Origin of the sequence: Streptomyces sp. NPDC060049 (assembly GCF_042736715.1) — a bacterium.
Classification (GTDB): domain Bacteria; phylum Actinomycetota; class Actinomycetes; order Streptomycetales; family Streptomycetaceae; genus Streptomyces.
This window is the reverse complement of sequence record NZ_JBHWVV010000001.1, coordinates 78019-135689: the sequence shown is the minus strand read 5'-3', so window position 1 is coordinate 135689 and position 57671 is coordinate 78019. Positions and strand designations below refer to the sequence as shown.

The 57671-nt window shown below is 71.2% G+C and carries 42 protein-coding genes, 1 tRNA gene and 1 riboswitch (1 of these 44 running past the window's edge); of the genes, 28 read left to right on the top strand and 15 right to left on the bottom strand.

Going from position 1 to position 57671, the window contains the following annotated elements; genetic code table 11:
* A protein-coding gene (gene galE, locus ACFWBY_RS00540) for a UDP-glucose 4-epimerase GalE (RefSeq protein WP_385334729.1) crosses the window boundary here: on the top strand, window positions 1–444 show its end. The gene continues 540 nt to the left of window position 1, outside the view; only the last 444 of its 984 coding nucleotides appear in the window; its start codon lies off the left edge, out of view; its stop codon occupies window positions 442–444.
* A gap of 549 nt (window positions 445–993) precedes the next feature.
* On the top strand, window positions 994–1782 hold the full coding sequence (locus ACFWBY_RS00535) for a LuxR C-terminal-related transcriptional regulator (protein WP_385334727.1): 789 nt from the start codon (window positions 994–996) through the stop codon (window positions 1780–1782).
* On the opposite strand, the gene ACFWBY_RS00530 is transcribed toward ACFWBY_RS00535, so the two are convergent.
* On the bottom strand, window positions 1741–2238 hold the full coding sequence (locus tag ACFWBY_RS00530) for a MarR family winged helix-turn-helix transcriptional regulator (RefSeq protein ID WP_384659450.1): 498 nt from the start codon (window positions 2236–2238) through the stop codon (window positions 1741–1743). The two genes, ACFWBY_RS00535 and ACFWBY_RS00530, sit on opposite strands and share 42 nt — an antisense overlap.
* Window positions 2239–2399: 161 nt before the next feature.
* Here ACFWBY_RS00530 and ACFWBY_RS00525 point away from each other — a divergent pair, with 161 nt between their 5' ends.
* Window positions 2400–3278 carry a trans-aconitate 2-methyltransferase gene (locus ACFWBY_RS00525; protein ID WP_385334724.1) on the top strand — a complete coding sequence of 293 codons (879 nt, stop codon included), beginning with the start codon at window positions 2400–2402 and terminating at the stop codon, window positions 3276–3278.
* Window positions 3279–3280: 2 nt separating this feature from the next.
* A complete protein-coding gene (locus ACFWBY_RS00520) occupies window positions 3281–3658 on the top strand; it encodes a VOC family protein (RefSeq protein WP_385334722.1) in 378 nt (125 codons plus the stop codon).
* A gap of 105 nt (window positions 3659–3763) precedes the next feature.
* Here ACFWBY_RS00520 and ACFWBY_RS00515 read toward each other — a convergent pair whose 3' ends face one another.
* Entirely contained in the window at window positions 3764–4438 is a 675-nt protein-coding gene (locus ACFWBY_RS00515; RefSeq protein WP_374104435.1) for a TetR family transcriptional regulator, read from the bottom strand.
* The gene (locus tag ACFWBY_RS00510) at window positions 4435–5415 is read right to left on the bottom strand and encodes an acyl-CoA desaturase (RefSeq protein WP_385334719.1); all 981 of its coding nucleotides are present in this window, start codon (window positions 5413–5415) and stop codon (window positions 4435–4437) included. Before ACFWBY_RS00510 ends, ACFWBY_RS00515 begins: the two co-directional genes overlap by 4 nt.
* Before the next feature lie 406 nt (window positions 5416–5821).
* Here ACFWBY_RS00510 and ppc point away from each other — a divergent pair, with 406 nt between their 5' ends.
* Window positions 5822–8590: a phosphoenolpyruvate carboxylase gene (gene ppc / locus ACFWBY_RS00505; protein WP_385334717.1), complete on the top strand. Its 2769-nt coding sequence runs from the start codon at window positions 5822–5824 to the stop codon at window positions 8588–8590.
* Between the two features lie 59 nt (window positions 8591–8649).
* Here the strand turns inward: ppc and pth are convergent, their stop codons facing one another.
* From pth to ACFWBY_RS00475, 6 genes are all read right to left on the bottom strand, one after another.
* The gene (gene pth, locus ACFWBY_RS00500) at window positions 8650–9240 is read right to left on the bottom strand and encodes an aminoacyl-tRNA hydrolase (protein WP_385334715.1); all 591 of its coding nucleotides are present in this window, start codon (window positions 9238–9240) and stop codon (window positions 8650–8652) included.
* A gap of 91 nt (window positions 9241–9331) precedes the next feature.
* Window positions 9332–9913 (bottom strand): 50S ribosomal protein L25/general stress protein Ctc, encoded by a 582-nt coding sequence (locus ACFWBY_RS00495; RefSeq protein WP_385334713.1) that lies wholly within the window; start codon window positions 9911–9913, stop codon window positions 9332–9334.
* Window positions 9914–10106: 193 nt separating this feature from the next.
* Window positions 10107–11084, bottom strand: coding sequence for a ribose-phosphate diphosphokinase (locus ACFWBY_RS00490; RefSeq protein ID WP_385334711.1), 978 nt, complete (start codon window positions 11082–11084; stop codon window positions 10107–10109).
* A gap of 133 nt (window positions 11085–11217) precedes the next feature.
* The gene (glmU, locus tag ACFWBY_RS00485) at window positions 11218–12666 is read right to left on the bottom strand and encodes a bifunctional UDP-N-acetylglucosamine diphosphorylase/glucosamine-1-phosphate N-acetyltransferase GlmU (protein WP_385334709.1); all 1449 of its coding nucleotides are present in this window, start codon (window positions 12664–12666) and stop codon (window positions 11218–11220) included.
* 124 nt (window positions 12667–12790) lie between these two features.
* A tRNA-Gln gene (locus ACFWBY_RS00480) sits at window positions 12791–12861 on the bottom strand.
* An 11-nt stretch (window positions 12862–12872) separates the two neighbouring features.
* Window positions 12873–13733 carry a hypothetical protein gene (locus ACFWBY_RS00475; RefSeq protein WP_385334707.1) on the bottom strand — a complete coding sequence of 287 codons (861 nt, stop codon included), beginning with the start codon at window positions 13731–13733 and terminating at the stop codon, window positions 12873–12875.
* 131 nt (window positions 13734–13864) lie between these two features.
* Here ACFWBY_RS00475 and ACFWBY_RS00470 point away from each other — a divergent pair, with 131 nt between their 5' ends.
* Both ACFWBY_RS00470 and ACFWBY_RS00465 read left to right on the top strand, forming a co-directional pair.
* Window positions 13865–15139, top strand: a complete 1275-nt coding sequence (locus ACFWBY_RS00470) for a sensor histidine kinase (protein WP_385334705.1) — start codon at window positions 13865–13867, stop codon at window positions 15137–15139.
* 146 nt (window positions 15140–15285) lie between these two features.
* Complete coding sequence (locus tag ACFWBY_RS00465; protein ID WP_385334703.1) at window positions 15286–15849, top strand: hypothetical protein; 564 nt, start codon at window positions 15286–15288, stop codon at window positions 15847–15849.
* On the opposite strand, the gene ACFWBY_RS00460 is transcribed toward ACFWBY_RS00465, so the two are convergent.
* Window positions 15846–16355, bottom strand: a complete 510-nt coding sequence (locus ACFWBY_RS00460) for an SUKH-3 domain-containing protein (RefSeq protein ID WP_385334701.1) — start codon at window positions 16353–16355, stop codon at window positions 15846–15848. The two genes, ACFWBY_RS00465 and ACFWBY_RS00460, sit on opposite strands and share 4 nt — an antisense overlap.
* 5 nt (window positions 16356–16360) lie before the next feature.
* On the bottom strand, window positions 16361–16894 hold the full coding sequence (locus ACFWBY_RS00455; RefSeq protein WP_385334820.1) for a YwqJ-related putative deaminase: 534 nt from the start codon (window positions 16892–16894) through the stop codon (window positions 16361–16363).
* A 433-nt stretch (window positions 16895–17327) separates the two neighbouring features.
* Here ACFWBY_RS00455 and ACFWBY_RS00450 point away from each other — a divergent pair, with 433 nt between their 5' ends.
* The 3 genes from ACFWBY_RS00450 (at window position 17328) to ACFWBY_RS00440 (ending at window position 21933) form a co-directional block, all read left to right on the top strand.
* Window positions 17328–18335 (top strand): SMI1/KNR4 family protein, encoded by a 1008-nt coding sequence (locus tag ACFWBY_RS00450; RefSeq protein WP_385334699.1) that lies wholly within the window; start codon window positions 17328–17330, stop codon window positions 18333–18335.
* Between the two features lie 7 nt (window positions 18336–18342).
* The gene (locus ACFWBY_RS00445) at window positions 18343–20916 is read left to right on the top strand and encodes an SUKH-4 family immunity protein (RefSeq protein ID WP_385334697.1); all 2574 of its coding nucleotides are present in this window, start codon (window positions 18343–18345) and stop codon (window positions 20914–20916) included.
* A 144-nt stretch (window positions 20917–21060) separates the two neighbouring features.
* A complete protein-coding gene (locus ACFWBY_RS00440) occupies window positions 21061–21933 on the top strand; it encodes a DivIVA domain-containing protein (protein WP_385334695.1) in 873 nt (290 codons plus the stop codon).
* 121 nt (window positions 21934–22054) lie between these two features.
* On the opposite strand, the gene ACFWBY_RS00435 is transcribed toward ACFWBY_RS00440, so the two are convergent.
* Together ACFWBY_RS00435 and ACFWBY_RS00430 are read right to left on the bottom strand one after the other, a co-directional pair.
* A complete protein-coding gene (locus tag ACFWBY_RS00435) occupies window positions 22055–22864 on the bottom strand; it encodes a hypothetical protein (RefSeq protein ID WP_385334693.1) in 810 nt (269 codons plus the stop codon).
* Window positions 22865–22932: 68 nt separating this feature from the next.
* The gene (locus tag ACFWBY_RS00430) at window positions 22933–24501 is read right to left on the bottom strand and encodes an MFS transporter (protein WP_385334691.1); all 1569 of its coding nucleotides are present in this window, start codon (window positions 24499–24501) and stop codon (window positions 22933–22935) included.
* A gap of 332 nt (window positions 24502–24833) precedes the next feature.
* Here ACFWBY_RS00430 and ACFWBY_RS00425 point away from each other — a divergent pair, with 332 nt between their 5' ends.
* From ACFWBY_RS00425 to ACFWBY_RS00370, 12 genes are all read left to right on the top strand, one after another.
* Window positions 24834–25610: an ABC transporter ATP-binding protein gene (locus ACFWBY_RS00425; protein WP_385334689.1), complete on the top strand. Its 777-nt coding sequence runs from the start codon at window positions 24834–24836 to the stop codon at window positions 25608–25610.
* Window positions 25607–28180 carry an ABC transporter permease gene (locus tag ACFWBY_RS00420; protein ID WP_385334687.1) on the top strand — a complete coding sequence of 858 codons (2574 nt, stop codon included), beginning with the start codon at window positions 25607–25609 and terminating at the stop codon, window positions 28178–28180. The genes ACFWBY_RS00425 and ACFWBY_RS00420 overlap by 4 nt, the downstream gene beginning before the upstream one ends.
* 315 nt (window positions 28181–28495) lie before the next feature.
* The gene (gene mfd / locus ACFWBY_RS00415) at window positions 28496–32044 is read left to right on the top strand and encodes a transcription-repair coupling factor (RefSeq protein ID WP_385334685.1); all 3549 of its coding nucleotides are present in this window, start codon (window positions 28496–28498) and stop codon (window positions 32042–32044) included.
* A gap of 156 nt (window positions 32045–32200) precedes the next feature.
* Window positions 32201–32803 (top strand): hypothetical protein, encoded by a 603-nt coding sequence (locus ACFWBY_RS00410; protein WP_385334682.1) that lies wholly within the window; start codon window positions 32201–32203, stop codon window positions 32801–32803.
* Window positions 32800–34311 (top strand): protein kinase, encoded by a 1512-nt coding sequence (locus ACFWBY_RS00405; RefSeq protein WP_385334680.1) that lies wholly within the window; start codon window positions 32800–32802, stop codon window positions 34309–34311. The genes ACFWBY_RS00410 and ACFWBY_RS00405 overlap by 4 nt, the downstream gene beginning before the upstream one ends.
* Window positions 34312–34523: 212 nt before the next feature.
* Window positions 34524–34817, top strand: a complete 294-nt coding sequence (locus ACFWBY_RS00400; RefSeq protein ID WP_385334678.1) for a hypothetical protein — start codon at window positions 34524–34526, stop codon at window positions 34815–34817.
* Complete coding sequence (locus tag ACFWBY_RS00395) at window positions 34814–35419, top strand: BMP family ABC transporter substrate-binding protein (protein ID WP_385334676.1); 606 nt, start codon at window positions 34814–34816, stop codon at window positions 35417–35419. The genes ACFWBY_RS00400 and ACFWBY_RS00395 overlap by 4 nt, the downstream gene beginning before the upstream one ends.
* Window positions 35420–35653: 234 nt before the next feature.
* Window positions 35654–45604 (top strand): LamG-like jellyroll fold domain-containing protein, encoded by a 9951-nt coding sequence (locus ACFWBY_RS00390; protein WP_385334674.1) that lies wholly within the window; start codon window positions 35654–35656, stop codon window positions 45602–45604.
* A gap of 82 nt (window positions 45605–45686) precedes the next feature.
* Window positions 45687–46112 (top strand): hypothetical protein, encoded by a 426-nt coding sequence (locus ACFWBY_RS00385; protein WP_385334671.1) that lies wholly within the window; start codon window positions 45687–45689, stop codon window positions 46110–46112.
* 221 nt (window positions 46113–46333) lie between these two features.
* Entirely contained in the window at window positions 46334–46726 is a 393-nt protein-coding gene (locus ACFWBY_RS00380) for a hypothetical protein (RefSeq protein WP_385344555.1), read from the top strand.
* 300 nt (window positions 46727–47026) lie between these two features.
* Window positions 47027–47647 carry a SurA N-terminal domain-containing protein gene (locus tag ACFWBY_RS00375; RefSeq protein WP_385344558.1) on the top strand — a complete coding sequence of 207 codons (621 nt, stop codon included), beginning with the start codon at window positions 47027–47029 and terminating at the stop codon, window positions 47645–47647.
* Between the two features lie 28 nt (window positions 47648–47675).
* Window positions 47676–48665 (top strand): nucleoside triphosphate pyrophosphohydrolase, encoded by a 990-nt coding sequence (locus ACFWBY_RS00370; RefSeq protein ID WP_385344561.1) that lies wholly within the window; start codon window positions 47676–47678, stop codon window positions 48663–48665.
* Window positions 48666–48728: 63 nt separating this feature from the next.
* Here the strand turns inward: ACFWBY_RS00370 and ACFWBY_RS00365 are convergent, their stop codons facing one another.
* Both ACFWBY_RS00365 and ACFWBY_RS00360 read right to left on the bottom strand, forming a co-directional pair.
* The gene (locus ACFWBY_RS00365; RefSeq protein WP_385344564.1) at window positions 48729–49943 is read right to left on the bottom strand and encodes a globin domain-containing protein; all 1215 of its coding nucleotides are present in this window, start codon (window positions 49941–49943) and stop codon (window positions 48729–48731) included.
* A gap of 125 nt (window positions 49944–50068) precedes the next feature.
* Window positions 50069–51331 carry a cytochrome P450 gene (locus ACFWBY_RS00360; RefSeq protein ID WP_385344567.1) on the bottom strand — a complete coding sequence of 421 codons (1263 nt, stop codon included), beginning with the start codon at window positions 51329–51331 and terminating at the stop codon, window positions 50069–50071.
* Window positions 51332–51576: 245 nt separating this feature from the next.
* Here ACFWBY_RS00360 and ACFWBY_RS00355 point away from each other — a divergent pair, with 245 nt between their 5' ends.
* The 6 genes from ACFWBY_RS00355 to ACFWBY_RS00330 all read left to right on the top strand — a co-directional run bounded on the left by ACFWBY_RS00355 (window position 51577) and on the right by ACFWBY_RS00330 (window position 57564).
* Window positions 51577–52620 carry a transglycosylase family protein gene (locus tag ACFWBY_RS00355; RefSeq protein ID WP_385344570.1) on the top strand — a complete coding sequence of 348 codons (1044 nt, stop codon included), beginning with the start codon at window positions 51577–51579 and terminating at the stop codon, window positions 52618–52620.
* Between the two features lie 278 nt (window positions 52621–52898).
* A riboswitch (cyclic di-AMP (ydaO/yuaA leader) is annotated at window positions 52899–53070 on the top strand.
* 2 nt (window positions 53071–53072) lie between these two features.
* On the top strand, window positions 53073–53762 hold the full coding sequence (locus ACFWBY_RS00350) for a transglycosylase family protein (RefSeq protein ID WP_385344573.1): 690 nt from the start codon (window positions 53073–53075) through the stop codon (window positions 53760–53762).
* A 296-nt stretch (window positions 53763–54058) separates the two neighbouring features.
* On the top strand, window positions 54059–55354 hold the full coding sequence (eno, locus tag ACFWBY_RS00345) for a phosphopyruvate hydratase (protein ID WP_385344576.1): 1296 nt from the start codon (window positions 54059–54061) through the stop codon (window positions 55352–55354).
* 136 nt (window positions 55355–55490) lie between these two features.
* The gene (locus ACFWBY_RS00340; RefSeq protein ID WP_385344579.1) at window positions 55491–55979 is read left to right on the top strand and encodes a septum formation initiator family protein; all 489 of its coding nucleotides are present in this window, start codon (window positions 55491–55493) and stop codon (window positions 55977–55979) included.
* A gap of 53 nt (window positions 55980–56032) precedes the next feature.
* Window positions 56033–56590 carry a DUF501 domain-containing protein gene (locus tag ACFWBY_RS00335; protein ID WP_385344582.1) on the top strand — a complete coding sequence of 186 codons (558 nt, stop codon included), beginning with the start codon at window positions 56033–56035 and terminating at the stop codon, window positions 56588–56590.
* Window positions 56587–57564, top strand: coding sequence for an exopolyphosphatase (locus ACFWBY_RS00330; protein WP_385344585.1), 978 nt, complete (start codon window positions 56587–56589; stop codon window positions 57562–57564). The genes ACFWBY_RS00335 and ACFWBY_RS00330 overlap by 4 nt, the downstream gene beginning before the upstream one ends.
* Window positions 57565–57671 lie beyond the last annotated feature (107 nt).

The following is a 57671-nucleotide window of genomic DNA, read 5'->3' as shown; positions in this document are numbered from 1 at the left end:
GGCGAGCGACACGACCCCGAGACGCACCTGATCCCGCTCGTGCTGCAAGTGGCCCTCGGCGAACGGGAGTCGATCTCGGTCTTCGGAGAGGACTACCCGACGCCGGACGGCACCTGCGTGCGGGACTACATCCACGTCGCCGACCTGGCGCGGGCCCACCTGGCCGCCTTGGAGACCGCGGTCGAGGGGGAACACCTCGTGTGCAACCTCGGCAACGGCAACGGCTTCTCGGTCCGCGAGGTCATCGAGACCGTCCGCAAGGTCACCGGGGAGGAGATCCCCGAGGTCGTCGCCCCGCGCCGGACCGGCGACCCGGCGGTGCTCGTCGCCTCCGCCCGCAGGGCCCACGAGCGCCTCGGCTGGACCCCGGTGCGCTCCGACCTCACGGGGATCGTGACGGACGCCTGGAACTTCACCCGCGCCCTCCGCGCCCGGACCAGCTGAAGCATCTCGAGCACCCGGACCGGCCGAACCACCCGGACCGGCTGAACCACCCGGACCGGCTGAACCAGCCGGACCGGCGGATCCGCCGGACCCGTACGGGACGGCGGGCGCGCCCCAGCCCCACCCGGTGCGGGGGCGCGCACGCGTTCGGGGTGCGCCGTGGCCGGGCGCTGTGCGCGGGCGCCCGGCGTGCGCACGCCGGGTGAAATACACCCCGTGCAACTGCCCGGGGCACACGCGGGTCCCGCATATGTCCTGGGGGGTTGCGCCGGAACGATTTCAAGCCATCCAGGAGGCTCCGCAGGAGCGCCCCGCCGCAAAATCGCTCGGAAAACTTCTGCTATTCGGCCAACCGCCGGTCGCCCCCGGGCCTACGCTGAAGCGTGACACCGGTGGGGGCCGGTGTTGATTCAGGGGTCGAGACAAGTCGGGTACGACGTCCGCTCCGGGGTAGTGCAGAGATGTCACGGCGGCGGCCGGGGCGCCTGCGGATCACCCGGTCCGGGCGCCGTACCCGCCGCCGTCCGTTCCCCGACCCTTGGGGGTTTTGTGGTCCGTATCCGGGTACTCGTGGTCGACGATCACCGCATCTTCGCCGAATCTCTCGCCGCCGCGCTCGCGGCCGAACCGGACGTGGACGTGTCCGCGGCCGGCAGCGGCCCGGCCGCGCTGCGCTGTCTCGAACGCGCGGCGGCCGAGGGCCGCCGCTACGACGTGCTGCTGGTCGACGCCGACCTCGCCGCCGTCGCCGGAGCCGTCCCCGCGCAGCGGGAGCCCGCCTCCGGCCCGTCGGCCGCCGCCGACGGGATCGCACTGGTGGCGGGCGTACGGGTGTCGCACCCCGGGGTCCGCACGGTCGTCCTCGCCGAGCGCGACGATCCGCGCCGGGCCGCCCTCGCGCTCCAGGCAGGGGCCTCCGGCTGGGTGGCGAAGGACTGCTCCCTCTCGCGGCTGCTGGCCGTCGTGCGCGGAGTCCTGCGCGAGGAGACGCACCTTCCGCCCGCGCTGCTCACCGGAGTCCTCCGTGAACTGACCGCCGCGCGCAAGCACCGTACGGACAGCGAACGGCTCGTGGAGTCCCTCACGCCCCGTGAGCTGGAGGTGCTGCGCTGCATGGTGGCGGGGCTGGGCCGCAAGGACGTGGCGGCGCGGCTGTTCCTCTCCCCGCACACCGTCCGCACCCACATGCAGAACGTGCTGGGCAAGCTCGGGGTGCACTCCACGCTCGCGGCCGTCGCCCTGGCCCGGCGGGCCGGGGTGCGCCCCGCGGACCTGCCGGGACTGCCAGGGGCGGGACTATCCGGGGAGGTTGTCGAACGGAGCGGTCAACTGGCGTAGCAGCGCCGCGAGATCGCCGCGCTGGGTGCGCGAGAGCTGGGCCAGGATCGCCCGTTCCTGGGCCAGCAGCCCGGCGAGCGCCTGGTCGGCCCGGTCGCGGCCCTCGGGCGTCAGGCGGACCAGGACCCCGCGCCGGTCGTTGGGGTCGGGCAGCCGCTCGACGAGGCCCTTCTTGGCGAGCCGGTCGATGCGGTTGGTCATGGTGCCGGAGGTGACCAGAGTCTGCGTCAACAACTGTCCGGGGGAGAGCTGGTAGGGCGCGCCGGCCCGCCGGAGCGAGGTCAGCACGTCGAACTCCCACGGCTCCAGGCCGTGCTCGGAGAAGGCCAGTCTGCGGGCCCGGTCGAGGTGGCGCGCGAGCCTGCTGACGCGGCTGAGCACCTCGAGTGGTTCCACGTCGAGGTCAGGGCGTTCCCGCCGCCATGCCGCAACCAGTCGGTCGACCTCGTCCTCCATGCGGATCAGTGTAAAGGGTCTGTCGATGTGAAGTCTCTTCAAATCAAGTATCTCGATATCATGTATCTTGATATCGAGATATATTTTCGTCGTCCATGGGGCATGGAGGGGGCCGGAGCAGCTTCCGCTTCCGATCGCACCGCCCGCAAGGAGGCTCGAACATGCATTCCGATACCGCGTCGGCCAGGACACCGGCGTCGACAACGGCGAGCGCCACCCCCACCGCGCCCGCCGCCCCCCTCTGGGACCCGCAGCAATACCTCCGACACGCCGGCCACCGAGCCCGGCCCTTCCTCGACCTCCTCGGCCGCATAGCCGAACTCCCCACCACGCCCGCCCGCATCGCCGACCTCGGCTGCGGCCCCGGCAACGTCACCGCACTCCTCACGGAGCGCTGGCCCGAAGCCCGCATCACCGGATACGACCTCTCCCCGGAAATGCTGCACCGCGCGAGCGCCGAGCACGCCGGCCCCACCCCGGGCGGCGGCTTCCTCGACTTCCACCGCGCCGACCTCGCCGACTGGCTCCCCGAGGAGCCCTACGACCTGATCGTCTCCAACGCCGCCTTCCAGTGGGTCCCAGGCCACGCCGGCTCCTTCGCCGCCTGGATCAACGGACTGCGCCCCGGCGGCACCTTCGCCTTCCAGATCCCCGGCAACTTCCACGCCCCCAGCCACCGGATCCTCGCCGACCTGTGCGACACCCCGCGCTGGCGGGCCCGCCTCGCCGGACACGGGGCGCGCTACATCCACATCCTCGAACCCGACGGCTACCTCGAGCGGTTCACCGAACTCGGCTGCGTCGCCGACGTCTGGGACACCACCTACTACCAGCTCCTCCAAGGCCCCGACCCGGTCCTCGACTGGGTCAAGGGCACCGCGCTACGACCCGTCCTGACCGCGCTCGGCGACGACCACGAAGCCGAGACCGCTTTCATCACCGAATACCGAAACCTGCTGCGCGAGGTCTACCCGCCGGGCCCGCGCGGCACCGTCTTCCCGTTCCGCCGCATCTTCGCCGTCGCCCGCAAGGAGGCCTGACCATGCTCGCCGCAGTCGACCACGTCCAGCTCGCCGCGCCGCCCGGCTCGGAGGGCCGGCTCCGCGCCTATTACACCGACGTCCTCGGCATGACCGAGATCCCCAAGCCGCCCGTGCTCGCCGCGCGCGGCGGCTGCTGGTTCGCCGCAGGGCCCGTACGGCTCCACCTCGGCGTGGAGGAGGACTTCCGACCCGCCCGCAAGGCACACCCGGGACTCAGGGTCACCGCCATCGAGGACTACGCGAACAGACTCCGCGAGCGGGGCGCCGAAGTCGTCTGGGACGACAACCTGCCGGGGCACCGCCGCTTCTACTCCGAAGACCCCGTCGGCAACAGGATCGAGTTCTCGCAAGAGCGCCGCCCGGACCCCCTCGGCTGACCTCGGGCCCCGCACGACGGCGCCCCGCCACCGGACCTCCGGTGACGGGGCGCCGTCACGCCTCCCGCCCAGACGCAATCCCGTACGGAACTGCGCACGGCCGGATCAGCTCTTGCGGTGGCCCACCAGCCGCGGCTTCGCCTCGAGGTTCTCCAGCCCGTGCCAGGCCAGGTTCACCAGGTGCGCCGCCACCTCCGCCTTCTTCGGCCGGCGCGTCTCCAGCCACCACTGCCCGGTCAGCGCCACCATGCCCACCAACGCCTGCGCGTACAGCGGGGCCAGCTTCGGATCGAAACCGCGGGCCTTGAACTCCAGGCCCAAGATGTCCTCCACCTGCGTGGCGATGTCACTGATCAGCGAGGCGAACGTGCCCGTCGACTGGGCCACCGGGGAATCCCGCACCAGGATCCGGAAACCGTCCGTGTAGTTCTCGATGTAGTCCAGCAGCGCGAACGCCGCCTGTTCCAACAGCTCCCGCGGATGCCCGGCCGTCAGCGCGCCCGTCACCCCGTCCAGCAGCTGGCGCATCTCCCGGTCGACGACGACCGCGTACAAGCCCTCCTTGCCGCCGAAATGCTCGTACACCACCGGCTTGGAGACCCCGGCCTTCGCCGCGATCTCCTCCACCGAGGTGCCTTCGAAACCCTTCTCGGCGAACAGGATGCGACCGATGTCCAGCAGTTGCTGGCGCCGCTCGGCGCCCGTCATCCGGACCCGGCGGCCACGCCTGGGCTTGTCGCTGCTGGAACTGCTGCCGTCGATCGCCACGCCCCCCATCATGCCGCGTTCGACGCTTCTTCCTTGCGCCGGGCGTCGATGCGGTCCGCGGACGGCCACCGCACGTCAGACGCCCATCCCAGCTGTTCGAACCAACGGATCAGCCGGGCACTGGAGTCGACCTGGCCGCGCAGCACACCGTGCCGGGCCGAGGTCGGGTCGGCGTGGTGCAGGTTGTGCCAGGACTCACCGCACGACAGCACCGCCAGCCACCACACGTTGCCCGAACGGTCACGCGACTTGAACGGGCGCTTGCCCACCGCGTGACAGATCGAGTTGATCGACCACGTCACATGGTGCAGCAGCGCGACCCGCACCAGCGAGCCCCAGAAGAACGCCGTGAACGCACCCCACCACGACATCGTCACCAGACCGCCCACCAGCGGCGGGATCGCCAGCGAGAAGATCGTCCAGAAGATGAAGTCCCGCGAGATCCGCCGGATCGCCGGATCCTTGATCAGGTCCGGGGCGTACTTCTGCTGATCGGTCTGCTCCTCGTCGAAGAGCCACCCGATGTGCGCCCACCACAGGCCCTTCATCAGCGCCGGGAGCGTCTCGCCGAACCGCCACGGCGAATGCGGGTCGCCCTCGTGGTCGGAGAACTTGTGGTGCTTGCGGTGATCGGCCACCCAACGCACCAGCGGACCCTCCACCGCCATCGACCCCATGACCGCCAGCGCGATCCGCAGCGGCCGCTTCGCCTTGAAGGAACCGTGCGTGAAGTACCGGTGGAAGCCGATCGTGATGCCGTGGCAGGCCAAGAAGTACATGAACACCATCAGGCCCACGTCCAACCAGCTCACCCCCCAGCCCCAGGCGAGCGGAACCACGGCCAGCAACGCGAGGAAGGGGACGGTGATGAACAGCAGCAGCGCGATCTGCTCGACGGACCGCTTGCTCTCACCGCCCAAGGTCGCAGACGGAACGGACGCGTCGGAAGACGACGGGGCGTCCCCGATCACGTCGGGACTGATGGTCATGGAGGTCCCCTGAGGGTGAGGGTGTCGGCAGGCGCGCCGCCCGGCCACGCTCCCTACGGACGCGTAACCTACGGCAACGTAAGTATGGCAAAGGTCCCGCACGCGGCAAGAGGACCGCGCCCGCCACCGTGTCCCGCCCCCCGCCCGCACGGACCCACCGGCCCGGCCGCCCCCGCGACCGTCCCGCCTGGTGACACACCGGGCAGGACACGAGGACGGGCCACCTATCCTGGTCTCGTCGGACAGCGCGGTCCGCACGGGCAGCCCGAGCTGCGCACCAGTGGGAACCCCTCCCCGGACACCTCCCAGCCATCGCCGGCGAAGAGACCCGGAAGGGCCTCATTCCGCGCGCAAAACCGGAGCCCACCTCCCAGTAGCGCTCGAAACACTGCAAGGAGCCGCACCTGTGAGCAGTGCCGACCAGGCCCACTCGACCCACGCCGACGCCGCGACCACCGCCGGCGCCGCCGCCAACGCCGAGCTGCGCGCGGACATCCGCCGCCTCGGCGACCTCCTCGGCGAAACCCTCGTACGCCAAGAAGGCCAGGACCTCCTCGACCTGGTCGAACGCGTCCGAGCCCTCACCCGCACCGACGGCATCGCGGCCGCCGCGCTGCTCGGCGACACCGACCTGGAGACCGCCGCCAAGCTCGTGCGCGCCTTCTCCACCTACTTCCACCTCGCCAACGTCACCGAACAGGTGCACCGCGGCAAGGAACTGCGAGCCCACCGCGCCGCCGAGGGCAGCCTGCTCGCCCGCACCGCCGACATGCTCAAGGACGCCGACCCCGAACACCTGCGCCAGACGGTCAAGAACCTCAACGTCCGCCCCGTCTTCACCGCACACCCCACCGAGGCGGCCCGCCGCAGCGTCCTCAACAAGCTCCGCCGCATCGCCGCACTCCTCGAAGAGCCCGTCGCCGGCGCCGGCGAACGCCGCCGCCACGACCTGCGCCTCGCCGAGAACATCGACCTCGTCTGGCAGACCGACGAACTGCGCGTCGTCCGCCCCGAACCGGCCGACGAGGCCCGCAACGCCATCTACTACCTCGACGAACTCCACGCCGGCGCCGTCGGCGACGTCCTCGAAGACCTCGCCGCCGAGCTCCAGCGCGTAGGCATCGAGATCCCCGCCGGCACCCGCCCCCTCACCTTCGGCACCTGGATCGGCGGCGACCGCGACGGCAACCCCAACGTCACCCCCGACGTCACGCGCGACGTACTGATCCTCCAGCACGAACACGGCATCAGCGACGCCCTCGAACTCATCGACTACCTGCGCGGCCTCCTGTCGAACTCCATCCGCTACACCGGAGCCACCGAAGAGCTCCTCACCTCCCTCCAGGCCGACCTCGAACGCCTCCCCGAGATCAGCCCCCGCTACAAGCGGCTCAACGCCGAAGAGCCCTACCGCCTCAAGGCCACCTGCGTCCGCCAGAAGCTCGTCAACACCCGCGAACGCCTCGCCAAGGGCACCCCCCACGAGGAAGGCCGCGACTACCTCGGCACCGCCGAGCTGCTCACCGACCTCACCCTCATCCAGACCTCCCTGCGCGAACACCGCGGCGCCCTCTTCGCGGACGGCCGCATGGACCGCACCATCCGCACCCTGGCCGCCTTCGGCCTCCAGCTCGCCACCATGGACGTACGCGAACACGCCGACGCCCACCACCACGCACTCGGCCAGCTCTTCGACCGCCTCGGCGAGGAATCCTGGCGCTACGCCGACATGCCCCGCGACTACCGCGGCAAGCTGCTCGCCAAGGAGCTCCGCTCCCGCCGCCCCCTGGCGCCCACCCCGGCGCCCCTCGACGCCGCCGGACAAAAGACCCTCGGCGTCTTCGGCGCCATCAAGGACGCCTTCGAGAAGTTCGGCCCCGAGGTCATCGAGTCCTACATCATCTCGATGTGCCAGGGCGCCGACGACGTCTTCGCCGCCGCCGTCCTCGCCCGCGAAGCGGGCCTCATCGACCTCCACGGCGGCTGGGCCAAGATCGGCATCGTCCCGCTCCTGGAAACCACCGACGAACTCAAGGCCGCCGACGTCATCCTCGACGAGATGCTCGCCGACCCCTCCTACCGCCGCCTGGTCTCCCTGCGCGGCGACGTCCAGGAGGTCATGCTCGGCTACTCCGACTCCTCCAAGTTCGGCGGCATCACCACCAGCCAGTGGGAGATCCACCGCGCCCAGCGCCGGCTCCGCGACGTGGCCCACCGCTACGGCGTCCGCCTGCGCCTCTTCCACGGCCGCGGCGGCACCGTCGGCCGCGGCGGCGGCCCCTCCCACGACGCGATCCTCGCCCAGCCCTGGGGCACCCTCGAAGGCGAGATCAAGGTCACCGAACAGGGCGAGGTCATCTCCGACAAGTACCTCGTCCCCTCCCTGGCCCGCGAAAACCTGGAACTGACCGTCGCCGCCACCCTCCAGGCCTCCGCGCTCCACACGGCACCGCGCCAGTCCGACGAGGACCTCGCCCGCTGGGACGCGGCCATGGACACCGTCTCCGACGCCGCGCACGCCGCCTACCGCGAACTCGTCGAGGACCCCGACCTGCCGGCGTACTTCTTCGCCGCCACCCCCGTCGACCAGCTCGCCGACCTCCACCTCGGCTCGCGCCCCTCGCGCCGCCCCGACTCAGGCGCCGGCCTCGACGGCCTGCGCGCCATCCCGTGGGTCTTCGGCTGGACCCAGTCCCGCCAGATCGTCCCCGGCTGGTACGGCGTCGGGTCCGGCCTCAAGGCCCTGCGCGAAGCCGGCCAGGGCGACGCCCTCACCGAGATGGGCGAGCGCTGGCACTTCTTCCGCAACTTCCTCTCCAACGTCGAGATGACGCTGGCCAAGACCGACCTGCGGATCGCCCGCCACTACGTCGACACCCTCGTGCCCGAAGAGCTCAAGCACGTCTTCACCCGCATCGAAGCCGAACACGAACTCACCGTCCGCGAAGTCCTGCGCATCACCGGCGGCGAGGAACTCCTCGACTCCAACCCGGTCCTCCAGCAGACCTTCGCGGTCCGCGACGCCTACCTGGACCCGATCTCCTACCTCCAGGTGTCCCTGCTGGCCCGCCAGCGCGCCGCCGCCGCACGCGGCGAGGAAGCCGACCCGATCCTGTCCCGGGCCCTCCTCCTCACCGTCAACGGCGTCGCCGCCGGCCTGCGCAACACCGGCTGAGACCCGCGCCGCACGCGGAAGGGGCCCGCGCACCACACGGTGCGCGGGCCCCTCCCGTCTCAACTGTTGTACGAGGACTGCGCGCGCTCCAGCCCCTCCTGGACCAAGCACTCCACGGCATCCGCCGAACGGTCCACGAACCAGTCCAGCTCCTTGCGCTCCGTGGAGGAGAAGTCCTTCAGCACGAAGTCCGCGACCTGCATCCGGCCGGGCGGACGCCCGATACCGCAACGGACCCGGTGGTAGTCCGGACCCATGGCCTTCGTCATCGACTTCAGACCGTTGTGGCCGTTGTCCCCGCCGCCCAGCTTCAGGCGCAGCGTCGGATAGTCGATGTCCAGCTCGTCGTGCACCGCCACGATCCGCTCCAGCGGCACCTTGTAGAAGTCCCTCAGCGCCGTCACCGGACCACCCGACAGGTTCATGAACGACATGGGCTTGGCCAGCACCACCCGCCGGTTCGCCGGCCCCGGCGGACCCATGCGGCCCTCGACCACCTGCGCCCGGGCCTTGTGCGCCTTGAACTTCCCGCCCATCCGCTCCGCCAGCAGGTCGGCCACCATGAAACCGATGTTGTGGCGGTTCCCCGCGTACTCCGCCCCCGGATTCCCGAGGCCCACGATCAGCCAGGGCGCCGCGTCGTCCGACATCAAAAGCTCCTTATACGAAGACGACCGCCGTCCCGCTCCAGTGGAGCCGGACGGCGGTCGTTCAGCAAGTGCTGAGAGGCAAGGGCGAGGCTCAGGCCTCGGTACCCGCGGCCTCGGCGGACGGCTCCTCGGCCTGCGGGGCGACGACCTGCAGGACGGCGATGTCACCGTCGACGGCCAGCGTGGTGCCGGCCGGCAGGACGAGGTCCTTGGCCTGGATGGTCGCACCGGCCTCGAGGCCCGCGATGGACACGGTGACCTCGGTCGGGATGTGCGTGGCCTCGGCCTCGACGGAGATCGTGTTCTGGAGGGTCTCCAGCATGTTGTTGCCCGCGGCCAGCTCGCCCTCGGTGACGATCGCGACGTCGACCGTGACCTTCTCGCCCTTCTTGACGATCAGGAAGTCGACGTGGGAGATCGAACGCTTCAGCGGGTGCTTCTGAACGGCCTTCGGGATGACCAGCTCGGTGCCCTCGCCCGCGATGTCCAGGGAGATCAGGACGTTCGGGGTGCGCAGCGCCAGCTGAAGGCCGTGGCCCTCGACGTTGACGTGCTTCGGGTCGGTGCCGTGACCGTAGATGACGGCGGGGACCAGGGCGTCGCGACGGGCCTGACGGGCAGAGCCCTTGCCGAAGCTGGTGCGGGTCTCGGCGGAAAGCTTGACCTCGGACATGCTCACTCCTCGTGGGGTGACGGAAATGGACGGCAGTCACCCGGCCGGAACACGGCCTGCTACGAAGAGCGCGTCGATAACGGAGCGCCGGTACCCGTCGAAAACAGGTACGGCCTCCCTCGCCGAGCAACTCGAGGAGTGTACCCGGCGGGAAGGCCGTACCCAAAAAGGATCTAGCGCGCTACCGCGGCAGCTACTGCTGCTCCTCGAACAGGCTGGTGACCGAGCCGTCCTCGAAGACCTCGCGCACCGCACGGGCGATCATCGGGGCGATCGACAGCACCGTGATCTTGTCGAGCTCCAGGTCGGACGGGTCCGGCAGGGTGTTCGTGAACACGAACTCGCTGACCTTGGAGTTCTTCAGACGGTCGGCCGCCGGGCCCGACAGGATGCCGTGCGTGGCCGTCACGATGACGTCCTCCGCGCCGTGCGCGAAGAGCGCGTCGGCCGCGGCGCAGATCGTGCCACCCGTGTCGATCATGTCGTCGACCAGGACGCAGACGCGACCCTTGACCTCACCGACGACCTCGTGGACCGTCACCTGGTTGGCGACGTCCTTGTCGCGGCGCTTGTGCACGATCGCCAGCGGCGCGTCCAGACGGTCGCACCAGCGGTCGGCCACACGCACACGGCCGGCGTCCGGGGAGACGATCGTCAGCTTCGTGCGGTCGACCTTCGCACCCACGTAGTCCGCGAGGACCGACAGGGCCGAAAGGTGGTCGACCGGACCGTCGAAGAAACCCTGGATCTGGTCCGTGTGCAGGTCGACCGTCAAAATACGGTCCGCACCGGCAGTCCTCAGCAGGTCCGCGACCAGACGCGCCGAGATCGGCTCGCGGCCCTTGTGCTTCTTGTCCTGGCGGGCGTACCCGTAGGACGGGACGATCACGGTGATGGAGCGTGCCGACGCGCGCTTGAGCGCGTCGATCATGATCAGCTGCTCCATGATCCACTTGTTGATCGGAGCCGTGTGGCTCTGGATCAGGAAGCAGTCCGCGCCACGAGCAGACTCCTGGAAGCGGACGTAGATCTCGCCGTTCGCGAAGTCGAAAGCCTTGGTCGGCACGAGGCCGACACCGAGCTGGTGCGCGACCTCCTCGGCCAGCTCGGGGTGGGCGCGGCCGGAGAAGAGCATCAGCTTCTTCTCGCCGGTCGTCTTGATCCCGGTCACAGCACTGTCTCCTCAGACGTGGGAAAGCTGCTCGCCCCCATGTGCGTCCGTCCCGCACACGGTGAGCCAGCCGAATTGCGTGCACCTATCACGGTACGCCGTCTCGGGCGTAGCCGTTTCCGGTCAGTTCACCTCAGCGTTCGTCGGAGTCCTCGTGGACCGCCGACTGAGCCGCAGTCGCGGCGGCACTTCCCGGACGCTTGCGGGCCACCCAGCCCTCGATATTCCGCTGCTGGCCACGGGCCACAGCCAGGGCGCCGGGCGGCACGTCCTTCGTGATCACCGATCCGGCCGCCGTGTAGGCGCCGTCCCCGATGGTGATGGGAGCCACAAACATGTTGTCCGAACCCGTCTTGCAGTGTGAGCCGACGGTCGTGTGGTGCTTGTGCTCACCGTCGTAGTTCACGAACACGCTGGCCGCGCCGATGTTCGTGTAATCGCCGATCGTCGCGTCACCGACGTACGACAGGTGCGGAACCTTGGTGCCCTCGCCGATCGTGGCGTTCTTCATCTCCACGTACGTACCGGCCTTGGCCTTGGCGCCCAGGTTCGTGCCCGGACGCAGGTACGCGAAGGGCCCCACGGTCGCCGACTCGCCGACGACGGCGGTGTCCGCCACGGTGTTGTCCACCCGCGCACGCGCACCGACGTACGTGTCCTTCAGACGGGTGTTGGGGCCGACCTCAGCCTCGGCGCCGACGTGTGTGGTGCCCAGCAGCTGCGTACCGGGGTGCACGATCGCGTCCTGGCCGAAAGTCACCGTCACATCGACGAGCGTGCTCGCCGGATCGACGACCGTCACGCCCGCGAGCATCGCCCGCTCCAGCAGACGCGCGTTCAGCAGCGCGCGGGCCTCGGCGAGCTGCACCCGGTTGTTGATCCCGAGGATCTGCCGGTGGTCCGCGCCCACGGCCGCGCCCACGCGGTGGCCGGCCTCGCGCAGGATGCCGAGCACGTCGGTGAGGTACTCCTCGCCCTGGCTGTTGTCGGTGCGGACCTTGCCGAGCGCGTCCGCGAGCAGGGCGCCGTCGAAGGCGAACACCCCGGAGTTGATCTCGCGGATCGCGCGCTGGGCGTCGGTGGCGTCCTTGTGCTCCACGATGGCGGTGACCGCGCCGGTGTCCCCGTCGCGGACGATGCGGCCGTAGCCGGTGGAGTCCGGCACCTCGGCGGTCAGCACGGTGACGGCGTTGCCGTCGGCCTCGTGCGTCGCGGTCAGCGCGGCCAGGGTCTCGCCGGTCAGCAACGGGGTGTCGCCGCACACGACGACCACGGTCCCGGCCGGCCGGTCGCCGAGCTCTTCGAGGGCCATCCGGACGGCGTGCCCGGTGCCGTTCTGCTCGTACTGGACCGCGGTGCGGACGTCGGCGTCGATGCCGGCGAGGTGCGCGGTGACCTGCTCGCGCGCGTGCCCGACGACGACGACGAGGTGCGCGGGGTCCAGCTCGCGGGAGGCGGCGACGACGTGACCGACGAGCGAGCGCCCGCTGATCTCGTGCAGAACCTTGGGTGTGGCCGACTTCATGCGGGTGCCTTCGCCCGCTGCGAGTACGACGACGGCTGCCGGGCGGTTGGCGCTCACGGGTGTGCCCTTCGGCTTCGGGTGGTGGACCCGTGAAGGATACCGGTGGGCCGGACCCCGGAAACGAGGCCGGGTCCCGACCGAGAAGGTCAGGACCCGAAGTTGAGCCGTCGTGCGGTGTGAGCTCCCGGAGAAGGATTCGAACCCTCATTCAATGGACCAAAACCATTTGTCCTGCCCTTAGACGATCCGGGATGGTTCGCCACTTATGCCCGATTCGACTGATCGAACTGCGTCGCAGCCCCTACTATGCCGCACCACCAGCCTTCGATGCGACGGTACAGACCGGCGCTTTGGAGCACGCGCACCACGAGGCAACCGTGGTAGCCCTCGCCGGTGTTCTTCCGGATCGTTTTCGGGTTGTGCCGCTTGAGTGTCGTCTTCAGGAACTGCTCCGGTGCCACCCCTACCAGGTCCGCCCAGAACCTCTCCGCGTCGGCGATGTCGGCCGTTTCGTGGATCGTGACGGCGAACCGGAGCTGTTCGTCCTTCACTCCGAGGAGGCGCAGCCAGGCGAGGTAGACACTCACCATTCCGGGGTCGCTGTTCACGAAGATCGCACGTTCGCGGCGCGCGTACGCCTTGTCCTTGCTGCCCTCGGACCAGTAGAGGCCGACGCCCACGAGGAAGAGGTCGCGGTCCGAGAGTCGGCCGATCTCGGCGGCTGCGTCCAGCTTGACCTGACGGCGCTCCTCGTCCCTGATCTCCAGCGTTCGTTCCCACCCTCGCCGCGCGATGGCGGACGACTCCTCCGTGGTGCGTCGCCGCTCCGGCTTCGGTAGGTCGCGGACCCAGAGGGAGATCGAGCTCTTCGAGCAGCCCAGCTCGATCTGGATCTGGTCGTAGGTGAGGCCCTCGAGGCGGAGCGCGCGGGCTTGGTCGCGGAGGTCGTCCTTGGCGTTCGGGCGCTTCGTCCACGGGGGTGGGGGCTCGCCCTGGAGGAGGCGGTTGAGGATCTCCCCGTTGAAGACCTGGAGGCGGTCGCGGATCTCGCGGCGGCTGAGTCCTTCGCGGCGCAGGGCGACGGCCTGTTCGCGCAGTCCCTCGAAGTCGGAGTATTTGTTCATACGGGAAGCATTGTCCGGAATATGGGATTCCGGTCTCGGTCCGCGGGCTATTCAGCCGTACGTGCGATTGCCGTTGGTTCGCGGGAATTTCGCTGGCCCGTGTGCTGGGGGCCCTGCGTACGCTGGTCGGCATGACCAGTACGGGGGAAGAGCGGAACGCCGCCGGGGCCGGGCGGGACGGGCCTTGGTGGTGGGCGCGGCGGCGGGACGCCGTGGCGGACGTGGTGCTCGGCGGGGTGTCCGCCGTCGAGTGCGCTTGGGAGGGGACCTGGTTCGCGCGCGAGACCGGGATCCCGGTGGTCGCGGGGGTGCTGTTCGGGTTGGTGGTGGGGGCCACGCTCGTGCTGCGGCGGCGCTGGCCGATCGCCGTGGTGCTGGTGGGGATCGCCGTGTCGCCCGCCGCGATCGGGTTCCTGCTCGGCGTGGTCGGGCTGTACACGCTGGCGACCTCCGAGGTGCCCCGGCGGATCACCGCCGTCCTCGCCTCGATGTCGCTGGCCGCGACCTTCGTGGTGATGTACCTGCGCACCCGCGGGGACGCGGAGGCCGGGAGCACGCTGGTCGTGCTGCTGTCCGTGTTCGTGGCGGTGGCGCTGACCGTGCCGCCGGTGCTGTTCGGGCTGTACATAGGGGCCCGCCGGCGGCTCATGGAGAGTCTGCAGGAGCGCGCGGACTCGCTGGAGCGGGAGCTGTCGCTGCTCGCGGACCGGGCGGAGGAGCGGGCCGAGTGGGCCCGTACGGAGGAGCGGACCCGGATCGCGCGGGAGATGCACGACGTGGTGGCCCACCGGGTGTCGCTGATGGTGGTGCACGCGGCGGCCCTGCAGGCGATCGCCGTGAAGGACCCGGCGAAGGCCGTGCGCAACGCCGCGCTGGTGGGGGACATGGGCCGTCAGGCGCTGACGGAGCTCCGGGAGATGCTCGGGGTGCTGCGGGCCGAGGCGCCGAAGCCGAAGCCGGCGTCCGCGCCGCTGGTGCTGGCGCTGGGCTTGGCGGGAGGCCTGGAGGACGGGCCGACGCTGCGGGAGCTGGAGGCGCTGGTCGGGCAGTCGCGGGCGGCCGGGATGGCGGTGGAGCTGGATGTGCGGGGTGTGGGGGAGCCGTACGCGGCCGAGGTGGAGCAGACGGCGTACCGGGTGGTGCAGGAGGCGCTGACCAACTGCCACAAGCACGCCGCGGGCGCGCGGGTCGTCGTACGGCTGGCGCACCGGGAGGGGGAGGTGGCTATGCAGGTGGAGAACGGGCCGTGTGACGGCAAGGTCGCCGAGCCGGGGCTGCCGAGCGGCGGGAACGGGCTGGTCGGGATGCGGGAGCGGGTGCTCGGGCTGGGCGGGGTGTTCGTGTCGGGGCCGACGGACGAGGGCGGGTTCAGGGTCTCGGTGGTGCTGCCGGGAGGGCGGGGGTAGGCCGTCTGCGGAAGGGACGGGACAGGGGCGTGCGGCGGGGTGGGCGTGGGGCTCCGGGGGTGGCATCGGCGGAGTTCGAGGGGTGGTCGGGCGTGCGGAACCCCGATGCGGCGGCGGGCGGGCGGGTTTACCGGGAGGATGTGGCGATGGACAGGGGGAGGGAGGCGGGGATGACGGTGGGCTGGGATCCGGTGGCCGAGCTGACGGGCGAGGACCGCAAGCTGTTCCAGGGGCGGTGGGAGAAGCGGCTGTGGCTGAACGTGCCGGGCCCCTTCTACACGGGGGAGACGGACACGTGCTGGACCGGGCGGCTGAACGCGCCGGACAACGTGATGTACGCGGCGAGCAGTGAGCACGGCCTGGAGTACGTGTTCCGGCAGCCCCGTGATCCGGGGGAGGTCCGCCAGGTGGTGGAGGCGGCCGACGAGGAGCCGTTCCAGGAGTACGCGTGCGACGGGGACCTGTGGTGGACGCCGGCCGCGGTGCGGCGGTGGTGGGCCGAGCGGGGGCGGGTCGAGGAGCACGTGGCGCAGACGCTGGCGGAGTACGAGGGGAGCGTCCACCGGGCCGACCGGGACGCGGCGGCGGGGGCGCGGCACTTCCGGGCGTATGTGGCGGGCGGGCTCGCCGGTGATCTGAGGGCGTATCTCTTCCGGCTGGAGGAGGGCCGCTACCCCGTGGCCGGGGAGCGGCTTCCGGAGCTGGGTTAGCCGGTGGTCAGGCGGGTCGGCTGGAGGCCGGTCAGGAGGAGGGTGAGGGCCTCGTCGAGGTTGGCGCCGAGGTACCAGTCGCCGGTGTGGTCGACGCAGTAGATCCGGCCCTCGCGGTCGAGGGCGAGGTGGGAGGTTCCGTCGGCTTCGATGCCGAGGGGGCAGAGCTGGGTGGAGAGGGCGCGGCCGAGGTCGGCGAAGGTGCGGGCGAGGTGGAGGCCCGTGAGGGGGTCGAGCCGTATGGAGGTCGGGGCGATCTGGCGGCCGGTGCCGGGGGCGGTGATCGTGAGGTTGCCGAATTCCGCCCATGTTTCGACGGCTGCGGGGAAGACGGTGTGGCGGTGTCCGGCGGGGGTGGTGTGGTCGCGCAGGGCGTCGGCCCAGTATTCGGCCTGCTTGATGTCCCAGCGGCCCGGTTCCCATCCGGCGGTGCGCAGGGCGGAGTCGACGGCGACGGGGAAGCGGGCGGCGGAGGAGCGGTCGTAGGAAGCGGATGCGGTGGTCATGGCGGCTACTCGGGGTGGGTGAGGTCGACGGGGCGTACGCCGAAGTGGGCGAGGAGGGCCTCGCAGGAGCGGCACGGGGGTGCGTAGGTGCCGTGGAGGGGGTCGCCGTCCTCGCGGATGCGGCGGGCGGTGATCTTGGAGTGTTTGAGGGAGCGCCGGGCCTCGCTGGGGGTGAGGGGTTTGCGTGAGGCGCGTTTGCTGCGGGAGCCCTCGACCGCGGTGAGGTGGCGGGAGAGCAGGATCGCTTCCGGGCAGCGGCCGGTGAAACGTTCGCGCTGGCCGCTGGTGAGGGTGTCCAGGAAGTCTTGGACCAGGGGGTGCAGTGCGGGGGGCTGGTCGGCCTTGCCGGCGGTGCCGGTGAGGGTTTCGCCGCGTACGGAGAGGGCGGCGCCGACGGTGGGGAGGATGCCGTCGCGGCGGAAGCGGAGGGTGGGGACGGTGGGGCGGCCGTCGTCGCTGCTCCAGCGCAGGCGGGGGTCGCCGGGGCCCGGGCCGTTGCCGTGTGCGGGGTCGGTGGCGGGGCCGTGGGCGGTGGCTATGGCACCGGTTCCGGTGCCGGCGGTCGCGGTGTCCGTGCCGGGTTTGGCGGGGTGGTCGCCGGTGGGGCCGGCGCCGTGGGTCTGTGTGGGGACGGTCACTGGGGTGCCGGTTCCGGTGGGGCCCGTGGGGCCTGTGGTCCCGGCGGGTCCGTGGGGTCCCGACGCGGCGTCGGCCGCGTCGGCGCGGGTGGCCGTGTTCTGCATGGTTGCGCTCTCCCTCCCGTGGCTGCGGCGGTGAACCGCTGTCGCACGCCCCCGTGCTGCGGGGACAGCCTGTCAAATGTCCGCGGACATGTGGAAGCGGGGTCGAATATTCGTATCAATTCGGATGTTCCCGGCTGTCGCGGGGGTGCCCCGCTCGCGCGCGGGTGAGGCCCTTGCCGGAGCACATAGGCTGTGGTGAACCAGCCAGATCCAGCAGGGGGCTACCGCCATGACGACAGGTCGGCTCGGGCAGCAGGCCGCGCCACCCAACGCCGCTTATTCGGGGCAGGTCGTGCATTTCCCGGACCCCGTCCGGGCAGCGCGCCATCCTCACGGGGTCCGCGTCGACGCGAACGGGCATCCCGATTTCGCGCCCTACGCGCGGGCGGCGGTGGAGATCGCCGAACCGCCCGAGGGCTTCGGCGTGGACGAGCTGCGCCTGACGGACTGCGTGTCCGCGAACGCCGCGATGCGGGCGACCGGCCACGAACTGTGGGACACGGTCGGCCCGGTGGCCACTCCGCACGGCTGGACCTGGCACCACGTGTCCGGTACGCGCCGGATGGAGCTGGTACCGGTCGAGGTGAAGGCGCTGCTGCGACACCACGCGGGGCTGGCGACGGCGGCGGTGGACCACGAGAAGCGCGGGACGCGGCCGCTGCAGGAGGTGCGGCCGGTGCACCTGGGGCTGCCGAAGTCGGTGGTCTCGGTGTCCGAGGCGCAGGTGCAGGGGGTCGAGGAGGATCTCGGCTTCCGGCTTCCGGAGGCCTACCGCTCGTTCCTGAAGGCGGCGGGTGGCTGCGCGCCGGTGGGCGTGGGGCTGGACGTGGCGCTGGGCGTGCTGGTGGACCAGCCGTTCTTCACGGTGCGCGAGGAGGCGGCGGTCAACGACCTCGTCTACGTCAACAAGTGTCTGCGGGACCACCTGACGAAGGACTACTTGTGCGTGGCCTTCGCGCAGGGCGGGCTCGTCGCGGTGAAGGTGCGGGGCGAGTCGCTCGGCTCGGTCTGGTTCTCGCCGTACGACGACGCGCGCGACCGGGACGGCTGGTCGGTGCAGGAGCGCGTGGAGCGGTTGCTGCTGCCGTGCGGTACGGATTTCGATGCCTTCCTGGAGCGGCTGGCGGGTAATCCGCCGGAGCTGGAAACGGTGGCCGGTCTGATGGTGGACGGCGGATTCGCGCGTGCGGTTCCCGTGACGGGTGCCGCGCCGGCTTCGGCGCCGGCGGAGGGGTGACGGCTCGATGGTGACGTTTGCGCAGGCGCAGGAGCGCGCCGAGGAATGGATCAACGGGGACGTGCCGGCCTACCAGCACCGCGAGGTGCGGGTACGGGAGTTCGGCCTGGGTTTCGTGGTGTGGGCCGAGGACCGGGCGGCCGGGCCGGTGTCCGGTGCGGGCCGGCATCGGCTGGTGATCGCGCGGGACAGCGGTGAGGTGACGCTGTGGCCCGGTCTGCCGGTGGGTGAGGTGATCCGCCGCTACGAGGAGGAGTACGGGGCTTCGGCCGCGCAGGCCGAGGCTTCGGTGCCGGTGCCGCGGATCGACTCGGAGCAGACCTCTTTCATGCTGAGTCCGCCGGAGTGGCTGCAGGAGGCGGCGGACCGGGCGGGGATCCCGGCGGCGCCGGTGGCGCAGGCCTCGCCGGCGGATCCGGTTGTTCCGGTCGTTCCGGTTGTCGCGGTGGAGCCGGCCGCTCCGGCGGTGGCCGTTGCCTCGGAGCCGGCCGCGGAGCCGGTGCCGTTGCGGCGCGGGGGCGAGGCGGCGTACGAGCCGACCGCTGACGACGGGGTTCCCGTCGGGGCCACGCCGTGGGCCGGGACCGATGTGAACCCCGGTGCGGACTCGGTGTCCGTGCCGTTGCCGGCGACGGTGTTCGCGCCGCCGCTGTCCGGGTCGGACCTGGAGGATGCCCCGGCGCCGTCGGGGCCGGGCCCGGAGGCGCGCACGACGCTGATGCCGAGGGGCAGTGAGCTGCCGAAGACGGCTGTCGCGCCCGCGCTGGACCTGAACGCGGGACGGCCCGGACCGGGCCCGGCCGAGGGTTCGGGGGCGGCTTCGGGGGCGGCTTCGGGGGCGGACCAGGGCTTCGGCTCTAGCCAGGGCTCCGGCTCCGGGCAGGGTTCCGCGGCCGGTGCCGTTGCCGGCTCCCGTCCCGGCTCCGGTTCGCCTTCGGGTGACATCGCCGACGCGCCGACGAGCAAGGCCCGGGTCAACCGGCCGGCCGCCTCCGGGCCCGTGACGCCGCCGGGTCCGCCCGGCGCTCCGGGCTCCGGTGCGCAGTCCCCTTCGTACGCCGCCACGATGCTGGCGAGCCCCGGCGGGCCGCAGCAGCCCGCTCCTCCCGGTCCGCCCGGCGCTCCGGGTGCGCCCGGCGGCGGGCTGGACCACGCGGCGACGATGCTGGCCGGTCCGGCGGTCACCGGGCAGCCGCCCGCGCCTCCCGGTCCGCCCGGCGTGCCCGGCGAGTCCGGCGGGCGCGGAGCCGCGTACGCCGCCACGATGCTGGCGAGCCCCGGCGGGCCGCAGCAGCCCGCTCCCCCCGGTCCGCCCGGGGTTCCGGGAGCCGGGCAGCAGCCCGCTCCCCCCGGTCCGCCCGGTGTGCCCGGCGGCGGGCTGGACCACGCGGCGACGATGCTCGCGGGTCCCGGCGTACCGCGGCCTCCCGGTCCGCCCGGGGCGCCCGGTGCGCCCGGCGGCGGACTGGAGCACGCGGCGACGATGCTGGCCGGTCCGGCGGTCACCGGGCAGCCGCCCGCGCCTCCCGGCCCGCCCGGTCCCGCGCCGCAGGGCCCGGGTCCCGCGCAGCGGGCGCCCGTACCCGCGCCGCAGGACATGGGCGTGCCCACCGTCGGACCCGGCTACCAGGCCGTACTGCGCTACCGCGCGCCCGACGGCTCGGAGCAGCAGCTCATCCGCCGCTCCGCGCCCGGCACCCCGCACCCGGAGTGGCAGATCCTGTACGAGCTGCGGGCGATGAACGTGCCGCCGCAGCAGGTGCTGGAGCTGCACACGGAGCTGGCGTCGTGCGAGCTGCCCGGCGGCTACTGCGCCCGGATGATCCGGGAGACCTGGCCGCAGGTCCGGATCACGAGCGTGGCTCCGTACGGGACGGACCACGCGGGCCGCCAGCAGGGCATGAGGCACCTGTTGACCCATCAGGGTGAGCTGCACCAGGTGGCGGACGGCCCGGCGCGCCCCGCGCCGGTGCGTGCTCCGCTGCCGCAGGTGCCGCTGCAGCCGGCGATCCCGCTCGACGCGATCGCGCAGGAACTGGCGGGGGCGTTCGGGCCGCAGGGCGTTTTCCGCTTCGAGCAGCGCGCGGTGTCACGGCAGGGTGTGCCGGAGATCGTGGCGCAGACCTTGATGTGGTCGGGTCTGCCGGTCGATTTCGGGCCGTTCTTCTGGGCGCAGGCGGTACCGGGTGCTCCGCTGCCGACGCTGGCCGAGCTGGCGGCGCAGCGGCAGGTGCAGCCGGCGTCGGACGCGGGCTCGTACCTGGTCGTGGGCAGCGACTTCGGCAAGGCGCTGTGCGTGCAGTACGGGACGGCGCACATCGTGGCGGTGCCGGTCGAGGCAGGTCCGGGGGGTGCTCCGGTGCCCCCGCAGTTCGTGAACTCCTCGCTGCCGCAGTTCGTGCGGTCGCTGGCGATGCTGGGTCACATGTGGCGGCTGCGCCAGCATCTGACGCCGGAGCAGGCGGGCCGCTGGACCGTCGATTTCCAGGCGAATCTGGTGGGGCTGGACAGTGCGGCTCTGGCGTCGCCGGAGAACTGGTGGTCGGTGCTGCTGGAGCAGATGTGGGACGGACTGCTGTGATCCGTACCTGATCGGCGGTGATCCGTGCCGCTCGCGCGTGGCCGGGTCGGGACCCTTGAAGGGGGTTCCGGCCCGGCCATTCGGGCTTCTGGGAGCAAATGGCGCATCCTTGACAGGAATCCCCGCGAGAGAGGCGCTTCCAGCATGAGTGCACCCTTTACGACCGTGCGCGGCCGCGGCTACCGGATGGAAGAGGTGGACCGGTACCTCGCGCGGCTGGCGGGGAGCCGGGACGAGGCGTGGGAGCGGGTGGCCCGGCTGACGGTGCTGGCGAAGCGGATGGAGGCGGAGGCCGAGCGGCTGCGCGCGGAGGTCTCCGGGCTGGCCCCGCAGATGTACGACGAGCTGAGCGAGCGCGCCCGCCGGATCCTGCTGCTGGCCCAGGAGGAGGCCGAGACGCTGCGGGCGGACGCGCGGGCGGACGCGCTGGAGGCGGCCGGAGCGGCCGAGGCGTACGCCGACCGGGTGGCGCGACTGGCCCGCACCGATGCGGAGGCGGTCCGCGAGCAGACCGAGGTCCGGGCCCGGCAGGGGCTGTTGCGGGCGGGCCGCGAGGCGGACGAGGTGCGGGCGGAGGCGCGGGACGACGCCGCGGCGTGGCGGTCGCAGGCGCAGGCGGGTCTGGCGGAGGCGGCGCGGCGGGCGGAGGCGCTGCTGGCGGAGCGCGAGCAGGAGCACGCGGAGCGCTGGGAGGCCTCGGAGCGGGAGCTGGCGGAGCGGGAGGCGGATGCGCGGTCCCGGCACGAGGAGTTGGAGCGGTACGCGCAGTCCCGGCTGGCGGAGGCGGGGCGGGCGCTCGCGCAGGCGCAGGAGGCTGCGCGGCACGGTCAGGAGGATGCGGAGGCGCGGGGTGCGGAGCTGATCGCCGGGGCGCGGGTGGAGGAGGAACGGGTCGGCCGCGAGACGGAGCGGATCCTGCGCGAGCACGCGGAGTCGCAGGACGAGATGCGGGCCCACATGGACCACGTCCGCTCCAGCCTCGCGGCTCTGACGGGCCGCGCTCCGGCGGAGGGCTGACGGCTGCTCGGCGGGGGCCAGCCGCCGGCGCGCGGGCGGGGGCCGGGGTTCCGGCCCCGCGGGGCGGGTCCCGGGCAGCGGCACCCGGGACCCGCGCGGAGGCGGTGGGGGATCCGGGCGGTCAGGCCGCGGGAGCGTAGCGGGACGGGTCGCTGCGCAGGCCGCGGCTGGTGACCACCACGGTGAAGCCGGGCGGAGCCGGCGTCGGAAGGGTCGCGGCCAGGGCTCCCGTCGGGGTGAGCGTGGTCATGAGGGCCGTGCCGTCCAGTTCGATGCGCGGGTCGTCGCCGAAGCCGCCGCCTTCCACGGTCAGCAGGCCGTCCGCGACGGACACGCGGGTGATCACCGGATTGGCCCGCGTCGCCATCTTGTTCAGGAGGTAGGCGCCGGCCGGCGCCCCCGTCAGCGCCCACATCTCGGTGGGCAGCTTCGGCAGGCCGCCTCCCACGTCCGTGACGAAGAACGCCACCACGTACAGCATCGTGACCGCGCTCAGTGCGACGTACTGGAGGTCGACCAGGTCGGTGCGTCCGCTGTCGTTGGCGATCAGGTCGCGCAGCGGGCGGCGTTTGTTGCCCTTCGGCGGGGGTTTGGCCATACCGCCGTGCTCGACCCGCAGGCCGACGACCGTCTTCGCCGCGATCAGGGCGGCGTACGGGCCGCCGAGGAGCGGGAGGTAGACGGTCGCCAGGTTCGACAGGGGGGCGTCGGCGCCCTGGAACCAGTCGGTGCCGCCGCCCGCGGTGAGTCCGTAGGCGAGCGTGGTGAGCAGCAGCCAGAGCAGGATCACGGTCCAGGCCAGGGCCATGGTGGTGGAGGTGGAGAGGCGTCCGTCGCGGCCGGTGACGAAGCCGGGGTGACGGACGAGCCTGCGGGTGACCGGCCCCGCCAGGGCCGCGAGTAACGCGATGGCGCAGAGTGCGGAAAGCATGGTGTTCCCCCCGGAGTGTGTCTTTGCAGAGGGTTACCCACTCGGCCGCTCCGTGACAAGCGGCCCGCTCAGTCCGCGCGTTGCTCCGGCAGCACCGGGAACCGCCGCGGCGCCATCAGCAGCAGAGCCAGTGCCGCCGCCACCGCCGCCGCGGTCGCGCCGGCGAAGATGTGGTCCCCGGCGGCGGCCACCGCGCGGCGCAGGTGCTCGGCGGCGGCCGGGGACAGCAGGTGCGGCTGGTCCAGGGCCTTGGCGACGTCGTCCAGGTGCGCCGGCAGCCCGGGCACCGGGGCGTCCGCCAGCCGGCCGGCGATGGTGGCGTTGGCGACGGCCCCCAGCAGCGCCGCTCCGACGCTCTGGCCGACATTGCGGCAGAACAGCACCGAGGCCGTCGTGGTGCCGCGCTCCGCCCAGTCCACCGTGGACTGCACCCCGACGATCAGCGGGAGCTGGAAGAGGCCGAGGGCTCCGCCCAGCAGCAGCATGACCAGCGCGGGCTGCCAGACCGGGGCGGGGTAGGGGAGCAGGGTGAAGGAGCCGAGGATGACGGCGGCCAGGGCGACTCCGGTGGCGGCGGTGTCGCGGAAGCCGATGCGCCGGTAGAGGTGCTGGGCGAGGGCGGCGCTGACGGGCCAGCTCAGGGTCATCGCGGAGGTGACCAGGCCCGCGCCGGTGGGGCCGAGGCCGAGCACGGTCTGGGCGTACATCGGCATGAACACCATCGGGGCGACCATCAGCAGGCCGAGCGCGGCCATGGCGAGGTTGACGGCGGCGATGGTGCGCCGGCGCCACACCCAGCCGGGCAGGATCGGCTGCTCGGCGCGGCGTTCGATCCGTACGACCAGTACGGCCAGGGCCGCGCCGGCGCCCAGCAGTCCCAGTGAGGGCGCGGACACCCAGGGCCAGGTGACGCCGCCCTGGACGAGCGCGAAGAGCAGCACTGCGCCGCAGGCGAAGACGCCGAGCGCGCCGGCCCAGTCGACGGGGCCGCCGCGGCCGGGGGGCCGGGTGCGTTCGACCAGGTGGCGGTTGATGATCCACAGGGCGCCGGCGGCAGGCGGCAGGTTGAGCAGGAAGACCCAGCGCCAGTCGGCGTACGAGGAGATCAGCCCGCCGAGCGCCGGGCCGGCGAGGGCGGAGGTGGCCCACACCGCCGACATCCGGGCCTGGATGCGCGGCCGTTCCTCGAGCGGGTAGAGGTCGGCGGCCAGGGTTTGGACGGTGCCCTGCAGCGCGCCGCCGCCGAGGCCCTGGAGGACGCGGAAGGCGATGAGGGCGGCCATGTTCCAGGCGGCCGCGCACAGGAGCGAGCCGGTCAGGAAGAGGCCGATGCCGAGGAGCAGGACGGGTTTGCGGCCGTGGGTGTCGCAGAGCCTGCCGTAGACGGGCAGGGTGACGGTGGCGGCCAGGATGTAGCCGGAGAAGATCCAGGAGAAGGCGGCGAAGCCGCCGAGGTCGCCGACGATCTGGGGGACGGCGGTGGAGACGACGGCGCCGTCGAGGGCGACGAGGCTCATCGTCAGCATGAGCGCGGCGACGACGGCGCTGCGGGGGCGCGGGGGCGGGGCCGCTCCCGGTGCGGGGGTTCGTGCGGCGCTGTCGCCGGTGTCCGTGTCCGGGCTCTCCCCTGAGTCCATGAAGTGCCCTTCCCCCGTGTGTACCTGCGCGGACACCCTCTCACCGCCGCGGCACGGGACGGTAACCCCCTATGTCGCCTCGTCCGCAGGGCCGAGATCCCCTAGGGGTTGGTCCTCACAAGGATCCAGGGACGCTTCGTCCCGGCGGAGGAGGTGGTCGCGCCGGGGCGGTCTTTAACTGGTTACTACAGGGCGGGAAGCCGGGGGGGTAGGGCTAGCACCCGTATGGATACGGCGATTGGCACCAGCGCGCCGCAGCCCCCCGCCCAAGAGACTTCGAGTGACCGACGGACCGTATGAATCGAGCGAGGGGAAACACCGTGACAACGGCTATGACCGAAACCAGGCACGGGGGAACTGGAGGCCATGGCGCCGTCGCGGCGCGAGCGCGGCAGGTCGTCAAGGCCTACGGCTCCGGAGAGACGCGCGTCGTCGCCCTCGACTCGGTCGACGTGGACATCCACCGCGGCCAGTTCACCGCGATCATGGGCCCCTCGGGCTCAGGCAAGTCCACGCTGATGCACTGCCTGGCAGGCCTGGACACGGTGAGCAGCGGTCGGATCCACCTGGACGAGACGGAGATCACCGGTCTCAAGGACAAGAAGCTGACCCAGCTGCGCCGTGACCGGATCGGCTTCATCTTCCAGGCGTTCAACCTGCTGCCGACGCTCAACGCCTTGGAGAACATCACGCTCCCCATGGACATCGCGGGCCGCAAGGCCGATGCGGAGTGGCTGAACCGGGTCGTGGAGACGGTGGGTCTGGCGGGCCGTCTCAAGCACCGTCCGACGGAGCTGTCCGGAGGCCAGCAGCAGCGCGTGGCGGTCGCCCGCGCCCTCGCCGCCCGTCCGCAGATCATCTTCGGTGACGAGCCGACCGGAAACCTCGACTCGCGGGCCGGTGCCGAGGTGCTCGGCTTCCTGCGCCGCTCGGTGGACGAGCTGGGGCAGACGATCGTGATGGTCACCCACGACCCGGTCGCCGCCTCGTACGCGGACCGCGTCATCTTCCTGGCCGACGGCCGGATCGTGGACGAGATGTACGCGCCCAGCGCCGACCAGGTCCTGGACCGGATGAAGGACTTCGACGCGCGCGGGCGGACGTCATGACCGTCATGAAGACCGCGCGCCGCAATTTCCTCGCGCACAAGGGGCGGATGGCGCTCTCCGCCGTCGCCGTCATGCTCTCCGTGGCTTTCGTCTGCGGCACCCTGGTGTTCACCGACACCATGAACACGACTTTCGACAAGCTGTTCGCGGTCACCAACTCCGATGTCACGGTCACTCCGAAGAAGGCCGAGGGCGGCGGGGAGACCCCCGACACCGGCAAGCCCGATTCGCTGGCCGCCTCGGTCGTCGCGCAGGTGGGGCGGGCGCCGGGCGTGAAGTCCGTCGAGGGCGGCGTCTCCTCGATGGCCGTCACGGTCGTCAACTCCAAGAACGAGAACCTCGGTTCGACCACCGGCGCTCCGACGTTCGCGGGCAACTGGACCGAGAACGAACTGAAGTCGATGAAGATCATCGAGGGTCAGGCCCCGCGGGGCCCCACCGAGGTGATGATCGACGGCGACACCGCGAAGAAGCACCACCTGAAGCTCGGTGACGACATCCGCACCATCGCGGTCACCGGTGACATCCGCTCCAAGATCACCGGCATCGCGGCCTTCACCGTGACCAACCCGGGTGCGACCGTCGTCTACTTCGACACCGCCACCGCGCAGCAGAAGCTGCTCGGCGCCCCGGACGCCTTCACGCACGTCAACGCCACCGCCAAGGACGGGGTGAGCGACGCGCAGCTCAAGCAGAACATCGCCGGCGCCGTGGGCGCCGACACGTACAAACTGCAGACGGCGAAGGAAGCCGCGGACGCCAACCGCAAGGACATGTCCTTCCTGAACATCATGAAGTGGGTGATGCTCGGCTTCGCGGCGATCGCCTTCCTCGTCGGCATCTTCCTGATCTTCAACACCTTCTCGATGCTGGTCGCCCAGCGCACCCGCGAGATCGGCCTGATGCGCGCCATCGGAGCCGACAGCGGCCAGGTGCTCAAGTCCGTCGTCATCGAGGCCTTCCTGCTCGGTGTCGTCGGATCGCTCCTCGGCGTCGGCGCGGGCATCGGCCTTGCCGTCGGCCTGATGAAGCTCATGGGCCAGATGGGCATGAGCCTGTCCACCGAGGACCTGACGATCGCCTGGACCACCCCGGCCATCGGCGTCTTCCTCGGCATCGTCGTCACCGTCGTCTCCGCCTACATACCGGCCCGCCGGGCCGGCAAGGTCTCCCCGATGGCCGCCCTGCGCGAGGTCGGCACCCCCGGCGACAAGAAGGCCGGCCGGATCCGTGCCGCCATCGGTCTGGCCCTCACGGGCATCGGCGGCGCGGGCCTGTTCCTCGCCGCGACGGCCGACCAGGCCGGCGCCGGATCCCTGTGGCTGGGCCTGGGCGTCCTGTTCACGCTGATCGGCTTCATCGTGATCGGCCCGCTGCTCGCCTCGGTCGTGGTGCGGGCGCTGTCCGCCCCGGTGCTGCGGCCCTTCGGGTCCATCGGCCGGCTCGCCGAGCGCAACGCGCTGCGCAACCCGCGCCGCACCGGCGCCACCGCCGCCGCGCTGATGATCGGCCTCGCGCTGGTCGCCTGCCTGTCGGTGGTCGGCTCCTCGATGGTGGCCTCGGCCACCGACGAGCTCGACAAGTCGGTCGGCGCGGACTTCATCGTCGAGTCGCAGACCGGGCAGCCGGTCGTGCCGCAGGCCGAGGAGGCGCTGCGGGCGACGCAGGGCCTGGCGCACGTCACGGCGTACCGGGAACTGGACGTCAAGATCACCGCTCCCGACGGCACCACCGAGTCGGACGGCCTCGGCGCCCAGGACCCGACGTACGCCAAGGACATCCGCCGCAAGATGACCGCCGGCGAGCACACCGCGGCCTACGGTCCGCAGTCGATGTCGGTCGGCTCGGAGTACGCCGCCAAGCACCACGTGAAGCTCGGAGACGAGCTGACCGTCGCCTTCACGGGCGGCAAGACGGCCAAGCTCAAGGTCGCGGCGATCACCAGCGACGAGGGCAACCTCGACAAGGGCATGAAGTACGTCAGCACCGCCGTCGCCGAGGCGAACGTCCCGGCCGACAAGCTGCCGAGGCCCTTCATGCTGCTGGCCACCGCGAAGGACGGCCAGGAGAGCGCCGCCTACAAGGCGCTCAAGGGGGAGCTGGCGCAGTACCCGCAGTACCAGGTGCTCAACCAGACCGACTACAAGAAGGCGCTGAAGGACCAGGTCGGCCAGCTGCTCAACGTGGTCTACGCGCTCCTCGCGCTCGCGATCATCGTGGCGATCCTGGGCGTGGTGAACACGCTGGCGCTCTCGGTGGTCGAGAGGACCCGCGAGATCGGCCTGATGCGCGCCATCGGCCTCTCCCGCCGCCAGCTGCGCCGCATGATCCGCCTGGAGTCGGTGGTCATCGCCCTCTTCGGAGCGCTGCTCGGCCTGGGCCTGGGCATGGGCTGGGGCGCCACCGCCCACCAGCTCCTCGCCCTGCAGGGAATGAAGGTCCTGGAGATCCCGTGGCCGACGATCCTCGGAGTCTTCGCCGGATCCGCCGTGGTCGGCCTGCTGGCCGCGCTCTTCCCGGCCTTCCGGGCGGGTCGGATGAACGTGCTGAACGCGATCGCCAGCGAGTAGCCGCCCGCTCGGTCGTACGGGGGAACACCCCGGCCCCGGTCCACCCCTTCGGGCGGACCGGGGCCGGTCGGCGTTCGGCGGGGCGGCGGCGCCCCGGCCCGGGTCCGCCCGGTCCCGCCCGGCCCGCACCCCCGGTCCCGCCGTCCGCTCCGCCCCCCGCGGGCGGGCTCGCGCCGTCCCGGGCGCTGCGATCCCTCGCGCGGCTGTCGGACCGCCGTCGTAGGGTGGGAGCCCCCGGCCCGTTCGACGTGTCGGGTCCTTCGCGTTGCCGCTCCGCGGGAACTCGCCGCACCTCACCGGACGGAAAGCCGCTTCATGAGCCTGCACGGACTGCTCGACGCCGTCACCCGGGACCCCGCTCTCGCCGAAGCGGTCACCGCGGCCGGGGACGGCAACCGCATGCACGTGGACCTCGTCGGCCCGGCCGCCGCGCGGCCCCTGGCCATCGCGGCGCTGGCCACCCGTACCGAGCGGACCGTGCTCGCGGTCACGGCCACCGGCCGGGAGGCCGAGGACCTGGCCGCCGCGCTGCGCTCGATGATGCCCCCGGGCCGCCAGGACGAGGTGGTGGAGTACCCGTCCTGGGAGACGCTGCCGCACGAGCGGCTCTCGCCGCGCAGCGACACGGTGGGCCGCCGGATCGCCGTGCTGCGCCGGCTCGCGCACCCGAGCAAGGACGACCCCGCCGCCGGTCCCGTCTCCGTCGTGGTCGCACCGATCCGCTCGGTGCTCCAGCCGCAGGTCAAGGGACTCGGGGACCTCGTACCGGTGAGCCTGCGCCACGGTGAGAGCGTCGACCTGGGGGAGGTCACCGCGGCGCTCGCGGCCGCCGCGTACGCGCGCGTCGAGCTCGTCGAGAAGCGCGGCGAGTTCGCCGTGCGCGGCGGGATCCTCGACGTGTTCCCGCCCACCGAGGAGCACCCGCTGCGTGTGGAGTTCTGGGGCGACGAGGTCGAGGAGATCCGTTACTTCAAGGTCGCCGACCAGCGGTCCCTGGAGATCGCCGAGCACGGTCTGTGGGCGCCGCCCTGCCGGGAGCTGCTCCTCACCGACCAGGTGCGCGGGCGCGCCGCGGCCCTCGCCGAGCTCCACCCCGAGCTCGGCGAGCTGCTGCACAAGATCGCCGAGGGGATCGCGGTGGAGGGCATGGAGTCCCTCGCCCCGGTCCTGGTCGACGACATGGAGCTGCTGATCGACGTACTGCCCGCCGGGTCGATGGCCGTCGTGTGCGATCCGGAGCGGGTGCGGACGCGGGCCTCCGACCTGGTGGCGACCTCGCAGGAGTTCCTGATGGCGTCCTGGGCGGCCTCCGCCGGCGGCGGCGTGGCCCCCATCGACGTCGGCGCGGCCTCGCTGCGGGGGATCGCCGACGTACGGGAGCACGCGCGCGAGCTCGGCATGATGTGGTGGTCCGTGTCCCCCTTCGCCGCCGACGAGGGGGACCCGACCGGCGGCGGTGACACCCTCAAGCTCGGCATGCACGCCCCCGAGGCCTACCGCGGGGACACCGCCCGGGCGCTCGCCGACACCAAGGCCTGGATCGCCGACGGCTGGCTCACCGTCTACCTGACCGAGGGCCACGGCCCGGCCGCCCGCACCGTGGAGGTGCTCGGCGGCGAGGGCATCCCGGCCCGCCTGGAGGCCGACCTCGCCTCCCTGGAACCGTCCCTGGTCCACGTCTCCTGCGGCTCCCTCGACAACGGCTTCGTCGATCCGGCCCTCAAGCTCGCCGTCCTCACCGAGACCGACCTGACCGGCCAGCGCACCGCCACCAAAAACCTGGGCCGGATGCCCACCCGGCGCCGCAAGACGATCGACCCCCTCACGCTGGAGGCCGGCGACTACATCGTCCACGAGCAGCACGGCGTCGGCCGCTACGTCGAGATGGTGCAGCGCACCGTGCAGGGCGCCACCCGCGAGTACCTCCTCGTCGAGTACGCGCCCGCCAAGCGCGGCCAGCCCGGCGACCGGCTCTACATCCCCACCGACCAGCTGGAGCAGGTCACCAAGTACGTCGGCGGCGAGGCCCCGACGCTGCACCGGCTGGGCGGCGCCGACTGGACGAAGACCAAGGCGCGCGCCAAGAAGGCGGTCAAGGAGATCGCCGCCGACCTGATCAAGCTGTACAGCGCCCGCATGGCCGCCCCCGGGCACACCTTCGGCCCCGACACCCCCTGGCAGCGCGAGCTGGAGGACGCCTTCCCGTACGCGGAGACCCCCGACCAGCTCACCACGATCGCCGAGGTCAAGGAGGACATGGAGAAGTCCGTCCCCATGGACCGCCTGATCTGTGGCGACGTCGGCTACGGCAAGACCGAGATCGCCGTGCGCGCGGCCTTCAAGGCGGTCCAGGACGGCAAGCAGGTCGCCGTCCTCGTACCGACCACGCTGCTGGTGCAGCAGCACTTCGGGACTTTCTCCGAGCGGTACGCGCAGTTCCCGGTCAAGGTGCGGGCGCTGTCCCGCTTCCAGAGCGAGTCCGAGTCCAAGGCGACGCTGGAGGGCCTGCGCGAGGGCTCGGTGGACATCGTCATCGGCACGCACCGGCTCTTCTCGCAGGAGACCAGGTTCAAGGACCTGGGCCTGGTCATCGTCGACGAGGAGCAGCGGTTCGGCGTCGAGCACAAGGAGCAGCTGAAGAAGCTGCGCGCCAACGTCGACGTGCTGACGATGTCCGCGACGCCGATCCCGCGCACCCTGGAGATGGCGGTCACCGGCATCCGCGAGATGTCCACGATCACGACGCCGCCCGAGGAGCGCCACCCGGTCCTGACGTTCGTCGGCCCGTACGAGGAGAAGCAGATCGGCGCGGCCGTCCGCCGTGAACTGCTCCGCGAGGGCCAGTGCTTCTACATCCACAACCGGGTCGAGTCCATCGACCGGGCGGCGGCCAAGCTGCGCGAGATCGTGCCCGAGGCGCGCATCGCGACGGCGCACGGGCAGATGTCCGAGCAGGCCCTGGAACAGGTCGTGGTGGACTTCTGGGAGAAGAAGTTCGACGTCCTCGTCTCGACCACGATCGTCGAGTCCGGCATCGACATCACCAACGCCAACACCCTCATCGTCGAGCGCGGCGACAACTTCGGCCTCTCGCAGCTCCACCAGCTGCGCGGCCGCGTGGGGCGGGGCCGCGAGCGGGGGTACGCGTACTTCCTCTACCCGCCGGAGAAGCCGCTGACCGAGACCGCGCACGAGCGGCTCGCGACGATCGCCCAGCACACCGAGATGGGCGCCGGCATGTACGTGGCGATGAAGGACCTGGAGATCCGCGGCGCGGGCAACCTGCTCGGCGGCGAGCAGTCCGGTCACATCGCGGGCGTCGGCTTCGACCTCTACATCCGCATGGTCGGCGAGGCCGTGGCCGACTACCGGGCCGCCGTCGAGGGCGGGGTGGAGGAGGAGCCGCCGCTGGAGGTGAAGATCGAGCTGCCGGTCGACGCGCACGTCCCGCACGACTACGCGCCGGGCGAGCGGCTGCGCCTGCAGGCGTACCGGTCGATCGCCGCCGCCAACTCCGAAGAGGACGTCAAGGCGGTGCGCGAGGAGCTCACCGACCGCTACGGCAAGCTGCCCGAGCCGGTGGAGAACCTGCTGCTGGTGGCCGGACTGCGGATGCTCGCCCGCGCCTGCGGGGTCGGCGACATCACCTTGCAGGGGCCGAACATCCGCTTCGGGCCGGTGGAGTTGCGCGAGTCGCAGGAGCTGCGCCTGAAGCGGCTCTATCCGGGGGCGGTGCTCAAGCCGGCCACCTCGCAGGTGATGATCCCCCGGCCGAAGACGGCCAGGGTGGGCGGGAAGCCGCTCGTCGGACGGGAACTGCTGGGCTGGACGGGGGAGTTCCTCGCCACGATCCTCGGGTCGTAGCGGGCGCGGCCGGGCCGTGACGAGCGCGCGGGCCATGGACGTTTCCCGGCCGGGCTGCGACCGTACAACGGTTGGGTCCATCCCCTCACTCCCGGCCGGAAACGCTGTATACGCTCAGACCTGAAACTTCCTCCGCACGGCCCGTCAGGAGCAGCGATGCACGGCCCCGGCACCCCGCCGCCCCACGGTCACCAGCCCAATACCGGGGGTGTGGTGGCGCTGCGCGTGCTGTTCGCGCTTCTGCCGATCCTGAGCTGCGGCTTCCTCGCGTGGGGAACGATGCTGCGGCTCGCGCTGGTCACCCGCAAGAACCGGGACTGGTGGCTGCTGGGGGTGTCCGCCGTGCTCGAAGTGGTCTGGGTGGCGCTCGTCGGCGCCGACCCGACCACCGACAAGAACGCCTGGCAGGGCAACGCCGGCGGGTTCGGCACCCTCCTGACCGGCTTCGGGGTCTGCGTGTACTTCCTCGTCGCCGACATCCGGCACAACGAGCCGGCACGGAACCTGCCCGCCGCCGGGTGGTACCCGCCGCCCGTCTCCCCGTACGTTCCGCCCCAGCAGCAGGAGACCCGCCCCTCCTACGGCTACCCGCCCGTTCCGCAGCGGGCGCCCCAGCCGGCCCCCGAGCCCGCACCCGCGCCGGCCCCGGCGCCCCCGCGCATCGGGCAGGTCCGCGCCGAGCTCGACGAGCTCAGCGAACTCCTGCGCAAGCAGCCCCCGCACGACGGCGACCTGGGCGGCGAGGACACGCGCCGGTGACGGACCGCCTCATCGGAGAGCGCTACCTGCTCGCCTCCGTGCTCGGCCAGGGCGGCATGGGCCAGGTCTGGACGGCGTACGACCAGCGCCTGGACCGCCGCGTCGCGGTCAAACTGCTGCGCCCCGACAAGGTGGCCGGCCCCGGCTCGGTGGCCGAGGAGCTGCGCCGCCGCTTCGTGCGCGAATGCCGCGTCACGGCGCAGGTGGACCACCCCGGGCTGGTCACCGTGCACGACGCGGGCAATGACGGCGACGAGCTGTACCTCGTCATGCAGTACGTCGAGGGCGCCGACCTGGCCGACCACTTGGCCGCCCACGACCCCTACCCGTGGCCGTGGGCGGTCTCGGTGATCGCGCAGCTCTGCTCGGTGCTGTCGGCCGTGCACGCGGTGCCGATCGTGCACCGGGACCTCAAGCCGCGCAACGTGATGGTCCGACCCGACGGGACGGTGCTGGTCCTGGACCTCGGCGTCGCCTCGGTGATGGACACCGACACCACCCGCCTCACCAGTACCGGTGCGCCGATCGGCAGTCCCGCGTACATGGCGCCCGAGCAGGCCATGGGCGGGGCCGTCGGGCCGCACACCGACCTCTACGCGCTCGGCGTCGTGCTGTACGAGCTGCTCTCGGGCAACGTCCCCTTCGCCGGCTCCACGGCGCTCGGCGTCCTCCACCGCCACCTCTACGAAGCCCCGCTGCCCGTGCGCCGGCTGCGCCCGGAGATCCCGCAGCAGGTCGAAGCCGTCCTCTTGCAGCTCCTGGCGAAGGACCCGCAGGACCGGCCCGCCTCCGCGCAAGCGGTGTACGCGGCCCTCGCGCCGCTGCTGCCGCGCCCCGGGCCGGGAGGTCCGAGCGGCCCGCTCGATCCGACCCGCCCCTTCCTGCGGCCGCAGGCCCCCTGGCCCGACCGCGCCACCGTGATCCCCCCGAGGCCGGCGACCCCGCCCGCGTCGCCGCCGCGGCCGGACGTCCCGGCGGCCGTGGAGGAGGCGAAGACGCTCCTGGACCAGGGCCGGCTCACCCAGGCCGTGGACATCCTCGGCGGCATCCTCCCGGCGGCGGCCGAACAGCACGGCCCGCACTCCACGGTGGTCCGCTCCCTGCGCAAGCAGTACGCGGCCACGCTGATGGACGACGGCCAGTACCGCCGGGCCCTGCCCGAACTGCGGATTCTCGCGGAGGAGTTCCCGGCCGGCGACCCGCGGTCCCTGCGCTTCCGCTACGACGCGGCCCAGTGCCTGGAACAGCTCGGCGAGCCCGCGGCGGCCCTCGCCGAGTACCGCTCGCTGCTGCCGCTGTTCGAGAACCACTACGCGAACCCGGATCCGGGGCTCCCGCTGGAGATCCGCCGCCGGATAGCGCACCTGCTGCTGTCGCTGGGGGACCGCCCGGCGGCCCACGACACCCTTTCCCGGCTCCTCTTCGACGCGGAGCGCATTCACGGCCACGCGCACCCCTTCTCCGCGGAGGTCCGCCGCACCCTGCACTGGCTGGGCCAGGTGCGCTGACGCCGCCGGACCGCCGCGCCTTCGCGGTGCACGGGCGCTGGTGCCGGTGCGCGGGCACCAGCGGTCGGGCCCCCGGAATGGCGGCGTCCGCCGCGCGGTGTACCGTACGGCGTCCTGCCCGCATCCGCAGGCGTCAACGCGTTCCCGAGAGGCAGCCGAAAGTGAAGGACACCGTCGCGATAGAGAGTGCGGCCCAGCCGGGGGGAGGGGCCGTGCCGGGGCTGTTCGCCAGGGTCCTGCTGGCGGCCGTGCCGGTGCTGAGCCTCGGAATGCTGGGTGCGGTGCCCTCGTTGGTCATCGCGTGGCGCAGGGGGACGCGCACCGACTGGCTGACCGCGCTCGTCTTCACCTCCGCGATGGTCGGCTGGTGGTTCCAGATCGCGCTCACGCCGGTGGAGACCCAGGGCTGGGCGTTCGGCGTCGACATCCTGGTGCTGGCCACCTCCACGGTCGGGGCCACGGCCCACTGCCTGTCCGTCAAGCGGTCGGCGGCTGAGCCCCGATGAAGACCCGGCGTACATGGAGGAAGCAGGAGGATCGCCCCGAATCCGGCAGCGGTGCGCTCCTCGGCCGGGTGCTGGCGGGCGCGGCCGGCGCACTGCGCGGCCGTGCCGGGTGGACGGCGGGCGGCGCCGTGGTGCTGGTGCTGGGCCTGGTGGGCGTGTGGCTGTTCGCCGGTGGCGGCCAGGACGGGCCCCCCGACCCGAGGGCGCGCCAGTACAAGGAGTTCGACGCCTGTCTGCTGACGGACGAGAAGGGCATCGTGACGGGCGCGGCGGCCGCTCCGGTGTGGGAGGGGATGCAGAAGGCCTCGCTGGAGACCCGTGCCAGGGTCACGTACGTCCCGGTCATCGGGGAGCCGTCCGCCGCGACCGCCCGGCCGTTCTTCAACAGCCTGATGCAGCGCCAGTGCGACGTGGTGCTGGCGGTCGGCGCACCCCAGGTGGAGGTCACGGAGGCGGGGGCGAAGGAGCATCCGAAGGCCCGCTTCGTCGTGGTCGACGGTTCACGGACCGCCGGCAACGTGACGGTTGCGAAGTCCGGCGACACGCTGCAGGAGACCGTGGCGGACGCCATCCGGCGGGCCGTCAGGGCGTCGGGGACGTAACGCTCGCGCATCGGTTCCGTGCGAGCAGTAAAGATCACGTAAAACAACTGATCTCGGCTAACACTTGTGTTCGCCGATCGGGCAGTCTCGCGAAGCTTTTGTTGGCATCGTGTAAGTAAAGGCTCGCCCATGAATGATCGTTGGGTCCGTAGCTCTCGCTTCTTCCCGCCGGGCCGTCCCGGCCGCAGAAGAGCGAGGGCTACGGCTCTTTCCGTCCTGATTTCCTTCTCCTGCATGCTCACGACCGAGACGGCGGCGGCCAGTGGCGCCACGCTGCCGGCGCTGAGTATGCCCGAACTGTCCCTCACCAGCCTGATGGGCTGGGTCAACAAGTCCCCGCTGGACACCCCCGACCAGCAGGGCGGCAACGCCCGGGGCAAGGGCCACAAAGCCTCTGCCGACGCGACCCGCGCCAAGGGCGGCGCCGGCCGCGAGCCCGGCAAGGGCAAGGGCGAACTCGATCCGTACGAGCGGCCCGTCGATCAGCCCGGGACGGCCACGACCGGAGCGGCCCGGGGCACGGCGCAGAGCTTCGACGCCCGGACCAGCAAGCGGGACGCGGCGAAGTCCACGGAGACGTCCGACCTCTACGTCAACGCCGACGGTTCCACCACCGTCCGCCACTTCCCCGGCCGCGCCAACTTCAAGGCCGGCGACGGCACCTGGAAGCCCATCGACACCGGGCTGGTCGCGGACACGGACGGACGGCTCCAGGAGCGGTCCAACTCGCTCGACGTCGAGTTCGCTCCGAACGCCGCCGACCGTCGGCTCGCCTCCATCGACTTCGGCTCGGGCCGCTCCCTCGCCTACGCGCTGGGCGGTGCCGCGAAGGCGGCGCCCAGCGTGGCCGCCAACGGGACCGTGTCCTACGCCGGCGTGCTGCCCGACACCGACGTGCAGCTCGTCCCCCTCGCCGAGGGCTTCAAGGAGAACCTCGTCCTGCGCTCCGCGAAGGCCGCGAACTCCTGGACCTTCCTCCTGGACGTCGAAGGGCTGACACCGCGGATCGCGGCCGACGGCGACGTGGAGTTCACCGACGCCGACGGCAAGGTGACCGCAACCATCCCGCACGCGTTCATGGAGGACTCCAAGATCGATCCGCGCTCCGGTGACGCCGCGCAGTCCCGGGCGGTCGGCTACGAGCTGACCAGCGTGGACGGCAAGCCGGCGCTGCGGATGACCGCGGACCGCGCCTGGCTGGACGCCCCCGAGCGGGTCTACCCGGTGACCGTCGACCCGACCGTCACCGCCAGCAACTCCACGTACACCCAGAACACGATCTCCGGTGACCACTCCACCGAGAACCAGATCAAGGTCGGTTCGTACGACGCCGGCACCAACAAGACGAACTCCTTCCTGCAGTTCTCCTCGCTGGGCACCACGCTCAAGGGGCAGCGGGTCAGCGCCGCCACCCTGAACGTGTACGCGCTCTGGTCCTCGACCTGCACCCCGGAGCCGTTCTCGGTCCACCACGTCACGCAGTCCTGGACCCCCACCGGCGTCACCGGCTACCCGGGCCCGGCCTACGGCGAGGCCATCGGTTCGGCCACGCCCGCACCGGGCGCGTCCTGCTCCAACAGCAGCGGCAGCACCGGAGTCGGCGTGAAGATGCCGGTGCCGCTGTCGACCGCCTGGTTCGACCAGGTGGCCCTCGGCGGCCCCAACTACGGCCTCGCCCTGACCGCGCCGACCAACGACGCCCTGCACTGGAAGAAGTTCCACTCCGACAACTCGGCGACGGCCGCATGGCGTCCCGCCCTGGACCTGACCTACACGGCCAACACCAAGCCGCAGGTCGACGCCCAGTACCCGCCGCAGAACTTCCAGGCGAACAGCCTGCAGCCGGAGCTGCTCGTCTACGCGAGCGACGCCGACAACTGGCCCGGCACGCTGATGTACTCCTTCGAGGTGTACGACGCCGACAGCGGGAGCACGACCCCCGCCGCGACCTCCGGCGCCACGGCCGAGCGCTCCTGGAAGGTCCCCGCGGGCAAGCTCAGCTGGAGCAAGGACTACGTCTGGTACGTGAGCGTCACCGACGGCTACGACTCGGTGCTGCACTCGGCGAGCAGGTTCTCCACCAGGGTTCCGCAGCCGCCCGTCACCTCCGGCCTGGCCCAGAACACCGACGGCCACGAGTTCGACCCGTCCGACGGCAACTACACCACCGAGGACACCGACGCCGACATACCCGTCGTCGGCCCGTCGCTGGAGATCGACCGCTCGTACAACAGCATCGACCCGCGGATCGACAGCGCCTTCGGCGCCGGCTGGTCCACGGTCGTCGACATGAAGGCGGCCGAGACCAAGGACGGCGCCGGTACGGTCACCAGCGTCACGATCACCTACCCGGGTGGCGAGCAGGTCGGCTTCGGCCGCAACACCAACGGGACCTTCGTGCCGCCGATGGGCCGTTACGCCCGGCTGGAGACGGTGACCGGCGGCTACAAGCTGACGGACAAGGACTTCACGGCCTACTCCTTCACGCAGGCGACCGGCAAGACCGGCGTCTACGCGATTTCCGGCATCGTGGACTTCGGCGGCCGCGGCGAGACGTTCACCTACAACGCGTCCAAGCAGCTGACGAAGATCACCAACACGACGTCCAAGCGGTCGCTGGGGCTGACCTGGTCCACCCCGGCCGCCGCCACCGTCCCGCACGTGGCGACGGTGTACACCGACCCCTCGGTGCTCGTCGACCCGAGCACCACCCAGACGTGGCAGTACACCTACACCGGCGACCAGCTCGCCAAGGTGTGCCCGCCCGCCGACTGGTCGAAGTGCACGCAGTACACGTACGCCACCGGCAACCACCACCGCACGACGGTGCTGGACGCCGCCCCGTACGCGTACTGGCGGCTCGGCGAGGCCGCGGGTGCGACCGTCACCAAGGACACCGTCGACACCAACCAGGGCAAGTACAACGCCCTCTACCGCAACGTGACCCTGGGCAGCAGCGGTCTGCTGGCCGGCTCCACCCAGAAGACGGCGACCTTCAACGGCACCACGTCGTACGTCGAGATGCCGAACGCCCCGGGCGCCACGCCGTCGTACACGACGATCTCGCTGTGGTTCAAGACCACTCAGGCGGGCGGCGTCCTCTTCTACTACGGTGACCAGCCGCTGAGCGTCGCCGACCCGGTCACCAACACCCGGTTCAACACCCCGGCGCTGTACGTCGGCACCGACGGCAAGCTGCGCGGATGCCTCGCCACCGGCATCTGCAGCACGACGATCACCTCCGCCGCCTCCGTCAACGACGGCCAGTGGCACCAGGCGACCCTCACCGGTGCGGGCAACACCCAGACCCTCTACCTGGACGGCGCCTCCCAGGGCAGCAAGGCCGGTCAGATCAAGGACTGGAACACCCCGTACATCACGCTCGGCGCGGGCGTGAACAACCGCGGCTGGCCCGCGATGAACGCCGCCGACCAGCTCGGCCACTTCTCCGGCCAGCTGGCCGAGGCCGCCGTCTACACCGAGCCGCTCACCGCGGACGTCATCGCCGCGCAGTACCAGGCCGCCAAGCGGTCCGCCGGTCTGCTGCAGAAGATCACCTCGCCGGGCGGCAAGGCCCAGGCGTCGGTCTCCTACGGCACCACCGACGACCTGGTCCTGCAGGCCACCGACGGCAACGGCGGCACCTGGAAGCTCAACCCGGCCACCGTCACCGGCTCCTCGCAGGTCTACCGCTCGGCCGTGATGGGCTCCGCCCCGGGCGGCTACTGGCGGATGGACGACACGCAGGGCGCGGCCCAGGCGGCCAACGAGCTGCACACCGGCTTCGGCACGTACAACACCGTCACGCAGGGCGTGGCGGGACCGTTCGGCACCGGTGATGCCACAGCCGTGCAGTTCAACGGCACCAGCTCCTTCATGGAGGTTCCGTACGGGCCGCTGCACACGAAGGCGGACCGCTCGGTCGAGCTGTGGTTCAAGACCACCAAGCCCGGCGTGATCATGAGCGACCAGTCCAAGGCGCCGAACGACCCGGCGGGCGCGAGCGGCTCCTGGAGCGACCTGCTCTACGTCGGAGCGGACGGCAAGCTGCGCGGCCACTGGTGGAGCAGCTCCTGCAACGGCAACGCGAACGTCGCCTCCACGGCGTCCGTCACCGACAACGCCTGGCACCACGCGGTCCTCTCGGCCGCCGGCACCACGCAGACGCTCTACCTCGACGGCGCCAAGCAGGGCTCCTGCACCGGCGCGCCCGACGACCAGACGACGTCGCGCACGTTCGTCGGCGCGGGCTTCGGCAAGTGGCTCAGCTCGCCGGGCGACGTCAGCTTCTTCACCGGCTCCATCGCCGAGGTCGCCGTCCACTCCAAGGGCCTGAGCGACACCGAGGTCGGGCAGCACTGGTCCGCCTACAAGGCGTCCTCCGGCATCGCCCCGGTGCGCACCGTCACGCTCACCGACCCCGGCAACAAGACGCTGACGTACGTGTACGACGCGGAGCAGGGCAACCGCCTGCTCGCCGCGATCGACACCGACGGCAAGCGGACGACCTACGGCTACGACACGGCCGGCTTCCAGCACACCGTGACCGACGCCAACGGCAACCGCAGCATCACCGGCCACGACATCCGCGGCAACACGGTCTCCCAGACCACCTGCCAGGACACGGCCGCCAACAAGTGCTCGACCGCCTACTACACCTACTACCCGGACGCGACCACGGCGTTCCCGCCGATGGACCTGCGCAACGACCTGATGCTCACCGAGCGCGACGGCCGTTCCTCGGGTCCGACGGACAACACCTATCTGACCAGCTACGTCTATGACACGGGCGGCAAGCTCACCTCGGTGACCACCCCGCCGGTGCCCGGACACCCGGGCGGCCGCACCGCCACCAACGCCTACACGACGGCCACCACCCCGGCGGCCGAGGGCGGCGGCGCCGTGACGCCGGCCGGCCTGCTGTCCCAGGTGACGACGGCGGGCGGCAAGAAGACGTCGTACACGTACTTCGCCAACGGCGACATGGCCGAGACCACCGACGCCAACGGCGGCAAGGCGAGGATCACCTACGACAACCTCGGCCGGCAGGTCTCGAAGACCGAGATATCCGACGCCCAGCCCGCGGGTCTGACCGCGTCGAAGACGTACGACAAGAACGACCAGGTCGTCACCGAGACGGAGCCCGCGGTCACCAACCGGGTCACCGGCGCGGTGCACCAGGCCAGGACGACCACCGCGTTCGACGCGGACGGCAACATCCTCTCCCAGACGGTCTCCGACCTGACGGGCGGCGACGCGGCGCGTACGACGACGATGACGTACAACGCCAACAACCTCATGGACACCAAGTCGGACCCGACCGGCGACACCACGTCGTTCGAGTACGACGGCTACGGCAACAAGGTCAAGGAGACGGACGCCCTCGGGACCGTCACCACCTACACCTTCGACGCCGAGCGCCGTCCGCTGAGCAGCAGTCTGCTGAACCACACCGGTGACCCGAACAACCCGTCTCCGCCGGCCACCCTGGTCCAGGAGTCGCGGGCGTACGACCCGGCCGGCCGCCTCGCTTCGATCACCGACGCGATGGGCTGGGTGACGGCGTACACCTACACCGACGACGGCCTCGCGGCCGCCGTGATCCGCAAGGACCCGCAGTCCGGCAAGTCCTTCACGCAGCAGGCCAACACCTACGACGCGGCCGGGAACCTGATCCAGCAGGTGACCAACGACGGCCGGACCACGACCACCTTCGCGGTGGACGCGGCCGACCGCACGACCTCGTCGGTGATCGACCCGGCCGGGGTCGCCCGGACGACGAAGGTCTCCTACGACCCGGACGACCACGTCGTCTCGGAGACGCGGACGGACCCGGCGACGGGTGACGTCAGCACCACGGACACCCTGCGCGACAACCTCGGCAACGTCACGGGCTCCACGGTCCACGACGGGACGACGGCTCCGGTGGCCCGGTACAAGCTGGACGAGACGACGGGCTACTCCGTCGGCGACTCCTCGGGCGCCAACAACACCGCCTCCCACGGCACCGGGATGCACTGGAACACCGACCGGGGCGGCAGCGCGGTCTTCGACGGCGACGCCAACTCCTACGCGCAGACCTCGGGGCCGGCCGTGAACACGGGCGGCAGCTTCACGGTGTCCGCCTGGGCCAAGCTGGACGACCTCGCCGCCGGCCGGACCGTGCTGTCCCAGGACGGCAAGAACATGTACGGCTTCGTGCTCTACTACGCGCCCGGAACGGGCTGGGCGTTCGCCCGGCCCAAGGCGGACGCGTCGCCGGTGGTGTACGACCGGGCGGTGTCCACACCGTCCGCGGCGGTCGCCGGCGCATGGACGCACCTCGTCGGCGTGTACGACGCCCGGGACGCCGAGCTGCGCCTGTACGTCAACGGCACGCTCGCCCAGGAAGTGCCGTACAGCTCCCCGTGGGAGGCGACCGGTCCCCTGCAGATCGGGCGCCACAAGTACGGGGCGGTGTACGACTACGCCTTCAAGGGCGGCATCGACGACGTCCAGGTCTACAGCGAGGCACTGACCGCCACGCAGGTCTCCGCGGTGAAGGGCGGCACGCTCCCGGCGGCCGCCAGCTCCGTCCGCAGCACCACCCGGAAGCTGGACCAGCGCGGTCTGCCGGTGGCCGAGACCGACCCCAACGGCAACACCACCGACTACGGCTACGACGAGGCGGGCCAGCAGACCACGGTCACGGAACCGGCCATCAGCACGGAGCAGAACGGCGGGGCCCCGGTCTCCGTCCGGCCCGTGTCGATGACCGGCTACAACACCTTCGGCGAGTTGACCGAGTCGTCCGACCCGCTGGGCAACGTCGTGGTCACCGCGTACGACGCCGAGGGCAACAAGTCCTCGACGACCGCGCCGAACTACACCGCGCCGGGGTCCTCGACGCCGGTCACGGCCACGGCCTGGAACGAGTACAACGCGCTGCGCCAGGTCACGGCGGAGGTCAGCCCGCTGGGCGCCCGCACCACCTACACCTACACGCAGCTCGGAGACCTGGCCTCGGTCACGGAACCCGGCGGCGCGACGACGAAGTTCACCTACGACACCAACGGCGACCAGCTGTCGGTGACCGGCCCGAACGGCGCACGCAAGGAGACCACCTGGGACTACCTGGGACGCCCCCTCACCAGCACGGACATCGTGCGCCAGCCGACGCAGCGCGCGTACACGGCGATCAACGAGTACGACGCTCCGGGCAGCGAGCTGTCCCGGACGGTGAGCCCGACCGGCGTCTCGAAGTCGTACAAGTACAACGCCGTGGGCGAGGTCACCGAAGTGACCGACGCCGCCGGGAGCAAGTCCACGTTCACCTACGACGCGGACGGCCAGGTCCTCACCTCGACCGACCCGGACGGCACCAGCACCAAGAACACGTACGACGGGTTCGGGCAGCTGACGGCCACCAGTGATCTGGGCGTCGGCGGCAACGTGCTGCGCACCAGCAACTCGGCCTACGACCGTGCGGGCCACCCCGTGTCGATGACCGACTACCGGGGACACACCAGGAGCCTCACGCTCGACGCGACGGGACTGGTCACCAAGGCGGTCGAGCCGGTCTCCGCGACCGAGTCGATCACCACGACCTTCGGCTACGACGCGGCGGGCAACCGGACGCGTTTCACCGACGGGCGGGGCAATCCGTTCCTGACGACGTACAACGCGTGGGGCCTGCCGGAATCGGCGGTCGAGCCCTCGACACCGGCCCACCCGAACGCCGCGGACCGCACCTTCACCACGACGTACGACGGCGCGGGACGGGTCAAGGAACTGCGTTCGCCGGGCGGCGTGACGGTCACCCACGAGTACGACGCCCGGAGCCGGCTGGTCCGGCAGACGGGAACGGGTGCGGAGGCCGCCACGGTCGACCACACCTACGAGTACAACGCCGAGGACCGGGTCACCGCGGTCGCCGGTCTGGACTCGGACAAGAACACCTTCGCCTACGACGACCGCGGTCTGCTGCTGTCCGCGGCGGGACCCGCGGGTGCCTCCTCCTTCGCCTGGAACGGCGACGGGGCGATGACCTCACGGACGGACGCGTCGGGCACGTCGACCTACGGGTACGACACGGCGGGCCGGCTCAAGACCGTCAACGACGGCGTCACCGGTACGGCGCTGACCTACGGCTACGACGTCAACAGCAACGTCACGTCGGTCGACTACGGAGCCGGCAAGTCCAAGCGGGCGTACGGCTACGACGCCCTGCAGCGGCTCGTCAGCGACAAGCTGACCTCGCCCACGGGCCAGCAGCTCTCCTCCATCGCCTACGGGTGGGACGAGAACGGCAACGAGACGTCGAAGACGACGACCGGTCAGGCGGGTACGTCCACCAACACGTACACGTACGACCGGGCGAACCGTCTGTCGTCCTGGAACAACGGCACGACCACGGAGGACTACGCCTACGACGGGGCCGGCAACCGGACCCGCGCCGGCAATGACACGTACACCTACGACGCCCGCAACCGGCTCACGTCGGACGGGCACAGCACCTACGCGTACACGGCGCGCGGCACGATGAGCTGGGTCGTCAACGAGGCGTCCCAGCAGACCTCGGTCAAGGCCGACGCCTTCGACCGCGTGATCAACGAGGGCGACCGCACCTACGCGTACGACGGCATCGACCGCGTTCTGAGCGCGAGCGAGCCGAACTCGGGTCAGCTGTACTCCTTCCAGTACAGCGGCGCCGGAAACGACGTGGCCTCGGACGGCATGACGTCCTACAGCCGCGACGCGGACGGCTCGCTGCTCGGCATGAAGACGGCGACGTCCTCCGTGCTGGCACTGACGGACCTGCACACCGACGTGGTGGCACAGTTCACCGCCACGGGCGAGGCACTGACCGGTTCGACGGCCTACTCGCCGTTCGGCAAGGTCGTGAACTCGCAGGGAATGATCGGCCAGCTCGGCTACCAGTCCGGCTGGACCGACCCGGAGACCTCCAAGGTCAACATGGCGGCGCGCTGGTACTCGCCGCAGACCGGCCAGTTCAACAGCCGCGACACGATGGCCCAGAGCCCCCTGCCGGCCTCGGTCAACGCGAACCGCTACGCCTACGCGAACGGCAACCCGATGACGGGTGTCGACCCGACGGGCCACTGGTTCGAGTGGGCGAAGAAGGCCGTCAAGAAGGTCGCGGCGAAGGTCACGAAGAAGGTCACGTCGACCTACCACTCGGCCGTCGCGACCGTCCATCACGCGGCCGCGGTCGTCAAGCACGTCGCGCGCCAGGTCAAGAAGGCCGTCAAGAGGAAGGTGTACAAGACCTACCGGCAGGTCCGGAAGGCCGTGCGGTACGTGAACGACAGCTACAAGAGGGCCAAGCGCTACGTCAAACGCACGTATCACCGGGCCGTGCGCTACACCCGCAAGGTCGTCAAGCAGGTCAAGGCCAAGGTCCACCGAGCCGCCAAATCCATCAGGAAGGTGGCGAAGCAGGCGGTCAGCAAGGCCAGGAAGATCACCAGGGCGGTCAAGAAGAAGGTCGTCACGGAGACGAAGAAGATCGTCGCGCAGGTGAAGGAATCCGCGGGCAACCTCGTCGCCAAGGCGTGGATCGCCGGTGTCCACGCGGTCTTCGACAATGCGGCCGACAAGGTCATCTCGAAGGAGGCCCAGCTGCGCAAGGATCACCCCGGGGCGTTCGGTACCCCTGAGGACCCGACTGGGTTCGACCTCGGATTCGAATGGGTGAAGGGAACCGGGCCCGCGCACCGGGACTTCGACGAGGGTGACCGATTCACTCAGATCCTGATGCAGCACTATCATGTGCAGAACGCCAAGCAGAAGATCGCCGACAATATCAAGGGCGGCGACACCGAAATGCTCGGCAAGGAGAAGCAGAGCCACCACAGTCTCGGTACGGCGAACGAGGAGGGAAGTTCTGTGGAGAAGCTCTACAAGGACTTCACGACGAACTCGTCCGCGGCTTTCCTGGGTTCTTATACGCTGAAGTACAAAGTCACTTCGATCGACAAGGCCCACGGGAAGGCGACCGTTTCCTTCTCGGTCGCCAATGAGAGTGACATGAACTCGGCCACGCACACGGCTCCCGTGTTCGGCGGTTATAGCCCGTGGTGGGACAAGCACATCGCGGAGCCGCTCAACAAGGACTACGCGACCGGGCGCTACTCGCCGAAGACCCAGACCATCAAGTGGAGTGAAACCATCAGTCTGAAGTAGACGCAGTGAACACAGGCGGCTCTCCGGGGGATTCTCGGAGGGCCGCCCGCGCGCCAAGTACAGAACGCTAAGGGGTTTTATCGTGAGTATCGGCAAGCGAGGGTTCGGCGTGGTTGGCGCGTGTGCGGCTCTGTTGGCTGTGACGGCTTGCGGGGTCTTCGGTTCTTCCGCCGCGCCCCGTGTCACCGAAGACCAATTGGTCGGTCGCTGGATCGGCGACTGCGGGGCGAGCATCGATGTGAGCAAGGACCACACGTTCACGGCCAAGGATTTCCCCGTCGACTTCAAGGGAGTGGGGACCAAGCCGGAGCTCGCCTCCGGGAGCGGGACGTGGCGGCTGGCCCGCGCCGTCGAAGGCGTCTCGCCGCAAGAGCTGAGCCTCTATCTGGGGGAACGCGGTTTTGACTTGTCGGTGGGCGGGAGCGATGACGAGATCCGGCTGCTCTGGTCGGTCGGCGATCCCGATTACGCCTACAAGTGTGAATTCACCGCCAAGTCGTCCGAGTAGCTCCGCTCTCCCGTCCTGAGGGAGACCGCACACGAAGGGACCGGCCCGGCCGCATCGCGGCCGGGCCGGTCCCTTCGTACGTCCCGGCCCGCGACGGGGTCGCGGTGGCCGATCACGACTCTGCATCTCATTGGGGAGCGGAGGCCGTTGGTCCGTTTTGGGTATGACCGAGGCGTGTAGCGTACGCGCGTTCGATCACTCAATCGTCTTAGAGGACACCCATGGCCACCCCGCCTCCGCCGCACCCTGTCGATCCGCAGCAGGTCCCGCCGCCCGTCGATTTCGCCCCGTCCGCGAAGAAGGGCGGCAAGGGGATGAAGATCCTCAGGGTGCTCGCGCTGATCGTGGTTGCCGTCGTGGTGAAGGTCGGTATCTCCTACTTCTTCAACTCACCCGTGCACGCCGAGGCCGGCGACTGTGTTCAGGTGACCGGCAGCGAGACCGACCCCACGGTGTCGACGAAGGAGTGCGGCGACAAGGACGCCAATTACAAGGTCGTCAAGGTCGTCGACAACACCTTCGACGTCAATGCCTGCGGCGAGATCAGCGAGGCCGCCCTCGCACAGCAGTGGGAGCAGGAGAAGTTCGTCCTCTGCATGAACCCGGTCAAGTAACACCCGGCGTGAAGACCGGGCCGGCCGCAGCGCGGCGGGCCCGGTCTTTCCGTCGTCAGGGGTCAGTCCGGTCGGACTCGGGGCGGGCGCGGAGCGGTGCGGTGTCGACATGGTGGGCCGACCATGGCACCGCCGGGCGACCGGCGTGGGGCCGGGGGGCGCCGGTGCGAACGGCGCAGCACCTCAACACCCCCGGAATCGTTGGTCGAACCGGTGGCTCTGGTCACCCTGACTGCATAACATCGATCATCGCACGGCCCTTGTGCACCGACGCACAATCTCCCGGCCCTGGAGGCTCCTTTGCACCGTCGCACAGCGCTCTCCGTCTCCGCCGCCCTGCTCGTGGCGGCCCCTCTGCTGTCCGCGTGCTCGGGCGAAGCGCGCCCCGGTACCGCGGCCGTGATCGGCGGCGAACGGATCACCACCTCCGCGGTCCAGGCCCAGGTGAACGACGTCCGCAGCGCGCAGAACCGTTCCGAACACTCCGCCGAGCTGATCGCGGCCATCCCGCAGCTGGACCGGGTCAAGCTCAGCAGCATGCTCCAGAGCCGTCTCCTGGACCGGATGGCGAAGGACGCCGGCCTCACGGTCACCCCCAAGGAACTGCAGGACGAGCGCAAGGCCTACGACGAGGGCAACCGCGGGGCCGAGGCGTTCGAGGAGGCCGTCCTGGCCAAGGCCGCCATCGCCCCCGACCAGATCGACCGCTGGGTCCGGGACCAGGTGCTCTTCCGCAAGCTGAACGCCAAGTACGGCGAGGGCAAGGTCGCCGAGCCGGCCTCCAAGGCCGCGTCCAAGCTCGGCATCCAGGTCAACCCTCGCTACGGCGCCTGGGATCCCCAGCGGATCACCCTCGGCGAGAGCGAGACCCCCTGGATCACCCAGGTCACCCGGCCCGAGCAGCCCCCCGCCGGGGCCTGAGCCGGGCGCGCAGCGGTAGGTTCGGAGGGTGACTGACGACGTTCCCTCCGAGCCCACCGGCCGCATCGTCCTGCTGACCACCAGCCACCGGGTCGCCCCCGGCGTGCTGTCGTGGCCCGCCTGGCAGACCCTGCACGCCGCGGACCGGGTGGTGTGCGCCGACACCGGCCACGTCCAGCTGCCGTACCTGCGCGAGGCGGGCGTCGTCGTCTTCCACGAGGCCCCGGACGCGCAGGCGCTGATCGAGGAGTGCGCCGGCGGGCACACGGTCGTGGTCCTGCTGAGCGGCGAGGGTGACCGGCGGCTCACCGACGGGCTGGCCCGCTTCGCAGGCTCGGGCCGCGTCGCCATGCCGGACCTGGAACTGCTGCCGGGCTCGTACGACCTTCCGGGTGCGCGGCTGCTCGACCTCGTCCAGGTGATGGACCGGGTCCGCCGCGAATGCCCCTGGACCTCGGAGCAGACGCACGAGGGACTGGTGAAGTACGCGATCGAGGAGGCGTACGAGCTGGTCGAGGCCATCGAGACCGGGGACCGTCACGCACTGCGCGAGGAACTCGGCGACGTCCTGCTCCAGGTGGTCTTCCACGCGCGCATCGCGCAGGAGGGCGGACCCGGAGAAGAGGACGAGCCGTTCTCCATCGACGACGTGGCCGGAGCGCTCGTCGAGAAGCTGATCCACCGGCATCCGCACGTCTTCGGTGATGCCACGGCGGAGACCGCCGAGGACGTCCGCGCGCACTGGCGGCGCACCAAGCAGGTGGAGAAGCAGCGGGAGTCGGTGACCGACGGGATTCCGCTGGGCCAGCCGGGTCTCGCGCTCGCGGCCAAGCTCGCCGGCCGGGTCCGCACGGGCGGTGTGGCCGTGGACCTCCCGCGCGGCGAGGGCGTCGGGTACGAGCTGCTGGAACTGGCGGCGCGCGCCGAGGCGGCGGGGACCGATCCCGAAACCGCGCTGCGCGTGGCCGCCCGGGCCTACCGGGACGCGATCCGTGCGGCGGAAGGCGTCGGCGAGTAGCCTTCGGCGGCGGTTCGCGCACCAGTGCCGGCGGGGCCGGTACGGGCGGGTCTACCGGCGGGTCTAGTTCGGGCGGGGCGCGCGGCCCGACGGGTTGTGCCAGTGCGGGGCGGGCCGGTTCAGGAACCACTCCCCGAATCCCGTCGGCCGGCTGCTTCCGTCGCCGTGGGCCGCGCCACCGGCAGGTACGGAGTCGTGGAAGATCCGGTCGGGGGCGGCGCCGAGTTCCTCCAGGAGGTGCGCGGTCTCCTCGGTGAACTGCGGTGGACCGCTGAGGTAGACGTCCTGGTCGGGCCAGAGCGCGCGGTTGCCGAGTGCCGTCGCGAGGCGGGCGGTGGCCTCGTTGCGGTGCTGCCCGGGGGCGGGGGTGATGTAGGTGACGCCCAGCCAGCCGAACTCGGCCGCGTACCCGTCTATGAGCGGCCGGTCGTAGAGGTGCGCGGCGTCCCGCGCGACCACGAAGAGCCGTACGTCCTGATCGGGGGGATGCTCCGCCAGGTTCTCCAGCATGGCGCGGACCGGCGCCCAGCCGGTGCCGGCGGCTATGAAGGTGGCCGGGCGGTCCTCGCGCCGGAAGGTCAGCTGACCGCCGGCCGCGCCGAGTCGGACACCGTCCCCGGGTCGTGTCTCGCGGACCAGGCAGGTGCTGAGGCGGCCGTTCTCGATGCGGCTGACGTGCAGGTCCACCGTCCCGTCGGGGCGCGGAGCGTTCCCGATGGAATAGGTGCGCCAGATCCTCGGGACCCGGTCGCTGCTCACGCTCGTGTACTGGCCGGGGAGGTGGTGGAAGGGGACGTGGGGGCGCAGGGTCAGGACGCCTATGTCCTCCCCGTACAGCAGGTGGCGGACGACCTCGGCGTCCCACCAGGGCGGGTCCTCGCTGGCGGCGGCGCCGGCCGTCATCGCGTCGGCGATCACCTGGTAGGCCTCGGACCAGGCCTTTTCGACCGTCGGGGTCCAGGCTTCGCCGGAGGTCGCGGCGAGAGCGGCGAGCAGGCTGGAGCCGACCGCCGCGTAGTGCTCGGGGCCCGCGAGGAACTTGCGGTGGTCGCGGCCGAGGTCGCGCAGATAGGGGACGAGCGTCTCGTTCTCCAGATGGGCGATCACATGGGTGAGCGCGGCGAAGAGCCGGTCCCGCTGCCGTTCCATGTCCTCGGGGGAGGCCGGGAAGAGCTCACGGATTGCGGGGTTGTGCCAGAAGAGGTGGGAGTAGAAGAACTTGACCGCGTGCTCGGCCCGTCTCTCCACCACCGCGAAGCTGCTTTTCAAGATCCTCACATCCACAAAACCGAAAGTAGGAATGCCGGGGAACGTGAGGTCAAGCCAGGGGTGATCTGCGGACAGCCGCGACGAACCACCCATAGGGGGTTATGGGTTACGGTCGGGACGCGGTCAGGGGCCCGTCATGCCCGGGGCCGGGACTCGGGGGTGAAGCGGACCGGCAGGGTGCGCAGGCCCCGCATGATGAGACCGCCGCGCCAGCGCAGCTCCGAGGGATCCGCGGCGAGTTCCAGGTCGGGCAGCCGGGTCAGCAGCGCGGCGAGGGCCGTCTGGCCCTCCAGCCGGGCCAGGGGTGCTCCCAGGCAGTAGTGGATTCCGTGGCCGTATCCGAGGTGCTGGTTGTCGCTCCTCGAGAGGTCGAGCGCGTCCGGATCGGCGAACCGTTCCGGGTCGCGGTCGGCGGCGGCGAGGACGACGAGGACGGGGTCGCCGGCCGGGATGTCCTGGCCGCCCAGGGTCAGCGGCTCCGTCGCGTAGCGCCAAGTGGCCATCTCCACGGGGCCGTCGTAGCGCAGCAGCTCCTCGATGCCCGTTTCCAGCAGGCCGCTCTCTCCGGCGGCGAGGGAGGCCTGGAGGCGCTCGCGCTGGTCCGGGTTGCGCAGGAGGGCGTAGGTGCCGTTGCCGATGAGGTTGATCGTGGTTTCGAAGCCGGCGAACAGCAGTACGAAGCACATCGCGGCGGCCTCGTTCTCGGTGAGGTGTTCGCCGTGGTCGCTCGCCCGGATCAGTCCGGAGATCAGGTCGTCGCCCAGGTCGTCGCGCTTGCGGTGGATCAGCTCGACGAGGTAGCCGCGGATCTGCTTGACCGATCGTGCCACGCCGCCGCGCGGGCCGCCGGCGTGCCGGATCATCATCCCGGCCCAGTCGCGGAAGTCGTCCTGGTCCTCCCGCGGCACTCCGAGCATCTCGCAGATGGCGTAGATGGGGAGCGGGAAGGCGAACTCGTGGATGAGGTCCGCCTCCCCCTTCTCCGCGAAGCCGTCGATGAGCTGATCCGTCAGCTCCTGGACGCGCCCGGTGAACTCGGCGACCCGGCGCGGGGTGAACGCCTTCGACACCAGCCGCCGGAGCCGGGTGTGGTCCGGCGGGTCGATGTTGAGCAGGTGCGTCATCAGCTCCGCCTTGCGCTCCCCGGGGATCCCGGTCTTGCCCTTGGCGTGCGCCGATCCCGCGTGGTGGACCGGGTTCTTGCTGAGCCGCTGGTCCGCGAGGGCCTGGCGGGCGTCCGCGTAGCGGGTGACCAGCCACGCGTCGACCCCGCTGGGGAGCTTGGTGCGGTGCACGGGCGCGTGCTCGCGCAGCCAGGCGTAGGCCGGGTACGGGTCGGTCGCGAACTCCCAGTCGAAGAGAGGGGGCGGCGGGGCGGTGGAGGCGTCTTCGTGCACGTTCCGACCGTAGCCGTGTTGCCCCGGCCTGCCGGACCGGCCGATCTCGGGCCGCACCGCTCCGAGACCTGCGACCCGGCGCTTCACCCACCAAAGCATCCCAAACCAGGCTGACCGGAAGTCAGTTCACGGCCGAACTTGTGACAGGCGTTCGAAGGCCGCTAGGTTCTGCCGTTACCCCGCCGTTATGCGAAAGGTGCAGCCTCATGCGTTCCGGGAACGGCCGCCACAGACGTCCCCGACAAGTGCCCGCACTTGTCGTCACCGCCGGAGTCGCCGGCTCCGCGCTGGCCCTGCCGCTGCTCGCCGCCACCGGCGCGAGCGCGGCCGAGACCTCCACATGGGACAAAGTCGCCGAATGCGAGAGCGGCGGCACATGGAGCGCGAACTTCGGCAGCGGGTCCTACGGCGGGCTGCAGTTCACCCAGGAGCAGTGGCAGAACGCCGGCGGGCACGACTTCGCCGTGCGCGCCGACCTCGCCAGCCGTTCCCAGCAGATAGCGGTGGCCGAGCGGGTGCTCGCCTCCCAGGGCCCCCAGGCGTGGCCGCTGTGCGGGGTGCCGGCCGGACTGACGCAGCAGGCGCCCGCCGCCGAGGTGGATCCGGGCCTGCCCAAGGGCGCCGCGTCCCCCGCGCCCGCCCCGTCCCGCCCGGACGACTCCGTGCCCTACCTCGGGACGGATACGCCGTCCACGGACTTCGGGGCGCCGACGCCCGTCGTCCCGGCTCCGGCCGCCTCGCCGTCCTTCCTGCTGCCGGACTACCCGCTCGGGGCGCCCAGCGGACTGCCCGTCATGCCCGACCCGGACCTTCCGACGGCGCCCCCCGGGCTCCCGGGCGACCCGACGGCTCCGACGAGCCCCACGGTCCCCACGCCCCCGCTCACGGACCCGACGGTGCCCGTGGATCCCACCGCGCCCACGGTGCCAGCGGACCCGACGGCGCCGGCGAACCCGGCGGACCCGACGGCTCCCCTCGCACCCGTCGCGCCGGTGGATCCGTCGGCCCCCGCGGTTCCCGGAGCTCCCGCCGACCCGGCCGCCCCGGCGGCCGGCGCGGCCGAGGGGGGCGGGAAGCACCGCGGCCCGGCCGCCGTCGAGACGCTCCTCGCACCTGATGCCGCGTCGGACCCGACGTACACGGTGCAGGCGGGCGACAGCCTGGCCGCGATCGCGGACGCCAAGGGTGTGAAGGGCGGCTGGAACGCCCTCTACGAGGCCAACGAGCAGGTCATCGGAGAGAACGCCGATTTCATCAAGCCCGGTCAGAATCTGGATCTAACCGACTAATAAGGGCAGTTAGAGCGCCCGGAAACAGTTGATTGTCCGTTTTCTGTAAGTGAGACATGTGTCTCTTCCGGTCAACTGGCGTGTCCGGTCCGAAGGGTTCCGCAAACCCCGCTCCGACCTGCGCAAACGTCGGCGGTAAGAGTGCAAGTAGACCCGTTTCTCCCCGATGTCCCTCGTTGAACATCGGGGAGAGACCTGTCTACCTTCTGAGTCGCCCGCCACCGCGGGCTCCTTCGACCGCATCGCCGAATCCTGCCGGCGGACGGAGGGAACACTCGTCGCGTAAAGCGCCGAAGGCAGGAGCGGGGGAACCAAGGTAGGCGCCGGAACCGGCCGTTGAGAGACGGTCAAGGAACCGGCTAGGGGTTAAGTCGAGCGCTAGGTCGCTCGGCCGGGCACTCACTCGCCCGAACCCGACAGCTCACCTCGTAGGCGTCGGTGAGGAGAACTCCATGCTGATTTCCGGCAAGGGCAAGCACCGTCGCGGTTCCAAGGCCGTCCGCATCGTGACGCTCGCGGGTGTCGCGGGTGTCGCCGTCGCGGCGCCGCTGATGGCCGCGGGCACCGCTTCCGCCGCGACCGCTTCCGAGTGGGACCGCGTCGCCTCGTGCGAGTCCGGTGGCAACTGGTCCATCAACACGGGCAACGGCTACTACGGCGGCCTGCAGTTCTCGTCCTCCACGTGGGCCGCTTACGGCGGCAAGACGTACGCCGCGCAGGCCAACCAGGCCTCCAAGTCGCAGCAGATAGCCATCGCCGAGAAGGTCCTCAAGGGCCAGGGCAAGGGCGCCTGGCCGTCCTGTGGCGTGGGCCTGTCGAACTCGTCCTACACGGGCGGGGCCACCGACACCCCCAAGCCGAAGGCCGAGCCGAAGAAGCAGGAGAAGAAGGCCGAGCCGAAGAAGGAGACCAAGCGCTCCGAGGCCCCGACCACCCGCTCCGAGCGCCCGGCCGCCGCGCCGAAGACCGAGGCCCCCAAGACGGGCAACGGCTCCTACGAGGTCAAGTCCGGCGACACGCTGGGCAACATCGCCGCGGCGAACAACGTCTCCGGCGGCTGGGAGAAGCTCTTCGAGCTCAACAAGGACATCGTCTCGGACGCCGACCTGATCTTCCCGGGCCAGAAGCTGAAGCTCAGCTGAATCCCGCGGTAACGGCGGCGAGGCCGCCGTCCGCACCACGCAGAACTCCCACCGCCCGGCGCGCAACCCCCTTCGCGCCGGGCGGTGCTGTGTGCCGGGTCCGGGCCGAAGACAGGCCGGGAAACCCTGATGATCAAGGGCCCTATGTCCCGTAAGAGGGGCATTCAGGCCCTTTTTCGTCCCAGGACCCGGGCGGTCGGACGGCCGAGTGCCCGGATCCGGTTAGGCTCTAAGCGGCAAGGCCATCCCACGGCCTGACACGCCACCGCACACTCAGCGTCACATCCCAGAAGGAGATGCTCGTGCCGTCCATCGACGTCGTCGTAGCCCGGGAAATCCTGGACTCCCGAGGCAACCCCACGGTCGAGGTCGAGGTGGGCCTCGACGATGGCAGCACCGGCCGTGCTGCAGTCCCGTCCGGCGCCTCCACCGGTGCATTCGAAGCAGTAGAGCTCCGTGACGGTGACCCCGACCGTTACATGGGCAAGGGCGTCGAGAAGGCCGTCCTCGCCGTCATCGAGCAGCTCGGCCCGGAGCTCGTCGGCTACGACGCCACCGAGCAGCGCCTGATCGACCAGGCCATGATCGACCTGGACGCCACCGAGAACAAGGCCTCCCTCGGCGCCAACGCCATCCTGGGTGTCTCCCTCGCCGTCGCGCACGCCGCGTCCGAGGCCTCGGACCTCCCGCTCTTCCGCTACCTCGGCGGTCCGAACGCGCACCTGCTGCCCGTTCCGATGATGAACATCCTCAACGGTGGGTCGCACGCCGACTCCAACGTCGACATCCAGGAATTCATGATCGCCCCGATCGGCGCGGAGTCCTTCTCCGAGGCCCTTCGCTGGGGTGCCGAGGTCTACCACACCCTCAAGAAGGTCCTGCACAACAAGGGCCTCTCCACGGGCCTGGGCGACGAGGGCGGCTTCGCGCCGAACCTGGAGTCGAACCGCGCCGCGCTCGACCTCATCGTCGAGGCCATCAAGCAGGCCGGCTACGTCCCGGGCCGAGACATCGCGCTCGCGCTCGACGTCGCCGCGTCCGAGTTCTACAAGGACGGCAAGTACGAGTTCGAGGGCCAGTCCCGCTCGGCCGCCGAGATGACCGAGTACTACGAGGAGCTCGTCTCCGCGTACCCGCTCGTGTCCATCGAGGACCCGCTGTACGAAGACGACTGGGCCGGCTGGAAGACCCTCACCGACAAGCTGGGCTCCAGGGTCCAGATCGTCGGCGACGACCTCTTCGTCACCAACCCGGAGCGTCTGGCCCGCGGCATCGAGGAGGGCTCCGCCAACGCCCTGCTCGTCAAGGTGAACCAGATCGGTTCGCTGACCGAGACCCTCGACGCCGTCGAGATGGCCCAGCGCAACGGCTTCAAGTGCATGATGTCGCACCGCTCCGGCGAGACCGAGGACGTCACCATCGCCGACCTCGCGGTCGCCGTGAACTGCGGCCAGATCAAGACCGGCGCCCCGGCCCGCTCGGACCGCGTCGCCAAGTACAACCAGCTGCTGCGCATCGAGGAGATCCTCGACGACGCCGCGGTGTACGCCGGCCGCTCCGCCTTCCCGCGGTTCCGCCCCGCGGGCCAGTAGGCACGGCAAGGGCTGATCTCCGGCCGATCACCGGCTGAACGGCCTTCGGGGCGCAAGCCTCCCTACGTCCCCGCACTCGGTCCCGTACCGTGTGCGGGGACGTATTGCGTAGCGCGTGTACAGGGGAGGCGGATCAATGGCCGGGAACCGGGACCGGTTCGCCACGTTCTCCACCGCGACCAGGCTCAAGCAGCTGGGCGAGCGGACCGCGGCGCACGTCTACCGCTCCCAGTCCCGCCGCCAGGTCCGCCGCAGCCGGCTCACCGGCCGGGCCGCCCTGCTCGTCCTCGTCCTCTGTACCCTGGTCGTCGCCCTCGCCTATCCGATGCGCCAGTATGTCTCCCAGCGCTCGGAGATCGCACAGCAGCAGAAGGCCGCCGCCGCCGCGCGGGAGCGGCTGGAACGCCTGCGCGACGAGAAGGCCCGCTGGCAGGACAACGCGTACGCGGAGCAGCAGGCGCGCAAGCACCTGCACTTCGTCCGGCCGGGGGAGATCAGCTACATCATGAACGACCCGGGGGCCGAGGCCGCCGAGCACCGCCGCAGCGGACAGGCCGCCACCGACCGGCCCTGGTACTCCAACGTCTGGGACGGCGTCGACAAGGCCGACCGCCCGGGCGACTGAGTACCGACCCACGCACGAGCCCATCCACGAGAACGAAGAGACTTCCTCCAGGCATGCAGACGCCCCCGCCCCAAACCGACCGGACCGAGCCGACCGCCGCCGACATCGAGGCGTTCCAGCAGCAGCTCGGCCGCCCGCCGCGCGGGCTGCGCGCCATCGCGCACCGCTGCCCCTGCGGGCAGCCGGACGTGGTGGAGACCGCCCCCCGGCTGCCCGACGGCACGCCCTTCCCGACGCTGTACTACCTGACCTGCCCGCGCGCCGCCGGTGCGATCGGCACGCTGGAGGCCAACGGCGTGATGAAGGAGATGCAGGCCCGGCTGGCCGTGGACCCGGAGCTGGCCGACGCCTACCGGGCCGCGCACGAGGACTACATCACCCGCCGCGACGCCATCGAGGTGCTCCAGGGCTTCCCGAGCGCCGGCGGCATGCCGGACCGGGTCAAGTGCCTGCACGTCCTCGTCGGCCACTCGCTCGCCGCGGGCCCCGGCGTGAACCCCTTCGGCGACGAGGCCCTGGCGATGCTGCCCGAGTGGTGGGCCAAGGGCGCCTGCGTCACCCCGTGCGGGGGCGGGGCGCAGCCCGAGGCCGCCCAGGGGAGCGACGCGTGACCCGGGTCGCGGGCATCGACTGCGGTACGAACTCCATCCGTCTGCTCGTCGCGGACTGCGATCCGGCCACCGGTGAGCTCGTCGAGCTGGACCGCCGGATGACCGTCGTCCGCCTCGGCCAGGGAGTGGACCGCACCGGGCGGCTGGCCCCCGAGGCACTGGCCCGCACCTTCGCGGCCTGCCGCGCCTACGAGGAGATCATCGCGCGGCACGGCGTCCCCCCGGAGCGGGTGAGCTTCGTGGCGACCTCGGCGTCCCGGGACGCCGAGAACCGCGACGAGTTCGTCCGGGGGGTCGTGGACATCCTGGGCGTCGAGCCCATCGTGATCTCCGGTGATCAGGAGGCGGAGTTCTCCTTCACCGGCGCCACCTTGGAGCTGACGGGCCGCAGCGACCTGGAGCGCCCCTTCCTGGTGGTGGACATCGGCGGCGGCTCGACGGAGTTCGTGGTCGGCGGGGAGCACGTCGAGGCCGCCCGCTCGGTCGACGTGGGCTGCGTCCGGATGACCGAGCGCCACCTGATGGTGGACGGGGTCCTCACCGACCCGCCGACCGAGGCGCAAGTCAAGGCGATACGGGCCGACATCGAGGCGGCGCTGGACATGGCCGCCGACAGCGTCCCGCTGGGCGCGGCGCGCACCCTGGTGGGGCTGGCCGGTTCGGTGACCACGGTCGCCGCGATCGCACTGGGCCTGACGGAGTACGACTCGGCGGCGATCCACCACTCCCGGATCCCGTACGAGAAGGTTCGCGAGATCAGCGCGCGGATGCTGACGCTGACGCACGCCGAGCGCGCGGCGATCCCGGTGATGCACCCGGGGCGGGTCGACGTGATCGGCGCGGGCGCGCTGGTGCTGCTCGCGATCATGGAGCGGGTGGGGGCTTCGGAGGTCGTGGTCTCGGAGCACGACATCCTCGACGGCATCGCGATCAGAACAGCGGTGGAGTTCGAGGCCGCCGAGCAGCGGTCCTGAGAACGGCTCGACGGCGGCGCGCCCGGGGCCCCCCCCCGGCCCCCGCCGGCGTAATCGGCCCCCCCGGGGGCCGGCACGCCGGTGGCCCCCACCACCACCCAGGAGTA

What these genes read in the sequence shown, in the direction of transcription:
- ACFWBY_RS00430 (WP_385334691.1), bottom strand. Translation starts at nt 24,501, where the DNA reads ATGGACTCAGGGGAGAGCCCGGACACGGACACCGGCGACAGCGCCGCA.
- ACFWBY_RS00520 (WP_385334722.1), top strand. Translation starts at nt 3,281, where the DNA reads ATGCTCGCCGCAGTCGACCACGTCCAGCTCGCCGCGCCGCCCGGCTCG.
- ACFWBY_RS00410 (WP_385334682.1), top strand. Translation starts at nt 32,201, where the DNA reads ATGCACGGCCCCGGCACCCCGCCGCCCCACGGTCACCAGCCCAATACC.
- ACFWBY_RS00470 (WP_385334705.1), top strand. Translation starts at nt 13,865, where the DNA reads ATGACCAGTACGGGGGAAGAGCGGAACGCCGCCGGGGCCGGGCGGGAC.
- ACFWBY_RS00530 (WP_384659450.1), bottom strand. Translation starts at nt 2,238, where the DNA reads ATGGAGGACGAGGTCGACCGACTGGTTGCGGCATGGCGGCGGGAACGC.
- pth (WP_385334715.1), bottom strand. Translation starts at nt 9,240, where the DNA reads ATGTCGGACGACGCGGCGCCCTGGCTGATCGTGGGCCTCGGGAATCCG.
- ACFWBY_RS00450 (WP_385334699.1), top strand. Translation starts at nt 17,328, where the DNA reads ATGACGACAGGTCGGCTCGGGCAGCAGGCCGCGCCACCCAACGCCGCT.
- ACFWBY_RS00445 (WP_385334697.1), top strand. Translation starts at nt 18,343, where the DNA reads ATGGTGACGTTTGCGCAGGCGCAGGAGCGCGCCGAGGAATGGATCAAC.
- ACFWBY_RS00510 (WP_385334719.1), bottom strand. Translation starts at nt 5,415, where the DNA reads ATGACCATCAGTCCCGACGTGATCGGGGACGCCCCGTCGTCTTCCGAC.
- mfd (WP_385334685.1), top strand. Translation starts at nt 28,496, where the DNA reads ATGAGCCTGCACGGACTGCTCGACGCCGTCACCCGGGACCCCGCTCTC.
- eno (WP_385344576.1), top strand. Translation starts at nt 54,059, where the DNA reads ATGCTCGTGCCGTCCATCGACGTCGTCGTAGCCCGGGAAATCCTGGAC.
- ACFWBY_RS00390 (WP_385334674.1), top strand. Translation starts at nt 35,654, where the DNA reads ATGCTCACGACCGAGACGGCGGCGGCCAGTGGCGCCACGCTGCCGGCG.
- ACFWBY_RS00475 (WP_385334707.1), bottom strand. Translation starts at nt 13,733, where the DNA reads ATGAACAAATACTCCGACTTCGAGGGACTGCGCGAACAGGCCGTCGCC.
- ACFWBY_RS00395 (WP_385334676.1), top strand. Translation starts at nt 34,814, where the DNA reads ATGAAGACCCGGCGTACATGGAGGAAGCAGGAGGATCGCCCCGAATCC.
- ACFWBY_RS00440 (WP_385334695.1), top strand. Translation starts at nt 21,061, where the DNA reads ATGAGTGCACCCTTTACGACCGTGCGCGGCCGCGGCTACCGGATGGAA.
- ACFWBY_RS00350 (WP_385344573.1), top strand. Translation starts at nt 53,073, where the DNA reads ATGCTGATTTCCGGCAAGGGCAAGCACCGTCGCGGTTCCAAGGCCGTC.
- ACFWBY_RS00335 (WP_385344582.1), top strand. Translation starts at nt 56,033, where the DNA reads ATGCAGACGCCCCCGCCCCAAACCGACCGGACCGAGCCGACCGCCGCC.
- ACFWBY_RS00495 (WP_385334713.1), bottom strand. Translation starts at nt 9,913, where the DNA reads ATGTCCGAGGTCAAGCTTTCCGCCGAGACCCGCACCAGCTTCGGCAAG.
- ACFWBY_RS00435 (WP_385334693.1), bottom strand. Translation starts at nt 22,864, where the DNA reads ATGCTTTCCGCACTCTGCGCCATCGCGTTACTCGCGGCCCTGGCGGGG.
- ACFWBY_RS00460 (WP_385334701.1), bottom strand. Translation starts at nt 16,355, where the DNA reads ATGACCACCGCATCCGCTTCCTACGACCGCTCCTCCGCCGCCCGCTTC.
- ACFWBY_RS00340 (WP_385344579.1), top strand. Translation starts at nt 55,491, where the DNA reads ATGGCCGGGAACCGGGACCGGTTCGCCACGTTCTCCACCGCGACCAGG.
- ACFWBY_RS00380 (WP_385344555.1), top strand. Translation starts at nt 46,334, where the DNA reads ATGGCCACCCCGCCTCCGCCGCACCCTGTCGATCCGCAGCAGGTCCCG.
- ACFWBY_RS00465 (WP_385334703.1), top strand. Translation starts at nt 15,286, where the DNA reads ATGGACAGGGGGAGGGAGGCGGGGATGACGGTGGGCTGGGATCCGGTG.
- ACFWBY_RS00420 (WP_385334687.1), top strand. Translation starts at nt 25,607, where the DNA reads ATGACCGTCATGAAGACCGCGCGCCGCAATTTCCTCGCGCACAAGGGG.
- ACFWBY_RS00425 (WP_385334689.1), top strand. Translation starts at nt 24,834, where the DNA reads ATGACCGAAACCAGGCACGGGGGAACTGGAGGCCATGGCGCCGTCGCG.
- ACFWBY_RS00515 (WP_374104435.1), bottom strand. Translation starts at nt 4,438, where the DNA reads ATGATGGGGGGCGTGGCGATCGACGGCAGCAGTTCCAGCAGCGACAAG.
- ACFWBY_RS00525 (WP_385334724.1), top strand. Translation starts at nt 2,400, where the DNA reads ATGCATTCCGATACCGCGTCGGCCAGGACACCGGCGTCGACAACGGCG.